Raw genomic sequence first — 56761 nt, 5'->3', positions numbered from 1 at the left:
CCGTGGCACGACCCCTGAAACGCCGAAGGGCCGGCCCGGGAGGAAAACCCTCCTGAGCCGGCCCTTCTCTCCGCGCCCCCGGCAGGATTCGAACCTGCGACACCCGCCGGCGCTTCCCGGCCTCATGTGTGCTGAATCCGTTCCGCCGGATCGGGCCGTTGCCCGGCGGTCCAGGTGATGCGCGGCGGTACGACCCGTGCGCACAGGGCCCCGCCGCGCGCGTCGGTCAGGCCGAGGTGCCCTACGAGCAGCCCGGTGCCGGCGGCTGCGTCGAGCACCTCCGCAGGGACGGCGCCGAGGAGGAGTTTGGCGCGGCGGAACATCGTGAAGGCACCGGAGTCGTCGACCGTGCCCCACGACAGGTAGATGAACCGGTCTCCGGGACGGCCCTGTACATAAGGGCCTTTGATGTCAATGCCGTTCGGTGAGGCCGTCGTGGTGCACTCCAGGGTCCAGGTCGCCGAGGTGGCGTCCCCGGGGTGAGGGTCGAGGAGTTCGGTCGGGCGGTCCCGGCGTTGTACAGCGACATGGATGTTGCGGTAGGTCGGGCTGTGGTCGTTGCCGGTGACCACGCCGGGTGGGCAGGTGCGGCCGGGCAGGTCGACGGCGTCGATGCGGATGCGCATGACCGCCATCATTCGCCTCCCGCCAGGAGCGAGCCGAAGATGGACCGCCCGAGGGCTTCGGCGTGGGCCTGATCGATGACCTTGCCGGTGTAGTCGGGGTGCTGCTCGGCCCAGCTTCGGGCGGTTTCTCGACCGGTGAAGAAGTTCAGGGCTCCGCAGGTGACGAGTGCGGCGGGTCCGGTGCACGCCTGTTGGCCGACGTAGACCACGGCGCTGTGGGGCTGCCAGGTCATCTGCCCGCTGGTGGAAGTGATGGTGATGGTCTCGCCGGTGACCGGGTCGGAGGAGATGATCACGGCGTCGGTGCCTAGCATGTCCGGGATGCCGAGCGCGTCGATCGCGCACATCGCCCACAGCTCGGTGCCGTCGGCGAGGCGGACGCGGTGGGCGGTGGGCGTGGCGGAGAAGGGATACGCGGCCTGGATGCGTCCTTGGCGGTCGAGGGTGACGAAGTCCTCGGCGGCCAACTCGGCCAGGACCTCGTGGCGGTCGCGGCTGAAGGCTTGTGCCGCCTGCTCCAGGTCGGCGGCTTCGGGTGCGCGGCCGTTGCCTGCGAAGGACCGCAGGATGGCCTGTTGCACTGCCCGCAGTCCTCCGCTGATGGGAGCGAGGCGGTCACGACCGTCGCGACCTGCCGCGTCCAGGGGCGGGCAGTCGCAGTCTCCGCCGGCTTCCGCGACCGCCAGGGCCTGCTGGAGGTCGGCCACGCTGGGCGCTCCCTCCGTCCGGCCGTCGGGTCCCCGGTACAGGCGGCAGGAGACGGAGGCGGTCACGGCCGGCAGGGCGAAGCGGTCGGTGCCGTCGATGAGGATGGTGGGAGAGCCGGTCATGCCGAGCCGTACGGCCTGCGTCTCGTCCGCGACCTCGACCACCTCGACGTCTGCGGCTCGCCCGCCGAGCGCTTGGTCGATCCGTTCCCGTGCGAGGGGCGCGTGGGGGCAGTCGGGGACCGCCAGAACCGTGATGCGCATAGTGGCCTCCTCCCAGGTCACTGCTGATGCGACCGACGGTAGACCTTCCAGCGCACTGGAAGGTCAAGGCGTAAGCGGTCACCGGTGTGGTCAGTCGGTGGTGGCGAGGAACTGGGTGGCGGCCAGTTCGGCGTACAGAGGGTCGGCGGTGACGAGTTCACGGTGGGTGCCCACGGCGCGTACCTTTCCGGCGTCCATGACCACGATCCGGTCGGCCATGGTGACGGTGGACAGCCGGTGGGCGACGACGAGCACCGTGGTGGTGCGGGCGACGTCGGCGATGGTGTCGCGCAGGGCCGCTTCGTTGACGGCGTCCAGTTGCGAGGTGGCCTCGTCGAGCAGGAGCAGGCGGGGGCGGCGCAGCAGGGCGCGGGCGATGGCGACGCGCTGGCGTTCACCGCCGGAGAGCTTGGTGCCGCGGTGCCCGACCAGGGTGTCCAGGCCGCGGGGGAGGCGGGCGACGAGGTCGTCGAGGCGGGTGGTCTTCAGTACGCGGCGCAGGTCGTCGCTGTCGGCGTCGGGGTTGCCGAGCAGGAGGTTGTCGCGCAGGGTGCCGGAGAGGACGGGGGCGTCCTGTTCGACGTAGCCGATGGCGGCCCGCAGTGCGGGTATCTCCCAGCGCGCGAGGTCGCGGCCGTCCAGGACGATGCGGCCCCCGGTCGGGTCGTAGAACCGTTCGACGAGGGAGAAGACGGTGGTCTTGCCCGCGCCGGAGGGGCCGACGAAGGCGGTCATGCCGCGGGCGGGGACGGTGAAGGACACCCCGTGGTGGACGTGGGGCAGGTCGTCGGCGTAGCGGAAACGCACGTCCTCGAAGCGCAGGCTCGCGGGCTCGGCGCCTGGCGCCGGCAGCGGGGCGGGCCGGGCCTCCGGCTCGGCGGGCAGTGCCTGGGCCTGCTGGATGCGGGCGATGGCGGCGGCGCCGGTCTGGTACTGGGTGACGGCGCCGATGACCTGCTGGACAGGGGACATCAGATAGAAGATGTACATCAGGAAGGCGACCAGCGTGGCGACGTCGATGGCGCCGGTGGCCACCCGGGCGCCGCCCACCGCGAGCACGGTCAGGAACGCGATCTGCATCGACAGCCCGGCCATGTTCCCCGCCAGGGCCGACCACTTGGCGGAGCGCACGCTCTGTCGCCACGACTCGTGCGCGGCGTCGTACACCGCCTGCTCCTCGCGGTGTTCGGCGCCGGACGCCTTGACGGTGCGCAGGTTGCCGAGGACGCGCTCCAGGGCGGCGCCCATCGCCCCGACCGAGTCCTGGGCTGCCCGGCTGGCCTTGTTGATCCGCGGCATCATCACACCGATCACGGTCCCCGCCCCGGCGATGACGCCGACGGTGACCGCCAGCAGCACCGGATCGACGACACCCATCAGCACCAGCGTGGCGATCAGGGTGAGCCCGCCGGTTCCGAGGCCGACGAGGGTGTCGGTGGTGACCTCACGCAGCAGGGTGGTGTCGGAGGTCACCCGCGCCATCAGATCGCCGGGCTCACTGCGGTCGACGGCGGCGATGCGCAGCCGCAGCAGGTACGAGGTGAGTCTTCGGCGGGCGGTGAGCACCACGGACTCGGCGGTGCGCCGCAGCAGGTACGAACCCACTCCGCCGATCCCGGCGTTGGCGAGCACCAGGCCCGTCATCGCCAGCAGCGGCGTGGTGATCGGCCGGTGGTGGGCGAGCCGGTCGATGAGTTCCCGAGCGACCAGGGGCAGTGCGAGACCGGTGGCGCCGGTGACGAGTGCGAGGAGCGCGCCGGCCAGCAGCGCCCAGCGGTACGGGTGCGCATAGCCGAGTAGCTGCCGCCATGCTGACTGCTGCTCAGCTGCCGTGACCGGCTCTGGCGCGGGCTGGTTGTCGTGCTGTGGGTCCATGGGGTCCTTACCCGGTGGGTCTCGTATGAACTCGTACGCGGTGGGGTGATGGCACCGTAGTGGCCGGGGCCGTGCGAACAGGAAGGGACAGGAGAGTCGGGTCAGCCGCCGGTGGCCTGACAGGCGGTGGTCCGGGGCCGCGCCTGGTCCTCCTCGGCCGGCGTTGACGGGCCCTTCGGCCGTGCGGTGCTCTAGCGGGGGCAGCGGGAGGTGAGGACGAGGTACGCCGCCGCCGTGAAGACGCCGAGGAAGGTCCAGTCGTTGAGCCTCAGCCCCAGGATGTGGTGCCGGAAGAGGCGCCCCGATCGCGGGTGACCGCCCCCGTTGATGTCAGAAGCAGAGGAGTTTTCCCTGGGCGGGTCTGTGACCTGCGGAAACGTCGACTGCGGGCTGTCTGGCCTGGGGAAACACCCCTCCGTAATTCTCGCGTGTTCACGCGGTTTCCCGGCCTCATGTGTGCTGGATGCGTTCCGGCGAGAGGTCTGCCCGAGAGGCGGCCGGCGGGCCAGCTGTCGGCAGGTGTGCGCCGTCGACGGTGCGCGCATGTTTCACCAGCGGAGCGCTCATCGCGCCGTCGCTGACCTCGCAGGTCAGCATCCGATCGAAGATCAGACGCAGTTGGAGGGGAGCGGCGCCGTAGCGGACGGCATTGCTGACGAGTTCGCTGACGATCAGTTCGGTGGTGAACGCCGTCTCCTCGTCGACGCCCCAGATCTCCAGTTGGCGTCGGGTTTCCCTACGGGCGAGGGGTGCGGCGGTGGGGTCGTGTGGAAGGGGTCGGCTCAGGACCTGGCTGGAGGGTAGGGCTGTGGTGCGTGCCAGCAGGAGCAGACTCTCGTTGGTCCGGTCGGCGCTGTTGAGGGCGTAGGCGATCGTGTCGCACAGGTCCGGAAGTCGCTGTTGACTGCCGTGGTCCAGCAGCGGGCGCAGAGGGCCGGTTGGTGAGAGGACCTCGTCCGCCAGCACGGAAGTGCCCATCGCGAGGGTGCTTCCCTCGGGGAGGTCGACCGTTGTTGCGGGGAAGGGCTCTTCACCTGCGGCGCCGAGAAGGGGTCCTGCCGGGACGGGCAGGGCGACTGAGGAGCCGTCGGGGAAGACGGCGACCGGCTGCGGGAGTCCGGCGCTGGCGATGGTGCAGGTGTGGTCGACCGGGTCGTAGACGGCGATGCCGCAGGCGGCGGTGAGCGGTTCGCGGTGCAGGGGGTCGCCGGGAGGCAGTGCGGCGCGCTCGGCGGCTAGGCGGACGGCGGTGTCGCTCAGCCGGGCCAGCAGCTCGTCCGGCGGAAGATTCAGCGCGGCGAGAGCGTGGATGGCCGTGCGCAGTTGTCCCATGGCGGTGGCTGTGGCAACCCCGTGCCCGGTGACGTCGCCGGCCACCAGGGCCGTCCTCGCGCCGGGCAGCGCGATCACGTCGAACCATGAGCCTCCGCCCTGGGGGCTGGGAAGGTGCAGAGGGGAGATCTCGACGGTGGTCTGTGCTTGAGGATGCTGGGGGAGAAGCCGCCGGTGCACGGTAGCTGCGATCGTCCGCTCACGGACGTACCGGCGGGCGTTGTCGATGCACAGCGCGGTGTGCGCGCAGAAGTCGAACGCCAGCGCGAGGTCTTCTTCTGTGAAGGGGTCCTCCTCCTGGCGACGGTAGAAGCTGGCCACACCGAGCACCTCCCCCCGCAGAGCCAGGGGAGCGACGATCAGAGAGTGCGCATGGGAGCGGCGGATGGCCTCGGCCCGGACCGGATCCGCTGAGAGCCACGGGCTGTCCTCCTCCACCGGGACCAGGCGCGGCCGGAGATCGGAAAGCACGCGTGAGAACGGTGTTCCGTACGGCAGGGCACGGACCTCGCCGACCGGATAGGCCGATACATGGCCCCGGAAGGCGGCCCGGCGCGGCGGCAGATCACGGTCGACGGGGGCCAGCGGAGGTGTTTCTCCGCGGACCACATCCTCGACCACCTCCACAGCGGCGACACCCGAGAAGTCGGGGACCACCGCGTTCACGAACTCCTCGCAGACGGCGACGACGTCCAGCCGCTGTCCGACCCGGGCACGAACGCTTTCCAGGACGGCCAGCCGCTGACGGCCGACCTCGCGGTCGGTGACATCGATCGCGGAAACCACCAGGCCCAGCACCTCCGAGCGGCTGTTCAGCACCGACTGTCCGTTCCTGAGTACACCGCGAGCCACGGCCTCCGCCTTGGCGGGCTCCTCGAACACGAAGGCTTCTGTCAGGGGCTGACCGAGCACGTGTTCCCGTGGGCTCTCCAGGAGCCTGCGTGTCGCGGTGTTGATGCGAACCACCCGCAGGTCCTGGTCGAGTACGGCCAGGCTCACCGGAGACTGCGTGAACATCGCCCTGAGGATCGCCCAATCCGCGGCCGTGGTCGACTCCGCCGGCCTGAGCACTTCCCAGGCCACCGACGTCCCTCGAAGTACCGGCTGGACCACTACAGGGGGCCCGCTCGAAAGCTTCTCCCGATGCCATGCGTCGGCGGGGGCCGCCTGCCCATGAGCGCGACCACGTCGCCCATGAGTGCGGCCACGGGCCGGCCGACGGCCTCTGTGGCGGACCGTCCGAAAAGCTCCTCGGCGGGACGGCGCCACTCGATGATCCGGCCCGTCTCGTCGATGAGCATGAGCGCGTCATCATCGGTCATGCGTCCCCACCTCCGTCTCTGCTGCCGTAGGGGGCTTTCGCCGGCTGCTGAGGAACGTGGCGATCGGAAGGGCTGCTGCCAGGCCGCTGAGCAGGATGGCGGCGAGCGCTCCGAGGACAGCGGGCTGGTCGTTGAAGGCGATGCCGATCGCGGCCAGTGCGGGACCGGCGTTTCGTACCGACGCGACACCGCCCATGGTGGTACGCCGCACGGGCGGACCCGTGGCCAGCAGCGTTCCTGCGGCGAAGGCGATGGCCGAGAGCAGGAACCCGGCGAGGAGCGAGAGAGAGCCGAGGAGCGCGACGACACCCTTCCAGTTTCCGAGCAGCATGCCCGCCAGCACGATCAGGAACGTGACGTTGGAGACTGCCGCCGCCGGGGGGTGCCACGACCGCGCGGTGGGCTCGGCGTATCGGCGTATCAGCAGGCCGATCGCGAACGGCACGAGTTGCAGCAGGGCTACCGTCCGCACCAGTGCTCCCACGTCGAGGGAGACGTTGGTGCCGACGTCGGCGGCGGTCAGAAGGCCGTTGACGGTGGGGGCGAAGGTGATGCTGCCGACCGAGGCGAGCAGCACTTGCATCGCCGCGCCGCCGACGACGTCACCGTTCTGCACCATGGCGAGTTTCGCCCCGAAGGGGCCGCCCGGGGAGGCGGCGACCAGGATCAGCGCGATGAAGGCGGCGGAGGGGAGGCCGAACAGCGCACCGATGCCCCAGCCGAGCAGCGGGACCACCGCCATGTTGGTGATCAGCGCCAACAACAGGAGCGGGACGTCGGTGAAGATGCCGCGCAGTGCCGAGACCGTGGCGCCCAGGCCGGCTGCGAACATGGTGGCCGCGATGAAGATGACGGTGACTGCGTTGAGCACCAGGTGCAGGGTCTCCATCAGCTTGACCTCCGGCGGCGGAGCAGTGGGGACGGCGCCGGGGCGTCCGTCGCCACGCTGTCAGTCGTGCAGGCCGCCGAGCCAGCGCAGGGCGGTCAGGCTCGGCAGGAAGCAGTACTCGCCGCCCCGGGTGACGACGAACCGCGGCAACGAGGCGAGGCGCCGGCGCAGCGGCCGCCGGGGAATGGTGAAGTCGGCGGAGCCGTCGCGGGATCCGGTCACGGGGTCCTGTGCATTGTCCGCGCCGAAGAAGACGCCGTCGTGCATCCACTGCGACTGGACGAACTCGAACTGCCGCCCCAGGTGCGCGCCGATGAACGCGAACATCAGGCCGCGGTCGGCTCCGTCGTCCTGCAGTACCCCCTCGGGCAGCGGCGGGCCGTAGACGGCGCCGCGGCGGATCATGCGGTGCAGTCGCACCTCTCCTGCCACTGCGGCGTCACGGGGGTTGGCCCGGCGGATGTGGCAGCCGCCGGGAGTCTTGAACCCCGCCGGATCGTCGCTCTCGTACAGGAACGTGTTACGGCGGTACGGGTCCGCGCCAAGGGCCGGATCGTCGGCCTGCGGAGCCAGCGCCAGGGGAGCGCCGCTGCGCCAGCGTCCCATGATCTTCGCAGCGATCAGTTCCTCGTCCTGGGGACCGCTGGAGTTTTCCTTCAGATAGCGGCGGAACTCGCCGACCTTCTGATGGAGCTTGCGGAAGACGGCGTAGCTGCCGTTACGCCCCAGCACGGTCGGCTGCGGGGTCTGGATGCCACCGATCTCGTCCGGGTAGCCGAGGACGAACTCACCGGCCTTCAGCGGCACTTCCAACTGGTTCGATCCTGGTATGCCGCTGCCTTCGACGGACGGATGGCTGACCCCGTCGCGATAGCCGAAATGCTCGGTCTCGGTCGGCAGCGCGTAGCAGTCCTGTCGCCATATCGCCGTCACGCCGGACAGTCGGTCGTAGGCGGGGCGGGCCCGGTCGACGGCCGCCTCCAAGTGCACCGGGTCGGGCGCGACGGCCGTGATCACCACATGGACGTCGGGGCTGCCCAGCGGCGCTTCCCAGCGCTCCGGGCTGCTCTCGCCCACATCGCCCAGTGCATCGGCGCGGGCGGCCATTCCCCGCCGGAACTCCCAGGCGAACGTGTCCAGCGAGGCGCGCGGCACCCCTAGTACCTCCAGGCCGCGGCAGGTGACGGCTACGCTCACCCACGTCTCTCCGAGTGGGCTGGCGGAGTCCGCCGCGGAGGTCACCGCCGTACTCGCGCGCCGCATCAACTCCCGCCCATCGCCCTGGTCGTCGATGCGGAAGGCGAGGTAGGTCGCGGCGTACGGCGTCGGCCGGGGACTGAGAACCCCACGCTGGATGTCGTCGAGTTCCAACGCGACGTCCGTGTGCAAGCTCACGGTTGACCTCCAGGCCAGCCTTACTTGGAGACGAGGTTGCGCCAGAAGTTCCGCAGGCTGTCGTCTCCGCCGAACAGGGAACTGAAGATCGTCGAGTCCGCCAGCAGCAGATCGGCCGCGCGGTCACCGCTGGGCGGCATCCACAGGAACATGCTGAACTCGGAGTTGCCGGCCTCCGTGAACGGATGCGGCCTCGAGGTGTCGATCGGCTGCCTGGCCAGCACACGAATGGCGCCCGGGTCGTCGGTCGTCACGTCGTAGTGGGGCAGGTGCATGTGGAAGTTGAAGTTCGTCACCCCCTCCAGCCAGCCCTTCGGATCCAGGTCCCGGACCGTGGACAGCGGGGCGATCTGGTTGCCCTCGCGCGTCGCCGGACGCAGTCCGTACCGGTTCATCACCGGCACGCCGAGGCCCTTCATCAGGTCCCTGACGTAGGTGGCGAAGCGCTGCTGCCGGGGCACCAGGGGATCGCCGTGGTGGCGGTACTCCATCTCCCGGACCTTCAGGTCGTCCGAGGCGCCGACATCGTGGTGCGGGCCCAGGATGAGGCAGGCGTCCTCCCGTGCGAGGAACGCCCGCAGGGCGTCGATCTCCCCGGGCTGGGCATCCTGCTCGGTGACGGCGTGGTCCAGCCCGAACACGAACATCACATCGGTATCGTCGAGCACCCGCTCATCGAGCGGTGTGAAGAAACCGGCCTGGTCGATGCGCTGATACACCGGGACGGGATGCCCCGTGACCTCCTCGACGTAGTCCTGGAACGGCACCCAGGCCCAGAAGAACAGCTCCAGTGAGCCGGCGATGCCCTGCTGGAACCGGTACGGGTCCGACCACTTCGGGTCCTCGTACGCGGGCCAGGCCACCCGCCTGACCTCGGTCATCGTGGAGAAGCGATTGTCCAGCTCGGCCGCGTTGCGACCGGTCTCGGCCGGATAGCTCCACGAGACGTAGATGCTCACTCGCCGGCCGCCAGGGGTGTACTCCCGCGGAATGTGCCGCTGGTTGTACGTGCGCGCGGTCTTGACCTCACCCATTGCGCTCAGCCTCACTGCATCTGATCGAGCATCTCCGAAAGGGCGCCCTTGATCCGCAAAGCCTTCTTGATCTCGTCCGCCGTCACGTACGGATACTCTCCGTACTCGATGAAGCTCGGACAGTGGTGTTCCCGTACGAACCGCACGAACCCCTCGGGATTCGTCCGCCAGTCCTCGGGAAACCCTTCGAGGTTCTCGAAGGTGGTGCTCACACCCGCCTTGCTGAACAGCGCGACGGCGTCCTCGGTGTACTTGTCGAAGTCGGTGTCGAAGATTCCCTGGTACAGGAAGCGGGTGTCGTCGTCGAAGAGAACCCAGCGCAGGTAGTGCAGCTTCAAAGGTGCGAGAAGGTACGGATCCTGCTCCAGCGCCTTGGCCAGGGTGCGGCCGTGCTCCCGTATCGCTTCGGCCCTGCCCGGTTTGACGTTCGCGATGATGGTGAACCCGTAGCAGGCCGGGGTCCTGGGAAAGACGGGCCCGTACTTGCCCTGTTCCAGATGGTCGGTCTCCTTGGGGATGGCGACCGCCTGCGGCTTGATCTCCATGTCCGCTCCTCCGCATCTCACAGGCCGGAACCCTCATCCAGCGTGGCACCGGACGGCGGGGCGCGCCCGCCAAGCGGGAACGGGAGGGGGCCGGCAGCTCCCGCTGCCGGCCACTGAGGTCGCGCGTCCCGCGCGGCGCGGACCACCTGGCGGAGACAGCTGATCAATGCCTCCTAACACGATGACGAAGGTCCGTGAGGCCATGCGTCCGCGTCAGAGACGACCGCGGATGGCGCCCCGAGACTGCCCGTGTGCGCTGCGGTCTTGTTACGCCGGCTGCGGGCCGCTCACGCGCCTTTCGCCCACGCCCAGGCCGCGAGTCGCCACTCTGTGCCCATCTTGCGCAGCGCCACTGTGAACACCGAGCCGGTCTGGGTGACCTGTCTGCCCTGCAGGTCGAATGTCATGGTCGCGGGCACAACGACGTAGGCGTGATCACCGGTGACTTCGACATGCCGTGGCTCGCCGAGGGCGATGTGGTACCCCGAAGCCCCTAGGTGCTCACCCTCGGTAAGCACGTCCCTCCACCAGTCTTCGCCGGCCGTTGGCCCCTGCCACACATGCGGTGCCATTCCGTCAAGGATCTGCATGGGGTCAGCGCATGTTGCTGCCATCGCTTTGGCGTCACTGTGGTTGAAGGCATCGACGTACTGGACCACGGCCGCCATGGGACCGTTCGACACCAGAGATCCCCTCTTCTCGCGTACTCGGAGGGCTCCCTTCGCGGAGCCCTCTTTCATCGTCGCTGGAGGTTGGGACCATCGCCCGCTATGCGATACGAGACGTTTGGCGACGAACACGATTGCCGCTCCACTGAAAGAGCTCCCACGACCCGTCCGGCTAACTCGCTCACCACGCGAACAGCGTGCCTCAAGATCACACCAAACGAATATGCTCGGCTTTACCTGGGGCGATGGCGGACGGGATCGGTGCTCGCCGCGCAGTGAGGTTGCTGACGTACAGAGCGTACGCAACATTGCCGAGTCCCCCGGTAAGAGCGAGGAGGACCAGGTGAACTATGACCGACTGACGTCGACGAGACGCGAAACCGACTGCGCTAGAGATCTTTAACGGCTGAGGTTACGGCGGTTGGAAGTCGAGCCCGGTCTTGGCGATGAGACCCTCGATGAGGCGGGGCCGATACTGCATGCGTTTCAGCCGCGTCTTCACCAACGCGGTGAGCTGGTCCAGGCCGTGTTTGGTGAGGTTGGCCAGCGACCTCTTCAGGTGCGACCACACGCCCTCGACGGGGTTGAGCTCGGGAGCGTACGGCGGCAGTTGGTAGACGGTCAGCCATGATCGGGCGGCGATCAGCCCCCGCATAGTGCGGCTGACGTGCGTGTTCAAGTTGTCCCACACCAGAACGATGGGGCCGCCGAGCTGCTGGTGGGCGGCATCGAGCAGCCGGGCGTAGTCGGTCTCGGTGAAGCCCTTGCGGCGGCCTTTGGAGGGACCGCGGTCGAGGTGGATGCGGTAGATCAGCCGGGGCCGATGGCCGGCTTTGGTGCAGATCAGCGCGGCCATGGAGACACGCTTGGTGCCCGCGGCGGTGACCCGCACCACCGGGGTGTGACCCCGCCGGCCCCAGGTGCGGCCCTTGGGCGGCCTCAGGCCCCGGCCGGCTTCGTCCTCGAAGCAGAGCCAGGCGCCCAAGTGCGCCGCCCTCTTTTTATGACGGGCCACTGCTCGTCCTTCCAGGCGGCGATCTTGTCCTCGCCCCGCTCGGTGGCCTTGCGGGAGGACACCTGCACACTCCCGCCGATGCGGTGCAGCAGCAGGTCCAGCCCCGCCAGGGTGTACTCGACACCGAACTGGCGGCGCACGACCCCGGCGATCCGCGCCAGCGTCCAGCACTGGTCAGGCCAGCCGGAGGCGGCCGGGCCGGCATCCAACACCTTCTGCAGGAGTCGCAGTTGCCCTGAGTCGAGCTTGCAGCGAGCACCGCCGGGGTCCTTGGAGGCCAGGGCCTGCCGACCTCCTGAGGCCAAGGCCGGCCGCCAGCGGTTCGCCGACATCCGGGTCACCCTGAACCGCCGGGCCACCTCCCGATCACTGGCCCCGGCCTCGATCAGATCGGCGGCCGCGAGCCGGACTTGCTCACGCCGAGCCCGTTCCTCAGCCGTCAAGCCGCCGCCATCGGGATACCTCATCCTCCCGGCATAGCGCGGCCCACGACAGCCGTCACGATCCGCCGTAACCCGCACCGTTAAAGATCTCTAGCCGATGCCGATGCCGCGACCGCATTGTTGTGAGCCGGGCACTCGCCTCGTCGAGCTGCTCGTACGTCAGGGTGGTGTCGTCGTGCCGTACGGCGACGTGCGCTCCGTGCACGGCGGCGGAGTTCACCAGGAGCGTGGCGAGGTTGGGCATGACTGGGCCGTCCTCGATTCGTGTCAGTGGGTACGCAGCGGCATAACGCCACAGCCGGGGCGCGCTCTGCGCAGGCTCCGGGGGCGGATGACGTCGCTCGGTGTGACGCCGGTGCGCGGCACAGGGCGGAAGTTCGGTCCGGCTGACCGGACGGTCGTGTCGGTGTCCTCGTCGCGGGCCAGCCACATGCGCAGCAGATGGCGTCTGCGCTCCGGTGCGTCGAAGTCCTCGTACGCCGAGCGGGCGTGCAGCACCACGTGGTTGTCGAGCAGCAGCAGGTCACCGGGCTGCAGATCCAGTTCGAGGCGGACGGCGGGCGAGGCGGCCGTCGTCTCGATGAGGTCGTACAGCGCCCGATCGGCGGCCCGGGCGTCGTCCGGACCACCGTCGCGGGCAGTGTGCGCGGCGCCGGTCAAGCGGGCGCGGTCGTAGCGCATGCTGGGCCTGTCGCCGTGCCGGGTGACGAGCGGGGAGGCCAGGTACGCCTCCTCGCCGGGCGCCCGTCCCTCGTGACGGTCGAAGAGGTGGCTGGCGTACAGGCGCCCGGCGAGATCAGGGCGGGTGTCGAGCACCGCGTTGTGCACGGCGGCCGCGCCGGCCAGCAGCGTACGGTCGCCGGAGCGGGCCGGCCGCAGGCACAGCAGGCCGAGCAGGTCCGACTCGGCGGTATGGAATGGCAGCGCCGCCCGGGTGAGGGGCATGGGCGAAACCGGCCCGTCCGGCACCGGGCCGGCGTCCCGGATGTGGCAGAGGATGCGGCCATCGGAGGTCTGCGGAACGGGCCTGCCGAGGTACTGGCTGATGCCGCGCAGCACGATGCTCGCTTCCGCCTCGCCGAGCAGATCCCCCGGCACGCCCCGGAGCAGGACGAAGCCCCGTCCCTCGGCCAGTGCCGCCGCTGCGCGCTCGAGCTCGGCGGCGAGAGTGGGCAGCGGGAAGTCGGCGACGGTCATCCGCAGCAGGGTGGCGCCTCGCCCCCGGGCGGTGTGCACAGCCGTACGCAGTTCCTTGCGGTGCTCTGCGGACAGCCGCACCATCCAGTCGTCACGGTCTGCCACATCGGGGCCGTACCACAGGGCGGGACCCGTGAACGGCCTGGGCGGCGCTGTCCTCGTACCTGGAGTTTCGGCCATGGTCGCCTCCGCGAGGTCGGTGAGCCGAGCAGCTTCTTCCGGCGGTGCGGCGGTCAGGGGGCACGGCTGCCGGTCGCCGCACGGTCGTGTTGAACGGGGATGCTACGAATCACTCGCCTCCCATGCTTGACGCACAGGGACGGGAAACTTAACTTTTGGGGACCCTGCCGCCCTGGAGCGTGCCCATGAGGCCCCTTGTCCGCACCGCCGCGCTGAATGGCTACGTCGAGCTGAGCCGTTCCCTTGGTCTCGATCCCCGTGCACTGATGAAGAGCGTCGGCTTGGACACAGCGGACCTGGCCGTGCAGGACCGGTGGATCTCCGGCACGGCGGTCGTCAGACTGCTGGAGCTGTCCGCTGCTGCCTCAGGGCGCGAGGACTTCGGTCTGCTCCTGGCGGAACTACGGCGCTTCTCCAACCTCGGTCCCATCAGCCTGCTCGTCCGTGAAGAGCCTGATGTGCGCAGCGCGTTGGCACTGTTGATCCGCCATCAGCACACGTACAACGAGGTGCTGCACGCCCGGCTCTCGGAGGGCAACGGGGTGGCCACGCTCAAGGTGGATCTCCGGTTCGGCGAGTCGCAGCCGGCCCGGCAGGGCACGGAGCTCGCCGTGGGTGCGTTCCACCGCGTTCTGTGCGGCTTCCTCGGCCCGCACTGGCGCCCCTCGTCGGTCTGCTTCGTCCACCCGGCGCCACGGCACACCACCGGCCACCGCCGCCTGTTCGGTCCCTTGGTGGAGTTCGACCGCGACTTCAACGGCATCGTCTGCTACGCCGAGGATCTGGACGCCCCCAACGCCATGGCCGACGCGCAGTTGCGCAGCTACACCCGCCAGTACTTCGAGCCCGTCGCGGCTCCCAGGGAGGCGTCCGAGGCCGACCGGGTGCGCGACCTCATCGAGGCGCTGCTGCCGACCGGGCGCTGCTCCATCGAGCAGATCGCACGCAGCCTCGGCGTCGACCGGCGCACCGTGCACCGTCATCTGGCCCGTTCCGGCGAGACGTTCTCCTCCCTGCTCAACTCGACCCGCATGGGGCTGGCGGAGCAGTTCGTCGCCAATCCCAGTCGCTCCCTGACCGAGGTCTCGACGCTGCTGGGGTTCTCCTCGCTGAGTGCGTTCTCCCGTTGGTTCCACGAGCACTTCGGCACCGGTCCGCGGGAGTGGCGCAAGAGCCGGGGCGGCACGGCGACGCACGGCGGAAGGTGAGCCCGCGGGGACGCATGGCATGACGGCAGGGCCGATGGCCCGCACGCCTGTCCCCGATCGGCAAGTCACTTGTCCCCGCAAGCAAAGCAGACGCCTACCGCTCGCCCTACCGTGACACCACCGCGCAGGCGGCCGGCCTCCGGAGGGGGCGCTCTGCTGCTCCCCTGAGAGCACCCCCTCCGGACCGGCCCAAGACCGCCTGGGCCAGGTGCTCGCCACCGGCCCGGACGTCCGCTGCCGCATGCCCTGTCGTCCCGTCCCCCGCCTGCCCCGTGACGCGATCACCCCTGCGACAAGGAGAAGCACCGTGCACTTCCACGACGACTCCCTCTTCCCCGAGAACCAGGAAAAGCTGGTGATCCAGGCCGCGCCGTACGGCCCCGAGTGGCTTCCCGGCGACGCCGACGACCTACCGCTGACCATGGACGAGCACGTACAGGCGGCCGTCGACTGCTACAACGCCGGCGCGACGGTGCTCCACATCCACGTGCGTGAGCTCGACGGCAAGGGCTCCAAGCGGATGTCCATGTTCAACGAACTGCTCGGGCGGCTGCGTGAGGCCGTGCCGGACATGGTGCTCCAGATCGGCGGATCGATCTCCTTCGCCCCCGAGGGCGAGGGCGGCGACGCCAAGTGGCTCGCCTACGACACCCGCCACCTGCTGGCCGACCTCACCCCGGCGCCGGACCAGGTGACGATCGCGATCAACACCAGCCAGATGAACATCGTCGAGATCATGAACGAGGACGACCTTCAGGGCACGTCGATCGCGAAGCCGGACTACTACCGGGCCTACCGCGACATGGTCGTCGAAGCCGGTCCGGAGTTCTACCTGGAGCACCTCGAGCGCCTGCACGCGAACGGCATCCAGCCCCACTTCCAGCTCGCCCACCTGGCCCAGCTGGAGACCGTGGAGCGGCTGATCCGCGCGGGCGTCTACACCGGGCCACTGATCCTCAACTACGTGGCGATCGGCGGCGGTTTCGCCGGCCGGCACCCCGCCGACCTGGTCGAGTTCATCCGCCGTGTGCCGGACGGCGCCGTCCTGACCATCGAGAGCTCCATGCGCGCCGTGGCCCCGATGAACGCCGTCGCCATCGCCCTCGGCCAGCACGTGCGCGTCGGCAACGAGGACAACCTCTGGCGCGCCAAGGGCGAGCGGATGTCCTCCGTCGCCCAGGTCGAGCAGATGGTGAGGATCTCCGAGGCGCTCGGCCGCGAGATCGCCTCCGGAGCGGATGCCAAGCGGATCTACAAGCTCGGCGAGTACTACGCCGATGCCGACGAGACCCTCGCCCGGCTCGGCATGGTGCCCAACCGCCGCCCCGGACAGCGGGGCTTCATGCTGCGCGACGTCCAGGGCTGATCCCCGGGATCCTCACCCGGCCCTCTTCTCCATCCCTGCGACCCCCCCTCCGGGAGCTCTCCGTGGCACACGCCGTCCGCTTCCACCAGACCGGTGGCCCTGACGTCCTCACCTGGGAGGAGGTGCCCGTCGGCGACCCCGGACCGGGCCAGGTGCGCATCCGGCACGAGGCCGTCGGCCTCAACTTCGCCGACACCTACTTCCGCACCGGGCTCTACCCGGTACGGCTGCCCGACGGCATCGGCGTCGAGGCCGCCGGAGTGGTGGAAGCCGTCGGCGAGGGCGTCACCCACGTCACCCCGGGGGACCGGGTGACGTACACCGGAAGCCCCCTCGGTGCCTACAGCACCGAACGGGTCATGGACGCCTCGCACCTGATCAAGCTGCCCCCGCAGATCAGCTGCGAGACGGCGGCCGCGATGACCATGCGCGGCCTGACGGCGGCCTACCTCCTGCGCAGAATCCACCCGCTGCGGGAGGGGGACACGGTACTGCTGCACGCGGCGGCCGGCGGTGTGGGCCTGATCGTCTCCCAGTGGGCCGCACTGCTCGGCATCCGTGTCATCGGCACGGTCTCCAGCGAGGAGAAGGCGAAGATCGCCCGCGCACACGGATGCCGGCACGTCATCCTCTACCGGCACGAGAACGTCGCCGAAAAGGTGCGAGAACTGACCGACGGCGCCGGAGTACCGCTGGTGCTCGACAGCGTCGGCAAGGACACCTTCGCCGGCTCCCTCGCGTCGCTGTCCCGCCGCGGCCTGCTCGTCTGTTTCGGCACCGCCTCCGGTCCCGTACCGCCCATCGACGCCATGCAACTCGCCGTCCACGGCTCGCTGTTCGTCACCCGGCCCGCCCTCGCCGACTACATCGCCGACCCCGCCGAACGCGATGCCTTGGCCGGAGAGCTGTTCGAACACGTCGCCACGGGACGCATCAAGATCGAAATCAACCAGCGCTACGCCCTCGAGGACGCGGAGCAAGCCCACCGCGACCTGGAATCCGGCCGGACCACCGGGTCCTCGGTCTTCCTCCTGTGAGAGGGCGCACCCCGTTCCACCCAGGGAGTGAGCACCCATGCCAGACACCGTCTCGCCGTCGCTGCGGCAGGTCCCGGCGCTCGTGCGCCGGGGCACCGTGAAGGCGGAGCCGCTGACCTGCACCATCGGAGCCGAGATCACCGGCGTGAACCTCGCCGACGCGGCCCGTGACGACGACCTGTTCGCCGAGATCAAGAGCCTGCTGCTGCGGTACAAGGTCCTCTTCCTGCGGGACCAGGACATCTCGCGCGCCGACCACGTCGCGTTCGCCTCGCGTTTCGGCCCGCTGGAGGACCACCCCGTCGCCGGCAGCGACCCCGACCACCCCGGACTGGTCCGGATCTACAAGGACCTGGACAGCCCCCCGGAGCACTACGAGAACGCCCTGCACACCGACGGCACATGGCGGGTGAACCCCTCGATGGGGGCCGTGCTGCGCTGCGTCGAATCACCCCCGGTCGGCGGCGACACGATCTGGGTCAACATGGCCGAGGCGTACCGCCGGCTTCCCGATCACATCAAGACCGCGATCGAAGGGCTGCGCGCCCGGCACAGCATCGAGGCCACCTTCGGCGCCGTCCTGCCCGAGGAACAGCGCCACGCGCTGAAGGAGCGCTTCCCGGACGCCGAGCACCCGGTCGTGCGCACGCACCCCGAGACGGGCGAGAAGATCCTCTTCGTCAACGCGTTCGCGACGCACTTCGTCAACTACCACACGCCCGAGAACGTGCGTTTCGGCCAGGACTACGCGCCGGGCGCGAGCCATCTGCTCACCTACCTGATCAGCCAGGCCGCGATCCCCGAGTACCAGGTGCGCTGGCGCTGGAGTCCCAACAGCGTGGCCATCTGGGACAACCGCTCCACCCAGCACTACGCCGTCCAGGACTACTGGCCCGCCGTCCGCAAGATGGAGCGCGCCGGGATTGTGGGCGACGGACCGTTCTGACCTGCCATTTCCAAGCAGTCGAGGTGATGACAATGGAGTTTCACACCACTGCGCAGTCCACGGCCCCGACCGCATCCGCGTCGGAATGGCCCGTGTCCAGAGGCTATGCCTGGACGGTCTTCGCACTCGGCTTCGGCCTGCTGCTGTCCGACTACATGTCCCGCCAGGTCCTCAACGCCGTCTTCCCGATGCTGAAAGCCCAATGGCTGCTGTCCGACGGCGCCCTGGGTTCGCTCAGCGGCATCGTGGCCTTGGCGGTCGGCGTGCTCACCTTCCCCATGTCCCTCATGGCCGACCGGTGGGGCAGGGTGCGCAGCCTGCTGCTCGCCGCCACGCTGTGGAGCCTGGCCACCCTCGGCTGCGCCATGTCGGCCAACTACGGCGAGATGTTCATCGGCCGGCTCTTCGTCGGCATCGGCGAGGCGGCCTACGGCAGTGTGGGGATCGCTGTGGTCCTCAGCGTCTTCCCGGTCGTCCTCCGGGCCACCCTCTCCGGTGCCTTCATCGCGGGCGGCGCCTTCGGCTCCGTGCTCGGCGTCGCCGTCGGCGGCGCCGTGGCCCAGGCGGCCGGCTGGCGCTGGGCGTTCGCTGTGATGGGAATCTTCGGCCTGATACTCGCCGTGGTGTACGGCGTCGTGGTCAAGGAAAGCAGGCTGGCGCCGCGCGGGCGGCCCACCGGCGGCGAGGACGGCGCGCAAGAGCGTCGGCACCTGCGCACCCACCTGCCCCGTCTGTTCTCCTCCGTCTCCGTTGTCAGCGCCTATGTCGGCAGCGGACTGCAACTGTTCATCGCAGGCGCGCTGCTGTCCTGGCTGCCCAGCTTCTTCAACCGCTACTACCACATGACAACGGCCAGAGCGGGCGCGGTCGCCGGCGGCTATGCGATGGTCATCGGCTTCGGGATGATTTTCGGAGGCATCGTTTCCGACCGCATCAGCTCCACCACCCCGATCCGTAAGTGGGCCGTCGCCGTAGGCTGCAGCCTCGGCTCGCTGCTCCTGCTGACCCTCGCCTTCCAACTCCCCGCAGGACCGGCACAGTTGTCGACCCTGGCCGTCGGCGCTCTGCTGTCGGCCGGTTCCGCCGGACCGGCGGCGGCCATGGTCGCCAACCTGACCCCCGCCTCCATCGCGGCGACCGCCTTCGCCACCCTCACCCTGGCCAACAGCCTGCTCGGGCTGGCCCCGGGCCCCGCGGTCACGGGCGCGCTCGCGGACCACTTCGGCCTGCTGGGCGCCCTGCGTATCGTGCCCCTCGTCGCGGTCGCGGCCACGGTGGCCTTCCTGGTCGGCCGGCACTGGTACGAACGTGACCTGCTCCGCCTCAACGACTTCGCCGTGAATGCCGAGCCCAAGCACCCGTCGGAGATCCCCTCATGAGCCCCACCGCGGAACCCACCGTGGTCTTCGTCCCCGGCCTGCGCGACCACGTCGCGGACCACTGGCAGACCCTGCTCGCCGAACGCCTCGCCCAGGCAGGCCGCGCCGTCCGCACCGTTCCCCCGGCGGAGGGAAACCGACTCGGTCTGGACGTCCAGGTCAGCAACCTGGCCGCCACGCTGGCACCCCTGGAAGGACCGGTCCTGCTGGTCGCCCACAGCGCCGGGGTCATCACCACCGTGCACTGGGCCGGGCGCCACCGCGCCGACGTACGCGGCGCGCTGCTCGCCACGCCACCGGACTTCGAGACACCGCTGCCGGACGGCTACCCCACCCCCGCCGAACTCGCGGACCACGGCTGGACGCCCGTGCCCCGCGCGACGCTGCCCTTCCCCAGCCTCGTCGCCGCCAGCGCCGACGACCCTCTCGGGGCACCGGAGCGCGTCGCCGGGCTGGCCCGCAGCTGGGGCAGCCGCCTCGTGGAGCTGGGTGAGGTCGGCCACCTCAACCCGGCATCCGGATACGGCGAGTGGACCCTGGCCGAGGAACTGATCCGCACCCTGGAGTCCGACTCCGCAAGCGCGCCGCTCGCGGCGACGCCCACAGGTGAGCAGCCGTGAAGCCGGACACCGATCTGCTGTGGACCCCGGGGCGCCGCGAACTGGAGTACTCCAACGTCGCGCTTTTCATGGCATGGCTGGAAGAGACCCACGGCCTGCGCTTCGCCGACTACGCCGAGCTCTGGCGGTGGAGCTCCACTGATTCGAAAATCCACCTTCCATGTGTCCGCAGCCGCTGGTCAGACGGCTCCGTTTGTTTGAAGGGTCACGTGGTAGCCGAGTTGGTTGAGCTGGCTGACCAGGCGCCGAGTCTGCCGGGCCCGGCCGGTGCGTTCGATGAAGTAGCGGCCGCCGAGGTCGGCGTATTCGGCGTCGTGGGTGAACATGTGCCAGACGGAGATGAGGATCGAGTGCTGGAGGGCGACCAGGGCTCTCTTCTTGCCGCGGCGGGCGGTGATGCGCCGGTAGCGGGCGGCGAGGTAGGTGTCCTTGGTGCGTGAGGCGGAGACCGCGCCCTGGCCGAGGGCGGCCTTGAGCCAGGGGTCGCCGTGGCGGGTTCTGCCCGGGCCCTTTCTGCCGCCGGACTCGTTGTTGCCGGGGCAGACACCGGCCCAGGAGGCAAGGTCGGCGGCCGTGGGGAAGTGGGCGATGTCAGCGCCGATCTCCGCGAGGATCACTTGGGCGGTGCGGGTGTTGATGCCGGGAACGGTCACGAGCAGCTCGATGCGGCGGCGGAAGGGCGCGATCTGTTCGTCGATGCGCTCATCGAGCCGCTTCTCCATGGCGGTGCAGGCATCGATGCGATCGAGCATCGCGCGGGCTAAGAATGCGTGGTGGTCGGTGAAGTAGCCGGTCAGGGCCTCGATGAGGGCATCGGTCTTGCGCCGCATAGAGCCCTTGGCCAGGTCAGCCAGCAGATGCGGGTCACGGTTGCCGGTGATGAGGGCGGCCAGCATCGCCCGGCCGGAGACGCCGAGGATGTCGGAGACCACGGCAGACAGTTTGATCCCGGCGTCTTCCAGCAGCTTCTCCAGCCGCTGCGCCTCGCGGGTGCGTTCGCGGATGACCTCGGTGCGGTAGCGGGTCAGATCCCGCAGCTGCCGAATCGGCTCGGGAGGCACGAACGAGGGCCGCACCAGGCCGTGCTCGACCAGCCGGGCGATCCACTCGGAGTCTTTGACATCGGTCTTGCGGCCCGGCACTGCCTTCATGTGCCGGGCGTTGAGCAGCCAGCACTCCATCTCGTGCTCGAGCAGGTAGAACACGGGCTTCCAGTACGCGCCGGTGGCCTCCATGCCGGCCACCGTGACGCCCTCGGCGAGCAGCCAGTCCCGCATCGCCAGCAGCCCGGACGTCACCGACGAGAAGGTACGGGTCTCCCTGCGGCGGCGCTTGCCCGCACCGGGCACGCGGATCGTCACCTTCACGTCCACCTTGCTGATGTCGATCCCCGCACAGCGTTCGTGGATCACATCCATCCCCGGCACCCCCATCTCGTGACAGCCGCGGGCGCGTGACCGGCCGGCAGGGGTCCGGCAGGCGGGAGAAACTGATTCACGTGCTCGAAGCAACACATCCGGGTGCCTGGCGATGGACCCCCAGCGTCCTACTGAGACACAGGCTCGGATCGCACCAAGTTTCCTCGACGTCCGCCGGACGGCCACGCACCGATTTTCACGCCCACGGGGTGGAGCCGCCAGGCCCCCGGATTACTGAGACGGCCCCCCGGTGCCGGCACCGTAAGGTCCTGGGCAACCACCCACCAAGTTCGGACCGACCGACACCACCAGGGAGTAACAATGCCGAGCGCCCCGGAACTGCAGCCAGGGGACACCGTCCTGGTGACCGATGGCCCCTTCGCGCAGTTCACGGGGCCGGTTCGCGCCATTGACCGCGAGCGCCACCGCGTAGAACTGGTAGTGCAGATCTTCGGAGACGACACCCGCATCGATGTCCCCCTCGACACGGTCGAGAAGGTGCCCAACGCCTGAGTACCGCCCCTTAGCTTGGGAAGCGAGATTGGGCGATCACGGGGCCGAGCTGCGGGTTCCCTGGCTTGGCGCTGTGCTGCCATACTGCCCGCTCCGTGCCCCGATTCCTGTGATTTCCCGCCCGTTCTGAGTGGCACGGCCCTAGGGCTGCGCCATGCCTCCTCGATGCGAACTACGGGCGGGGCGGTCGCTGAGGCCTGCTCGGCTGGTCATTCGTGGTCTTGGGAGTGCTGCCGGTCGGCTGCGGTCTCCGCGGTTGCTGTACTCCGCTGCTGTACAGCCAGGATTGATCAACTCGTCGTCCTGCGGTAGCAATGGCGGATGATACGAGGCAACAAGATCGGCCTGCGGGCGCCGACATTCCAGTGCTCCACGCGGTTCTTTACAACGACGTGGCAACCCGGTCGCGTCAGGACCCTCGGCCCTGGCATCCGATACCACCAGGGTCGGCCCACTCTCCCTATGTAGTCGCTGAGCCCTCGGACGCTGCAGCATCTTTTTCCGTGGTGGAACTCGATTCGCAGGAACTGGTCGGTGCCGCCTCGCTGTGGGGCATCGACACGCATAACAGGTCGGCGCACCTGGGGATCTCCGTGCTCCCTGACTTCCGCGGTCGTGGGTTTAGCTCGGACATCGTCCGCGTGCTGTGCGAGTACGGGTTCTCGGTACGCGGACTGCAGCGACTGCAGGTGGAGACCATGGCAGACAACGCGCCGATGATCGCGGCGGCGAAGAGAGCGGGGTTCACGAGCGAGGGCACGTTGCGGCGCTCGGCCTGGGTGTACGGAGCATTCGTCGACCAGGTGATCCTTGGCCTCCTCGCTCACGAGTGGACTCCCTGAAGACGAGAAGTCGGGGGCCGGGCCGCTCAGTAGCCGAAGAAGTGAAGGGCCGGGTCTCTGACCTGCGCCCGTGTAATCGATCAACGCTGCGACCTGCGACTTAGATGTCGGTGGTTGTCAGCGTTGGTCGTCGTTGAGCGCCCCCGCACGGCCCAGAGACGGCCCCGAGCGGGAGGGCTAAGACAAGGACGACTGTTGGCCACTTAGCGTGCCCGACGGGTCGGCACGGTCCCTGCGACTCTCCCGGCTACGCTCGCGCGGGAGCGCCCCGCAGCGCGTGGCTGCGGGGCGTTCCTAGCGCCTAGTGGGGTTTAGTCGACTGCCTGCCCGTTGCCCGTGCCGCCCCTGCAGGTCCCGGTGTGGGGGTTGGCCGAGGTGGGGGTCCAATCGACCGTTCCGCCGCCGTCGATGCACTCACCCGGGGTGAGGGCGGCGCCGAAGCCCTGACTCGGGGTGAGGCTGGCGGCGGTGGCGGCACCTGTGAGGCCGAGTCCGGCGAGGGCTGCCGTGGCGATGCCGGCGGCGAGGATGCGTCGAATGCGCATTCGGTTCCCCTTTCACGGATTGCCTTGATTGGGGCACTAATCAGCTTGATGTTCATCCATATGGGTGGCACGTCACGTTGGGCCGTTCGGGTGACATAGCTGTCGGGCGCGTGGTCGATGGGGCGACCCGTCGGACAGCACACCTAGGTCGGCGTAGCGACTTTGGCCGGGAGCTGCTTTGGCGCGAGTGATCATGGCCCCGTAAGCTTCCGGCGCGTCGGGCAGTCTGTGGACCTGCCCGGTAAAGCACGACGTTGGGGCCATGATCTTCGAGGCTCGCGCCAAAGTGGCTGGCTAAAGTCGCGGAGCCGACCGCCCCAGCCACGACGTGTTCTGACCTTATGCACTGTGTGCCTGCCTCTTGGGCGGGAGCGGGCGGCCGGCGGTGCCGAGCGGGGCGGAGACATGAGCGCGGGCGCCGCCGGCCGCCCGCGCCCGCCCGGAGGAGTGAAGCGACGAGGGTGCTTGATGAAGTAGGGAAAGTCTTATCCCGCTGGGATGAGCCGTCGCCCGTCGTGGCTCCTCACGTGGGGGCCGTTGCCGTCCAGAGCATCCAAGAGCCGGATCGCGAAGACCTCGGACATGCGCTCTGCGACCTCGTCGGGCGTGAGCCAGTCGACGGCCGTTGACTCACTCGACGTGCGCTCGGTCCCGCCTGAAGGCTTGCAGCGGAAGACCAGGGCAACGATGCCTCGGATCGTGTTCTTGTAGACCCCGGTGAGTTCGTCCACCTCGACGTGGATGCCGGTCTCCTCCAGGACCTCGCGGGCGACGCCTGCCTCTGGCGTCTCGTTGAGTTCCAGTACACCGCCGGGGAGCTCCCAAGTGCCGTTGTCGGCGCGGCGGATCGCCAGCAGTCGGCCGTCCTCGCGCACCACTACCCCGGCCACGGACACGGAGTGCAGTGGCGTTGACTGGCCTTCCTGGGCACTGTTACTCATGTACAGGAGCATAGGAGGAAGAGAAGGACTATGGGAACCGCAGTAGGAGGTGAGAGGTCCGTACCTCGGTACGTGCAGATCGCCGAGGAGATCGTCCAGCAGATCCGGGCGGGTGTCCTCAAGCCCGGTGAAATGGTGCCGAGTGAGTCAGAGCTGGTCGACCGCTACGGCGTGTCGGGCGGGACGATCCGCAAGGCCATGGTCGAGGTGCGCGCGAGCGGGCTCGTCGAGACCCGGCACGGCAAGGGTTCGATCGTGAAGGATCGCCCGCCGGTACGGCATCGGTCCTCCGACCGCTTCCGGCGTTCGCTTCGTCAGGGCGGCAAGGCCGCGTACCTCGCCGAGTCCGCGCAGTCTGGCGCCACGGCCAAGGTCAGCGTCCTCTACATCGGCCCAATGGAGGCCCCAGAGGATGCGGCCCGGCGGCTGGGCGTTTCCGCCGGCACCCAGGTGCTTGCCCGGCGCCGCCTCTACTTCCGCAATGGCACCCCGGTCGAGACGGCTACGTCGTACCTCCCGTGGGACGTCGTGAAGGACATCCCCGAGCTGTTCGCCGAGAACCCCGGCGGCGGTGGCATCTATGCCCGACTCGAAGACCACGGACACGAGTTCGCCGAGTTCGTTGAGACGCTGCAGGCGCGTCCGGCCTCCAAAGCGGAAGCCTCCGAGCTGGCGCTGAGTGCGGGTGCTCCGGTGGTTCATCTGGTCCGGGAAGCTCGTACGAGGGAGGGTCGGGTGGTCGAAGTCTGCGACACGCTTATGGCCGCTGACCAGTTCGTTTTCGAGTACAGGATCCCCGCAGCCGACTGACGCCCGCTCAACTCTCTTCGGCCTGCCACGAGTTCTTCTTCGTGGCGGGTTGACTCATGTATAGGAGTCAGGCACTCTTCTTGCTGCGGGACGCGGTCACGTCCGAGGCACTTCGCTCGGCCGTCGCCCCGCTCATCACCTCACCCGGCGAACGCCAGCACATGGCGCAGCGGGCCCGATCCCTGGGACGCCCGGATGCCGCCGACCGCCTTGCGGAGGTGTTGCTGGACGTGGCCACCAGTTGAAGCCGGGCGTTGCACCTCACGCGGGCCTCGTCGCAGGGACTACGGGGATCCGAGGCTCATGCCACCGGAGATCGCGTAGTGGCCGGCGACGGGCGATGGCTTGGCCTGAAGTCATGCCTGGCAGGGGAGTGTTACTCCTGAATTACCCTGGCATGGGTCTTCCTTGAACTTGCCGCCCTAGGGTCGGAAGCCGCAGCTGCGAACGGGGCGGGGGTATCAATGGTTGACGGCAAGGTCCCTGGCAAGGTGCTGGACATCAAGACCGCCGACATCAAGGCGGCGGCACCTGCCTTTCACCAGGGGGCCATCGACCTGAGCAAGGCGCTGACCACCCTCATCAAGACCCTGGACGGCCTCGGCGAGCCCTGGGGTCACGACAAGCAGGGCAATCAGTTCGGCGGCGTCTACAAGCCGCACCAGAAGTCGATCGAGAGCGCGGCGGGCATCCTGGTGCTCGGCCTGACGAGTATCAACGAGGCCATGGTGGACATGGCCGACGGGCATGTGGACCACGACGAGCTCGTCGCCGGCATGTTCACGGAAGTGAAGACCCCCAAGCAGAGCGACGGTGCCGGTGAGCATTGAGTCCAAAGCCCGCCACATCCTTCTCGACATGGGCCTGTGGTGGCCGGAGGCCGACTCCGGCAAGCTGCGGGACGCGGCGAAAGCGTGGCGTGCGTTCGCCGAGTCCGTGGACGATGTCCGCTCCCCGGTGCACCGCAGCGCGTCCGGGATCATCCACAACAACACGGGTGAGTCGATCGAGGCGTTCCGCAAGTTCTGGGGCCGTTACGCCCAGGGCAAGGACGGCGGCTGGCTGAGCGATCTCGCGAAGTCGTCGCGGGACATGGCCAGTGCGCTGGAGACGTTCGCCGATGCCATCGACGACGCGATCAACAAGCTGTGGACGCGGATCGCCATCGACGCGGCCGTGATCGCGGGTGGTGTGGCGCTGGCCATCATGACCGCGGGCATCGCGTCGGGTGCGGCGGCAGCGGCGGCGGACGCGGTCATCGAGTTCGGTGCCACGATAGGCGTCGGGGTCTCCGCCGTGGTGGCCGACATCATCGGAGGTGCCTTCGCCGGCGTCGCGTTCGGCGGGGTCGAGTCGGTCACCGTCGACCTTGCCGTGGCCCAGCCGCTGCAGATGGCGGCGGGTCTGCAGCACGGCTTCAGCCTGGACGAGGTCAACCAGGCCGCCAAGAACGGCATGATCTTCGGCGGCGCCCTGGGAGCGGGCGGCGGCCTGCTGAAGGCCAGCATGGAAGGCGGCCTCGCCGACACCACCCCACTGCTGCTGCGCCCGCCGTCGCTCCGCCCCGACCTGGTCGATCTGGGCACGGCGGCCCGCAACGCCGACGACACCCCGTGCGTGGGCGAGCCGATCGACGTGGCGACCGGCGCCATGCTCATGACCCAGACGGACCTCACCCTGCCGGCCGCGCTCCCCTTCGAGTTCACCCGCACCCACCTTTCCTCGTACCGGGGTGGCGTCTGCTTCGGCTCGACCTGGATCTCCAGCCTCGACGAGTGCCTTCAGATCGACGGTGAGGGCGTCGTCTTCGCTGCGGCGGACGGCATGCGCCTGGTGTACCCAGTACCGGAACCGGGCGTACCCACGATGCCGGTCAAGGGCGCCCACTGGCCCCTGGAGTGGGACGGTAAGCCGGACGGCGCGATGACGGTCACCGACCCGGCGACAGGCGTGACCCGCACCTTCGCCGCCCCCGTTCCCTCCCCGTCCTTCGGTGTCTTCGACCTGGCCCTGGACTCCTGGAGCGACCGCAACGGCAACCGCATCGACGTCGAACGCGACGACGAGGGCGTCCCGTTCGGTATCCGCCACTCCGGCGGCTACTACGTCGCCGTCGACACCCAGGGCCCCCGTATCACCGCCCTGCGCCTGCTCGACGAGGCGCCCTCCCGCTACCGCCCCGGCACCGCGCTGGACGAGGGCACGGTCGTCATGCGGTACGGCTACGACGCCGCCGGCAACCTCACCGAGGTCATCAACTCCAGCAGCGAACCCCTGCGGTTCACATACGACGCCGAGGGCCGCGTCACCCGCTGGACCGACCGCAACGGCACGTGGTTCTCGTACTCCTACGACGAGTGCGGCCGTGTGGTGCGTACTGAGGGCGTGGACGGAATCCTGTCCGGCACCTTGACCTACGACGACGCGGCACGCACGACGACGTACACGGACTCGCAGGGCCGCGTCTCGGTGCACCGCTACAACGCCGAGGGCCAGGTCGAGGAGGAGACGGATCCGCTGGGGCACGTCACCCGCACCGGCTGGGACGAGTACGGTGCCCGGCCCGTCACCGTCACCGACCCCCTGGGACGTACGACCCGATACGCCTACGACGCCTCAGGCAACCTGACGGAACTCACCCTGCCGGATGGATCGGTCGCGCGGGCCGTGTGCAACGCGTTCGGGCAGCCGACCGAGGTCGTTGAACCAGGCGGAGCGGTCTGGCGGCACACCTACGACGAGCGGGGCAATCTCCTCACGACCGTTGACCCCACGGGGGCCGAGACCCGGTACACGCACGACGAGGCCGGCCGCCCGACCACCATCACTGATGCCCTCGGCCACACCCGCACCATCGCGTACGACCCGGCCGGTCTGCCCGTCGCGACGACCGACGAGCTGGGCCACACCACGACGATCCGCAGGGACTCCTTCGGCCGGATCGTCGAGGTGACCGACCCGCTGGGCCATAGCACCCGCCTTGGCTGGACCACCGAGGGCAAACAGGCGTGGCGCCAACACCCGGACGGTACGCGCGAGTCATGGGCCTGGGACGCGGAAGGCAACCTCCTCAGCCACACTGACGCCGCTGGTAACACGACCCACCATGTTCTGGGCCCGTTCGACGTCCCGGCCGCACGGACGGACCCGGACGGCGCCCGTTACGAGTTCGCCTACGACACCGAGCTCCGCCTGACCGGTGTAACCAACCCGCAAGGGCGCACCTGGTCGTACACCTACGACCACGCGGGTCGGCTTACAGCGGAGACGGACTTCAACGGCCGCAGGCTGACGTACGTCCATGACGCGGCAGGGCAGTTGACCTCCCGGATCAACGGCGCCGGAGAGACCTTGCACCTCACGCGGGACGCGGTGGGGCGGGTGGTGGAGCAGCGGTCCGAGGCGGGAGCCGTTACGACGTTCGCGTACGGTCCCGACGGCGGTCTCGCGCAGGCGGCCAACGCCGACGCCGAGGTCGTACTGGAGCGGGACAGCCTGGGCCGCGTGCTCTCGGAGACGGTGAACGGCCGCACGACCACCCATGCGTACGACGCCCTCGGCCGCCGTGTCCGCCGGGTGACGCCGTCAGGGCTGGCCTCGGAATGGACATACGACCAGGCGGGCCGCCCGCTCACCCTGCGCTCGCCTGTAGGCGAACTGCACTTCGACCACGATCCCGCAGGCCGCGAGACGGAGCGCCGCCTCGGCACGGAGGTGAGACTCACCCAGAGCTGGAGCCCACGGAACCTGCTGACCGGGCAGAGTCTGACCTCCGGCCCGGCGGCGGACGGCGTGGACCGCCTCCTACAGCACCGCACCTACACACACCGCGCCGACGGCTACCTCACTGAGATCCGCGAGCTCACCTCGGGCACCCGCCGCTTCGACCTCGACAGCATGGGGCGCGTCACCGGGGTGCGTGCCCACGGCTGGACGGAGACCTACGCGTACGATGCTGCGGGCAACTTGGTGGACGCCACTGCCCCCGCCCACGACGAGCCCGGCGAGCGCGAGTTCGTCGGCACTCTCGTCCGCTCGGCGACCGGGACCGCGTACGAGCACGACGCGCAGGGTCGCCTGGTCCGCAGAACCCGCCGGCTTCTGAACGGCCAGAGCCGTACGTGGACCTACGTCTGGAACGCAGAGGATCGCCTGACGGAGGTGGTCACCCCGGACGGCGACCGCTGGCACTACGCCTACGACCCGCTCGGCCGGCGCATCTCCAAGCACCGGGTGGTCGAGGACGGCTCGGAGCACGACCGTACGGAGTTCATCTGGGACGACACGCTCTTGGCCGAGCAGACCGCAGCGGGCCGAGTGCTGACCTGGGACTACAAGCCGGGCACCCCTCGCCCGGTGGCCCAGACCGACCACGAGCCGTCGGCTTCACGGTCGAACGCGTCGTTCCTGGCGCGGCTGGCCGAGGAGACGAACCCCGAGCGCACCGCTCGCTTCCACGCCGTGGTCACGGACCCTGTCGGTACCCCGATGGAACTGGTGTCCGCGTCCGGAGACCTGCTCTGGCAGCGCCGCACCACGCTGTGGGGCACGCGCTTTCCTGTCCCGGATGATGGCGCCGGGCCCGTCGACTGCCCGTTGCGCTTCCCGGGGCAGTACGCCGACGACGAGACAGGACTGCACTACAACCTGCACCGCTACTACGACCCCGGGACGGCCCGGTACATCAGCGCGGACCCGTTGGGGCTGGTGCCGGCGGACAATCACCACGGCTATGTGCGCACTCCCCTCACCTGGATCGACCCCCTCGGCCTCTCCCCCTGCAACTATGGCCTCGACGACTTGTCCCAGGCGGCCACCACCATCAAGAAGGGCCAGCTCTCACCGGCCGGCAGGGCGCTGCAGAAACACGGCGACCCGAGCCCGGGCAATCTGGCTAAACGGGGGCAAGCTCATGTTGACATGTACAATTTCGGCAAGCTCACCAATAGTGAGCGGACCGAGATCGCCAATGAGATGATCCAGGACATACTCACCGACCCGAATGTGGTCGAGAAGGTCAACACCTCGGCGTCGGCCCAATACGGCGGCATCACCCGCGACTTCCGGGTTCCCGGCGGCTGGGGCGCCCGATGGAGTTGGCGTGGGGGCCAGCTCACTTTCGAAGGATTCCTGTGATGGCGGGGCAGCACGAGACCGAACCGGCATACCGAGCAGAGGACTTCGTCGCAGACGGAGCACTGCGGGACGTCTGCGTCCTCGACACCACGATCGACGACTGGCGGCGCATGTTCGACGGGCTGCCCGTTGTCCCGGGGAATCATGTCCTTACCTGGACGCTCTCCGGCACCACGGAGAGCGGTGCCTTGGACGCCTCTGTCGTATGGTCCCGGCTTGAGCAGGACCCGGAGGAATCGGCGAGCCTGGCCATCGACGTCGACGGCGTGTGGTTCACCTGCTATTTCTTCGACATTGAAGAGATCGAGTTCACCTTCGATCCCTCCGACGTGGTCGACAAGGCGACCTTCGCACCCGTTCGCGCCTTCGTGACCTGGCTGGGAACGGCGACGGGCCGAGAAGTCATCGTGACGATGGAAGGCACCGACCACGCTGCCATGCCTGCCTTGATCCGATGGCGGCCGTGAAGTTCGTCAAGCCTTGACCCGGAAGCCACTGATCAGGGCACGATGATCTACCTCTCGGTCGTCACATTTGGTTGACAGCCTGCGCGGCTTTCTGCAGGGTGACGCCCGCGTCCTCAGTTGCATCGGTGCCGACACCTCGTTCAATCGCGTGACCATGCTCGCTGCCCACGCGGCCGGGCTTGAGCAAGGAGCCGAGGTGTCCCACCCCGACAGCTGCGACGAAGCCTGCCCAGTCGGGCATACCGAAGAGTAGCTCGGGCCCGTCTGGGTTCTTGGAGTCCGGGACGCCGACCTCGTTGGAGAAGTCGGCGACTTCGACGCAGTACGAGTCCTCGTTCCCGCTGTACGAACTCTTGCGCCAGGCACTCCGCGGCGTGTGCTGAGAGTTCAGCGATGCCTTCCAGAGACTCACGTCGTGCTGGTGCCGATCCGGTAGACGATCTTCTCGTTGTCCTCCTCGAACCCGAGCGATCGGTAGAAGGTGCGCGCGTCCGAGTTCACTCGGTCGGTCATCCATTCCAGGCGGGTGCAACCGGGGCGTGCCGTAGCCAGGTCACGGAGTTCGCTCATCAGCTGGGCGCCAATGCCCTGCCGGCGCAGGGTGTCACGGACGTACAGCTCCTTGAGGAAGAGGGAGTGGGTGGAACCGGCGCTCGGCCAGAGGAACGAGTACGCGGCGAGGCCCACGATGTCGCCCGCCTCGTCCTCGACCACCAGGGCGGAAGCCAGAGGCGGCGACCCGAAGAGCGCCTCCTCGACCTGTGCCTGACGCTCGTCGAACGGCTGGATGTCGGCATCCGCAGTGCCGTAGAACCGCTCGATCTCCTCGATCAGCCTGGCCAGCTGTCGGATGTCGTTCTTCTCGGCCGGCCGGATCGTTACGGTCATCGGCGTACAGCTCCTCTCGTGCGGGGTGAGCCTCGGGCGGGCTGCGGTGCGGTCAGGGGGCGGCCGGCGCAGCAGCATCCAGCACCCAGCCGTACCCCTGTAGAGAACCCTGGACGTGCCGAATGAGATACGCCAGGTCCGCGCAGTAGACGGACGGGTTGCGGTACCCACGGTCTGTGCTGAAGCGGTGCGGCAGGTATCCGCCGCCGCACACCGCCACCAGGGGACAACTCTGGCACTCCTCGGCGAGTGCGACCGTGCCCTCCTGCTGGCGGTGCCGGAGCTTGGGGTGGCGGACGGCAGTGTCGAAGGAGTCGTTGAAGACGTCGAGCCCGAGGCTGGTGGCGCCCTCCTCGACGGAGCGGAGGGTGTCCACGCCCTCGATGCTGCCGTCGGACTCGATCACGACGCTGGTGGGTGGAGCCAGCCCGAGCGTCTCCACCGAGCTGCGCACGCCGGAGTTCAGCGCGACGATGTCCTCCAGCATCCGGACGCTGTGCTGGTGGTCCGGGCGGTCGAGCCAGGCGTCATAGACCTGGCTCATCCAGAGCCCGTACTCGGGCACGCTCGGGTCGTTGCGGTGGGGTGGATCGTCGTGGGTCCCGTGTGGGAAGCCGAAGTCGATCACAGGGGGCTCGAAGGAGGCCAGGTAGTCGTGGACCTCGACCGGGTCGTTGGCCAGGTCCACGACGGCGAGCAGTCCGGCGAACAGGTGCGGCCGGGATCGCAGGAGTTCGATGCCGCGCACGGTGGAGGCCGAGCTGGATCGCCCGTGGTGGGTGAGCCGGTGCCGGTCGTTCGCGGCCGGCGGCCCGTCGAGACTGACGCCCACCACCACGCCGTACTGCTCGAAGAGGTCCAGCCACGTCTCGGAGAGAAGTGTCGCGTTGGTCTGGAGCTCGAAGTGCACCTCGGTGCTCGCCGGAATCCTCTCCCGAACAGCAGCGAGGAGGTCGGCCATGTGCCGGACACCGGCGAGCAGCGGTTCTCCGCCGTGCAGTACGACATGGACGGCCGGGAGGTCGTGCGCCATGACGTGCTCGCCGATCCTGCGGGCTGCGGCTCGGGCTATGTCCAGGCCCATCCGGGCGGGCAGGTGCCGCGCCGACTGGTCCTTGGAGTTGAAGACGAAGCAGTAGTCACAGTCGATGTTGCAGCGGTTGGCGATCTTGAGGATGATTGTCCGGAAGGGAACGGCGACTTCGAGCCTCGTCATCGATGTCAGGTGTTCAGAACGGCCAGGGCCAGATGAGCGAGGCGGCGTGGGCGCCGTCGCCAACGCGGTTCGTCGCAGCCTGTTCGGTCAACCGGCGCTGTTGTACTCGGGCGGCGACGCGGTCCAGGACCACGTTGCCCCGGGCGGGCTGCTGACCGGCGGGGGCCATGGCGTGCGACGTGGAAAGAGACGTACGTGACGGCATTCAACGCTCCTCGTGGAGGACGTGCCCGAGACGGGACGGGCGCGGTGCGACGGCAGTGGTTGAAGGCGACAGAACGGCTCGCAACGTAGCAGTCCGGCCACTCACCGCAACACAGGGAAACCGGCCACGCGCTTGGCTCATCCGGCCTGCGACACCAGGAAACGCTCGATGTCATCAGCCGATGCAATCACGCCCAACTGCCGGTAGATGGCCAGAGCTTCGCGTAGGGGCCGCTCTGCCTGTTCGGGGCCGTCGATCACCCAGTTACAGCGGCCTACTCCCTCCAGTGCTCGTGCCTCCTCCAACGGACACCGGATGGCCTGCGCCATCGCCAGCGCCTGTTCGAAGCGGCGGCGCGCCGCGCCCAGGTCGTCGGACGTACGCAGCAGCGTTCCCCAGTGGTTCAGGACCTCCGCCTCACCACAGCGATCGCCGAGTTCGCGGAGGATGCCGAGGCTCTGATCGAACGCCTCGACAGCACCATCTTGGTCACCGACAGCCGCGCGAGCGGCCCCCAACTCGCCGAGTGAGGCGGCCTCGCCCCCGCGGCTGCCGAGATCGCGGTACGCCTCCAGGGCTTCCTCCAGCACGCGGCTCGCCGTCGTCGCGTCTCCGGTCAGCCTGTCCAGTGCGCCGAGATAGCGGATGCAGGTCGCGCGCCCGAACCGTTCGCCGAGTTCGGTGAAGTACTCCAGGGCCTGAGTGTGGGACTCGCGAGCGCCGTCGAGATCCCCGGTGACCCGCCGTACGACGCCCAGCTCGTTGAGGGCGTACGCCTGGTGGACACGATCGTCGAGTTCTTCGTAGATGCCGAACGCCTCGAGGTGCCGTTGCGCGGCCTGCTCGTACTCGCCCATGAGGCAGTGCACGACGCCGAGATCGCGCAGGGAGTTGGCCTCCCCGTACCGGTCGCCGAGCTCACGGTAGAGCGACAGGGCTTCCGACTGGGCCTCGACGGCTGCGTCGAAGTTGCTGGTCTGGCGTCGCACCATGCCGAGGTCGGCGAGGGCGTTGGCCTGTCCGAGCCGGTGGTCGATCTCGCGGTAGAGGGCCAGGGCCTCGGTCTGGGCGCGGGCCGAGGCGTCGTTGTCCGCGGTCAGGTACCAGACGATGCCGAGCTGGTTTAGGGAGTCAGCCTTGCCGCCGTGGTCGCCGACCGCGTCGTACTGCGTGACGGCCTCGTTGAGGGCCTCGGTCGCCTCGGGATAAGCGGCCATGAAGCGTCGTATGACGCCGAGTTCGGTCAGCGCGTCGGCCAGTGCCCGCTGGTCGCCGGTGTGCCGGGCGGCCTCGGTGGCCGTCCGGTGCAGCCCCACGGCCTGGTCCCAGGGGCCGGCCTGCCGCAGGAAGGGCGCCATGGCTGCCGCCAGACGGATCACCAGGTCGTACAGAGAGAGGGCGTTCGCCCGCCGAATGCAGGCCAGGATGTTGGGCCGCTCGTCCTCCAGCCAGCTCAGTGCAGCCGGGCGCGACTCCAAGGGCGGGGTTTCCACCTCTCCGGCATCATCCGGCGGAGGTGAAGCGACCGCGCCCCTTCGGGCGATGTGATCGTTGGCGACGGCGAGTGCGGCCAGATAGTAGGTGCCCACACGCCGGACGGCCTGTACGTGGTCCATGCTGCCTCCTTCGTCAGCGAGACCGCGGGCGTAATCGCGCAGGAGGTCGTGAAGCCGGTAACGGTTTCCCGGATGCTCGTCGATCAGGTGGGCGTCGTAGAGCGCGTCGAGCTGGTCGCGGGCACCCGCCACCGTGACCGCGGCGAGCGCCGCCCCGACGTACGCGTCGAGATCCGTACCGGGGTAGTGACCGAGGGTCCGGAAGAAGTGCTGCAACTCCGCTGCCAGGTCCTGATAGGACAGGTCGAAGGTCGCGGCGACCGCACGCTCCCCAGCCCGCAGTTCGCCCAGCCGGTCCCGGGCCTCAACGAGCCTCGCGTGCAGATCCGCAGCACTCCAGGAGGGGTGATGCCGCAGTCGTGCAGCGAGCAGTGATACCCCGAGCGGCAAGCACCCGCACAGCCGGACCATTTCCCCGAGCACGTCCCTGTCGAGTGCGTCGGCTGGCCGGCCACTGAGCCGTACGAACAGATCCACCGCGTGATCCGGTGGCAGCGCCTGAACCGGCAGTACCACCTCCTCCTGTGCGGCCAGCCGTTTGCGCGACGTCACCAGCACCAGGCATTCGCTCTCGCCGGGGAGCAGCGGCTCCAGCTGCCGGTAGCTGCCCGCGTTGTCGAGGATGAGCAGCGCCTTCTTCCCCGCGAGCCGGCTGCGCCACATGGCCGCCCGTGCCTCGGTCACTGCTCCGACGTCGTCACCGACAGGGATCTGCTGCGTCGGCACACCGGCGGCGGCGAGCAGCGAGGCCAGAGCCTCGGTGGCCTGCACTGGGTTGCGTCCGGGTGTGTGCCCGTTGAGGTTCACGAAGAGTTGTCCGTCCGGGAACCGCTCCGACAGGACGTGGCCCGCGTGCACGGCGAAGGCGGTCTTCCCGACGCCCGGCATCCCGTCGATCACATGGACCGGGAGACCTTCGCCTGACTCCTGCGCCGCACGGACCGACTGGACCAGCGACTCCAGCTCGGCGGACCGGTTGGTGAATGCCGAGGTGTCACGAGGCAGCGACCGCAGCACCAGGGCGGCGCCGGGCGGGCCTGACCGGTCGTCCGCTCGGAGCACAGGCTCAGGGTCCAGCCGCGAGGGCCGACGATCGTCCAGCACAGTAAGGATCGCGGCCAGCGCGGCCGCGATCACCCCCAGTATGACGAACGACAGCCAAGGATGCCTTTGTAACCAGCCCAACCAGGACGGCCAATGCGACTGCGCCGACACCGCGTTTGTCACCAGACCCACGAGCATCGTGGTGACCGCGCCGCCACCGGCGACGACGGCGAGTGCCGCTCCGCGCCGCATCCTCATGCCACAGGCTCCGCTGTCCCGCTGTGCGAAGAGCGTCTCGGTGGCAGCGAATCTTGATCCTGCGGGGCTCCTGACCTCGGCACCCCTCTTGTCGCCGTGCGGAGTGAGCAGCGGGTTGGTCGGCACGGCACATACAGGTGCACCCAGATCACGTACACACCCCCGGATCGCACTGATCTCGACGTCACATCGTCAGTAAGCGGACCAGCCGCAACGGACCCGGTCAAGGTCACCTCTGCGCCACCCACTGTCGGGTATCGGCCATTCAGAACGGCCGAACGCCCGCATCTGAGTACAAGTGCTCATGCGCTCCATCACGCCGGGGTGTTGGGTGATGGCATGCCTGACGAGCCGCCGGCCTCCCGGCTGCGGGCGGAGCGGCCCCACATGGATGGCCTGTTCTCGGTCGCCCGCCGCTACGGGTCGACTGTGGCCTGTCACTGCTGGTAGCTAAAGTTGCTGGTGCGGATGTGAGCAGTCGATTGTTCTGACGATACGGGGAGGGTGTTGTGCTTCCGAGCGATGGCGGGGCGACGTCGGGTACGTCGTCGTGGGCGTCCGGCCTGTTCGACGTGGCACGCGAAGCCGTCGCCGATGTGGCCACGGAACTGTCGTCCTTCACCACCTTCCAGAAGCGCGTCGATGCCCTGATCCACGACCTGAAGGGCTCACAGGCAGGCCCAGGCAAGATCGGGCAGGAGCAGCTCGCACGCCATCAGTTCGGGGGCGGCGCCGGAGCGTGGGCAGAAGCGGCCGGGCTGTTCAGCACGTACGAGACGGTGATCAGCGAGCTGGAGACGCTGTCGAAGCTGCTGTCGGACTCCATGGAGGGCATGGGCATCGCGGTTATGGCCTCGCACAAGGGCTACCAGAACGTCGACCTGGACATCCGTGACCGCATGGCGGCGATCAGCGCGGAGACGACGAAGGACTACGGCAGCGGCTACGACCCTGAGGGGCCGAGCAAGGCCCACAGCAGCGGGAACGGGACGCAGACGGGGCAGCCGTCGAAGCCGGCGCCGGCGGGTGGCGACGCGGGTGGTTCGATCTGATGGGGCGGACGGGAGCGGGGGAGTTCTGATGTCTGGCAAGGGATCCGGCGGTGGTACGTCCTTCGAGGACATGAGTCACGAGCAGATGCTGGCGTGGCTCGACCAGGCCGACCCCGGCATGGTGCAGGCCGCCGCGGACCGACTCACCGCGGCCGCCCAGGAGATTCGCAAGATCGCCGAGGAACTCAAGGTCCGTCCGCAGTGGGTGGAATGGAAGGGCGAGGGCGCGCACGCGTTCCGCACCTGGTCCGCCGACCTGGCCAACTCCACTCTGCGACTTGGTGACTTCAGCGAAGGCGCTGGGAAGTGGCTGAGGGAGGCGTCCGGGGCGATCGCGCACGCGCAGGTATCGATCCCGCGCGACACCAAGGGCGCGCAGGCGAACCTGGACGCGGCGAACGCGGCGCACAACGACCCGGACGCGGGAGCGGTGAGCGCCAAGGCCAAGAGCGAGCTGGCTGCGCTGGCGGCGCACGAGGAGAAGGTCCGCCTGGAGGCGGCGGCGCAGATGCGGAAGCTGGGGCAGACCTACGAGTGGTCGGCTACGCAGATGAACGGGTTGGAGCGGCCCAAGTTTCCGCCGCCGCCGAAAGCGATCGTGCCGCCGTCGGCATCCCTCACCGTGGACCGCGACAACAGCGTCGTCGGCCCGGCGAGAAGCGGCGTCGGCCATGCTCCCGCGGTAACTGGCGTGCCCTCGCACGCAGCCGACCAGGGACCGGCAACGCACTCAAACCCTGCCTCCGTATCGCACCCGCCAACCTCGCCCGACCACGTCGGTTTGTCACAGCATCCTCCGGTGGGGAAGGCTGAACCACCTGCCCGGATGGGCATCGACTCCGTGGGCACGTTGCCCCATGCCCCACACACGGCGGCGAGCGCGCCTACGAGCACGCCTAGTGGTCTCCCTGGCGCCAGTCGGGCCGACGGCCCCGTCCCAGCGCAGCCTGCGATCATCCCTCCTGCGTTCGGGAGCAGCACCAGAACACCTGCGTGGCAGGAGGGGCCGGTCAGACCCGTAACTGGCTCGGTGTCGCCGGGCAGAGACGTCACTGGTCCTCTGCAACGAGGAGGAATGCCAGCGCAACGAGTAGGAAGCCCAGCCGGTCCGGCAGAACCGGGGCGGGGGACGATTCCCGGACGGCCCCCCTTGGCGCCAGGCGAGGAAGTCCCGACGCCGAATCCTGGACGCATGCCAAGCGGCGGCGGCAACGGCATTGTCGGGGGCCGTCCGACCACGCCTTCTACGGGCCGGCCGACAGGGGCCATCCCCCGCGGAACGGTGGTGGGTGCGGAGGGCCCGACCGCCCGCGGTCCCGTGGGGCGTCCTACGACAGGCACCGGTGATCCTGCGCCCCATCCAGTTGGTCGCACGGCTGGGGTCCCCGGTGGTCGCACCGCCTCGCCCTATGGAAGAGTCGTCGGCGACAGCACGCAGGAGTCGTCTCGGGGGTCCCTGAGCTCGGGAGCTCCTGTGCGAGGGGGCATCTCTGGTGGTGCGCCCACCTCCAAGCGGTCAGGCGGCACCCGCGCCAACGCGACTCCGCGGGTGACGTCATCGGCATCTTCCAACCAGCCGCGCAGCACCGCTGTCACGCCTGGCGGCCGCCAGTCCAAGGAGCAGCGGAACCGGAAGGACGACCAGCGTTCCGCTCGTCCGACCTCCGAGTGACCGCCCGCGAACAGCGAAGGAAAGCCCATGCTCTTCAAGAGGACCCGATTGGGGCGCCGTAAGGCCGCGGCAGCAGCCGTGCTGGGCCTGCTGCTGGTAGGCGCCCCGGGCCAGCCGGCGTATGCGGAGGGGATGCGTGCGCAGCAGTGGTTCCTCGACGCCATGAAGGCGGAGCAGATGTGGCGCACAAGTACCGGCAAGGGCATCACGGTCGCCGTGATCGACACAGGAGTGGACGCGGGCAACGCTGACCTGAAGGGGCGCGTCCTGCCTGGAAAGGACTTCGCCGCAGGCCAGGCAGGAGACGAGCACACCGACTACGACGGTCACGGAACGGGCATGGCTGGTCTTATCGCCGGGACCGGAGCAGCTGACGGCGGAAACGGAGCCTTCGGGCTCGCTCCAGGGGCCAAGATACTCCCGGTACGGATGCCGAAGTCCACAACAGCGGCCAACGAGGCGGCGTCCATCGAGCAGTTCAACCAGGTGCTCCCGAAGGCGATTCGTTACGCGGCGGACGCGGGTGCACGGGTCATCAACATCTCGATGGCGGCGGAGGAGGGCTCGCCGGACGTGACCGCTGCTGTCACGTACGCCTTGGGAAAGGGCGCGTTGGTCTTCGCGGGCGTCGGTAACAGCGCCGACAAGGGAAATCCGGTCGAGTATCCCGCAGCGACGCCCGGTGTCGTCGGCGTGGCCGCGGTGGGCAAGGACCTCCGGCGTACTTCGTGGTCCGAGTACGGCTCTCAGGTGGACATGTCCGCTCCAGGCGCAGACATGGTCGCCGCTTGCACCAGCACGACAGGCTTCTGCAGGACCGACGGCACCAGCGACGCCACGGCTATCGCCTCCGCCAGCGCGGCCCTCATCTGGTCCAAGCACCCTGACTGGACCAACAACCAGGTCCTCCGCGTCATGCTCAACACCATCGGCGCCCCCACGGATGGGGCCAAGCGCAACGATTCCATCGGCTACGGCATCGTGCGGCCGCGAATCGCCCTGCAGAATCCCGGCGACCCCGGCCCGGCTGACGTCTACCCGCTCCCGGACTTCAAGACAGCGGCGTCTCCGTCGGCTTCGCCGAATGCGTCGGGCTCCGAAGGCTCCGATGCTCAGACAAAGGGTGGCAACTCGCCTGCGGCAGCGTCCCAGGACAGCAGTACCCCCTGGATCGCCCTAGGCGTCGGAGCGGTCGTACTTCTCGGCGTAGGGATCGCTGTTGCCGTCGTCGTCCGGAAGCGTCGGACAGCCGCATCACCGCTCCCAACGACCACACCCACTCCGGGCCAAGCGCACAACACCGCGCAGGGGTTCACGCCTTCGCCGTACACGCCCCCGGTTCCGCCGAACAGCGTCCCCCCCTCCGATCGGGGACCTGGCGCTGTCTGAGTACGCATACTCAGACGGGCTGGTGGCTGATACGGATGGGGCACTCGACGCAGCGTTACTACTGTGCTTATTGACCACCGCAGCGCTGCCGTAGCGCGTTCGCAGCGTCTCGGCGACGTACGACCAGACACGGGGAGGGGCCACGCATGGCATGGGGAGGACAAGCGCGTGGGGTTTGACTGGGAGAAGGCCGTAGGCGTTCCGCCCCGCGCCGACGATGCGGGACGCAGCCGCATGCAGTTGGCGAGCGTGAACGGCGGGGGAGGCGATGGCACCGGGGGCGGCGACGCCGATCTGCGGATCAGCAAGACACCGTGGACGAGCGCGTCCGGCGTGGCGGACGAACTGCACACCGCCACCAACAACGGTCTGACCGACCTCAAGGAGGCCAGCACCGGCTTAGCGGGCGGCACCGAGAGATTCGACAGTACGGCCGCGCTGAATGAGATACGTGCCACCTGGGACGCTCGGCTCACCGCTGTTCGGGACGAATGCGGTCGGCTGCATGGAACCCTGGCCAAGACCGGGAAGCACTTCGGCGAGGTCGACCAGCACGTCGGGGGCCGAGTGGGTGGAGTTCACGTGGGCAACCGCCCGGATTGGGCAAGGTGAGGTTGGTGTCCACGTGGCAGCAACTTCGGGACCTGAAGCTGTCCGAGTACCGGGACGCCGCCGGCGGATGGGGCAAGGTAAGTCACCGCGCGGATGCCGCCCGACTTCGGGTCGACCGGGAGATGACGATTCCCGTCCGGTCTACGCAGAAGGGGGAGACGGCCACCAAGGCGGCCGGCGACCTGGACCGGCTCAGTCGTAACTACCAGTACATCCACGGCGAGTGCGGTCTGATCCGGACAACGCTGGAATCACTCGCCGCCGACCTGGAAGGACCTCAGCGAAAGCTGAAGCAAGCGTTGGAAGACGCCGAGGCGCTCAAGTTCACGGTGAACGAGGACGGTTCGGTGACGTATCCCCCGCCCATCGCGAAGGACGGCACCCCGGCGCCCGTCCCTTACGGGCCGTACGCCCCAGGCACATCGTCAGCAGGCCCTATCGTGCCGTTCGCCCCCGGTGAGGGCGGTGGCACAGCGCGAGCGGGCGCACCGGTCCCATACCTGCCTGGCAAGGGCGAAGGCGGCGGCAATCCCATCAAGGCCATGGCCGAGAGCGTTGCGGAACAAATCGCGAGCGCTGTGCGCGAGGCAGGCGAGATCGACGCGCGCTATGCATCCGTGCTCCGCAAGCTCAAGGCTCCGGCCGGGCTCGACGTCACCGACGACATGCTGATCGACGCGGCCAAGGTCATGCAGGCCGTGCAAAGGACCGTCGGCGGCTACCTCGACGAGAAGAAGATCCCGCACGGAAAGTGTCCCGCCGAGAACAGGAAGTGGTGGGACGGTCTCACCGACGAGCAGCGCGATGAGTACGCGACCCTCTATCCGGCCGAGATCGGCGCGCTCGACGGCCTGCCGTCGGAGGTGCGCGACACCTCCAACCGGATCGTGCTGGCGGAAACACGGGCACAGTTCGCGCAGGAGTACGAGCGATTGGGACCCGAGCCGCCGCAGTACGTCCGGGTCGGTGACCCTCCCTCAGCCGTCGTCAACCCGATCTGGCAACAGTGGCAGAAGGCCGGCGGCGTGCGGGTGCGGGACATGCTCAGTGGCATGGACGATATCCAGGCCAGGTTGGACGCAAGCGGCGTGCCCGGCCCGCACGGCAAGCCCGCCCTGCCACAGGCGTACGTACTCGGCTTCGACACCAAGGGCCTCGGACACGCGATCATCGCCAACGGCAACCCGGACACAGCGGACAACACGGCTGTGTATGTGCCCGGGACGGGGGCGCAGCTAGCGAATGCCGGCGGCGACATCAAGCGGATGACGGATACGTGGCGACAGACGCACCAGATGGCACCCGACAAGACCACGTCCACCGTCACCTGGATCGGCTACGACGCCCCGCAGAACATCCTCACCGATTCCCCTTCGAAGAGCTACGCCTACGACTCGGCCCCCAAGCTCAACAACTTCCTGGACGGCCTGCAGACGGCCCGCAGCGGCTCTGAAGCATGCACGCCGTCAAGCCACACGACGGTTATCGCCCACAGCTACGGCACCACCGTCGTCGGCGCTGCCACCAAGGAACACCACATCGCGGCCAACGACATCGTGGTCGCTGGCAGTCCGGGCATGCTGGTGGGCGACGCGAGCGACCTGGGCGTGGGAAGCAACCACGTCTGGTCCGAGGCCGCCAGCGACGACCCGGTGCCCTACATCGGCAAACAGTTCCTGGGAGGAGAGAAGTGGGGGGTGCAGTACTACCACGGGGTTCCCTACAACGCCGGTTACATCACGACCATTCCGTCCGACGAGGCATTCGGGGGGCATCGGATGGAGGTCAATACGAGTGGGCACAGCGGCTACTGGGACGAGGATTCGAGGTCTTTGCAGAATCAAGCCCGGGTGGTCGTAGGTCAGTACGACCTGGTTACGGAAGAAAAGTGAACCCGATCATGAAACTGCCCCTACGTCGTCAACGTGCTCTTGCCGCTGCGGCCCTTGCCCTACCCCTCCTCGTGACGGGATGCTCGAAAGACGTGACTAGCAACGATGTGACCGGCGTCGGAAACGATCCTAAGCCGACGACTCTCGCCGTGGACAAAGCCAGGACACAGGCCAACCATTTCTCCAGCCAGATCCTCGACATGATCGGAATCAAAGAAGGCAAGGTGACAGAGGGGGGCGCTGGCGTCTCTCTCTGTGACAAGGATCCCAATCATCTCTACCGCATGCACCACCCCTGGTCGATCTACCAGGTGTCGGAAGACAAGCTGAAACAGGGATTCCAGCGCTTGCGGGAAAATCTGCCCGAGCGCGGCTGGAAGGTCGTTGATTATGGCCCCAATAACAGCAAGGCCAAGGTCCTCGAACTCACGGCCGACTCAAAGACCGAGCCCTACTCGGTGAACGCTGTGCTCGTGGTGTCCACTCCCACCCACCTTCACGAATCAAACCCCAGGATCGAGGTCACTGTCGTATCCGGATGCTTCCGCGCCCCAAAGGGTACGGACCTCAGCAAGGAGTACTGACATCGTGCTGTTCCTTCCGCATAGTGGGTCCCGGAACGAGTGACGACACCATTCGGGCCCGTGGATCCGGGCAGCGTCAGAGTTGCTTGCTAGACGGAGTAACTCGGCTGGGCGCAGTCTGCATCAGACTAGGCCCTTTTCCAGAGCATCTCGCCGGATGTCGGCGAGCCGCACCTCGCGGCCATCGAGTTGCGCGTGCCAGAAGTTCCAGCCGGGGCACGACTTGGTCTGCAGAACGAACTCCCCTGCTGCCGAGAGGGACCCGAACGTCTCGCCGGATGTGACCTGGATACGCCCGTCGCCGAGGACTTGGGCCTGGAAGAGTTCGCCGCGGCGTCGACCAGTGAGCGTTGCGTTGGCTGGCAGCAGTCCCTTGGCGATGAGGTCGGTGATCGCGACATCGTAGCGAGCACGGGTTCGGGTGCGTGAGCGGTCAGGAGGCTGCGGCGAGGACGCCGGTCGGCTACCGAAGACTGCGGGATCCCAGACGCGTTCGCACAGGCGCTGGTAAAGGTCCTGGCGCATACCGATGGCTTTCCTGTCGAACTTGGGGAACGACCGAAGCAGCCAGTCGAGCTTGTATGCCTTCACGAACTTGTTGAAGGTCGGGTTTCGTTCTCTGTAGTTGACATGGAGGGAGCCCGCGAGGTGGTTCTGGCGTTGGTAGAACTCGACCTTGTCCTCGTAGGGGAGATCCTGGTAACTGGCGTTATCCGACTTCCGCAGGAGTAGCAGTGCGCCGAGGCGGTTGCGGTAGAGTCGAAAACGGCACGCGTGCCGGTCTCGGGCTGGTAGCGCTCGAAGTGGTTGGCCCAGATGTGCTCGATTTCGAAAGGGCGTTGGGCGTCGAGGTAGCGGTGCATGTCGTCGCCCCGCTCACAGGCGGTCTCGACGAAGCCGGTGAGGCGGGCGAGGAGATAGCGGACCTGGCGGCTGTTGTTCGAGCGCAGGCCGTATGTCTTCATGCCGGTGAAGTCGTAGTCGAGGGCGGCGGCCTCCTCAGCGAGGAGGGTGCGTAGTTTGTCGATGCTGACACCGCCGCGCAGCCGCTCGACGAGCCGGACGGCCTCGCGGTCAAGGTGTGCGCCCGATGACGGCAGGTCGTTGACGAGGCGCCGTGCGAAGACGAGATCGAGGTAGTCGGCGATGAGCCCGGCCTTCGTCTTGAAGGTGCTGGAGTCGTCTCGGGGTTCAACCGCGGCCAAGATCGGGGCAGCTCCCGCCCGGCCCCGGAGGCAAGCGCCGCCGGCCCCGCAAGGGAGGCTTCCTCACCCAGAAGAAGGCCCAGGAGGCCGCGCAGCAGCTCTGGGACAAGCCCCAGGGTGGCATCGACGTCGACTCCAAGGAGACCGTCGAGCAGTACCTCCGCCGCTGGCTGAACAAGCGCGTCGACCTCAAGCGCAGCACTCGCGGGGACTACGAGGACTTCATCAACCGCATCTACATCCCGGCCCTCGGCCATCTCGCCATGCGCGACCTGCGAACCCGTCACATCCAGGCGATGTTCGAGGAGATCTGGGCCTTCAACGAGGTCAAGGCCGCCAACCGCCTCGCCGCCCAACAGGCCAAGGCGGAGTGCGCAGCCGCCCGCGAAGCCTGGAAGCAGGCTCCCAAGCCCCGACCGCCCCACCTGCGTGCCCGCTGGAAGGCCGCCCAGGCCACCCTGAAGGTGGCCAACGCCAAGCCCCGTCAGAACACCGGCCCCGGCACCCAGAAGAGGTACCTCGACACCCTCTCCGCAGCCCTCGGTGACGCCGTCAAGGAGAAGCTGATCACCGAGAACTGCGCGGACGGCGTCATCATCCCCAAGTACCGCAGACCCGACCCCCTCGTCTGGACCGACGAACGCGTAGCCCACTGGCGCAAGACCGGCGAGAAACCCGGCCCCGTCATGGTCTGGACACCGGAGCAGACCGGCGAGTTCCTCGACGCGGCCGCCGAGCACCCGCTCTACGTCATGTGGCACCTCATGGTCTTCCGGGCACCGCGCCGGGGGGAGGCCACCGGCCTGCCCTGGTCCGAGGTCGACATGACCAAGGGCCGCGCCAACATCGTCGAGCAGCTCGTCTCCGACTCCTTCTACGGCGTGTGGGAGGACACCCCCAAGAGCCGCAGCGGTCGGCGCACCATCGCCCTCGACTCCGCGACCTTCGCCCTCATGACCGCCTGGCGAGACGTGCAGAAGGCGCAGCGGGAGGAGTGGGAGCGCAAGCACAAGGAGGACCCGAAGAAGTACGGGCCGTACGTCGACAGCGGCTACGTCTTCACCCAGGCCGACGGCCGCCCCTGGCACCCCGACAACGTCAGCCAAGCCTTCGAGCGCCTCATCAAACGGCTCGGTCTCCCGCCCGTCCGCCTCCACGACCTTCGCCACTGCGCGGCCTCCCTGAGTCTCGCCGCCGGCCTCTCCATGAAGGCCATCCAGGCTCTCCTCGGGCATGCCTCGTACTCACTCACCGCGGACACCTACACCTCCCTCATGCCGCAGTTCGAGAAGGAGGCCGCGGATGCCCCGGTCGACCTGGTGCCCCGCAAGGGCGGTGAGCGAGACGGCAACCCAGCTGCCGCCGAGGCGACTTCGGAGACGGAGCCGCAGGCGTCCTCCACCGACGACACCACGGAAGCGGCCGCTGCGCAGCGCCGGAGGCTGTACCTCGTCAGGCCCGACACGCACGGGGACAGCGGCAGCGGTGACCAAGGCGTCGCCTAGAGTTACGTCCCCGCATTGTCCCCGCACGCATGAAAACAGCCCCTCCGGGAATCACCCCGGAGGGGCTGTTCGATACATATGGCCTGGTCAGGCCGCGTGCCCCCGGCAGGATTCGAACCTGCGACACCCGCTTTAGGAGAGCGGTGCTCTATCCCCTGAGCTACGAAGGCAACGAAGCATTGCTCGATCGTGGCGACGGAGCCGCCGATCGACAGTGTAGCGGGTGGGGCGGCGCGGTACGGCGGGCTGTGGGCCTGGTGGGGCGGCGGGCTGCTGGGGTGGGGGTCAGGATGCGGGGATGTGGGTGAAGCGGGAGGCGATGTGGAGGTCTGACTCGATGTGGGCGGCGGTCGTGCGGAGCGCGGGGAGGACGTCGTGGACGCAGGCCTCGAGGGTGCGGCGGGCCGCGTGGGTGGCGACGTTCAGCGCGGCGACGGCACGGCCGGCCCGGTCCCGCAGTGGTACGGCGATGGAGCGCAGGCCCGATTCCAGTTCCTCGTCGACCAGGGCGTATCCCTGTGCGCGGACCTCGGCGAGGGGCGGGGGGAGGGGGGTGGTCGCAGTGTCCGCCAGGAGGACGCGGCCGAGGGAGGTCTCGGCGGCGGGGAGGCGGGCGCCGACCGGGATGCGGACCGTGAGGACGCGGCTCGTGCCCGCCCCGGCCGTGTACTGGATCTCCGTGCCGTCGGGTGTGAGGACCGCCAGCGCCGTCGGCTCGTGCAGGCGGTTCGCGAGCAAGCGGAGGTGGGACTCGGCCAGGTGGGGCAGTGTGGTGCGGGACAGGGGCGGGAAGCCGAGGTCGAGGACGCGGGGGGTGAGGGTGAAGGTGCGGTCGGGGCGGGCCACGGCCAGGCCGAGGTGTTCGTGGGTGAGCAGTGCGCGGCGGGCCGTGGCCCGGGCCAGGCCGGTCGCCCGCGCCACCTCGCTCAGGGACAGCGCCGAGCGGCCCTCGCCGAAGGCGGCCGGCACGGTCAGGCCGCGCGCCAGGGACTCCACGAAGTCCCGGCCCAGCTGGTGCTTGGACGCCGTCGTCCAGGTCGCCAGGCCCGAGGGCGGCGGGCCGGGCTCGGGCGGGGGAGCGGTGCGCAGCTCGGACTCCATCGCCGCCACCGCCGTACGAAGGCGGGGGAGGAGCGCGGTGCGCAGGTCGGTCGCCGAGTGGCGGCTGGTGTGGCTGACCACGCTCGCCACGCAGGCCACGCGGCCGGTGTCCGGGTGCCGTACGGGTACGGAGACGGCGACCAGGCCCGGTTCGATCAGCTGGTCGTCCACGGCCCAGTCGTTCCGGCGTGCCCGCTCCACCCGTTCCGGGAACGCGGAGTCGTCGGCGGGCGGCTGGTGTGGCGGTACGGCGGGGAACGTCGCGTCCGTCGGGTCCGCCGCGCGGCGGGCGCGCCAGCGTCTCCAGTCCGGTTCGGTCCACTGGGTCGCGAACAGCGGGCCCGGCGCGGTGCGTTCGGCCGGGAGCAGGTCGCCGATGCGGAAGCTGACGGACATCGCGCGACGGCGGGTGGCCTGGTGGATGAAGCGGATGCCGTCGAGGTCGGCGACCGCGAGCGACACCGACTCGTCCAGTTCGTCGGCGAGGGCGTCGGCGTGGGCGCCGAGGAGTGTGGGCAGGCGGAGGGCGGCCAGGTAGGCGTTTCCCAGCTCCATCACGCGGGGGGCCAGGACGACGTCCCGGCCGTCGAGGCGGACGTAGTCCATCCGGGAGAGGGTCGCGGTGATGCGGTCGACCGTGGAGCGGGCCAGGCCCGTGGCCCGCTCCAGTGCGCTCGGGCTCAGCGTGCCGCCCGCCTCGGTCAGCCGCCGCAGCACCCCGACCCCGCGCAGCAGCGGCCCGACCGTTTCCCCCGCTGAGGCACGGGCGTCGGCATCCAGCGCGGTGGCACTCTTCGCGGGCATCGGCTCTCCGGTACGGCATACGGGCACGCCTACGGTAAACCGCCACCCGGTGTGCCGTGACGTGCACGAGGCGCTGTGACGTCACCGGCCGCGTGCCCCGGTGATGTGCACGAGCCCCCTACCCCCGCGTCACCCGCACCCGATACGTCCCCTCCCCGTTCCTGCTGACCACCTGCACGGTGATGCCATGGCGGGGGTCCTTGAAGGTCTCGCCGGGGGAGAAGGGGGCGTCGGAGAGTTCGGCCTGGACGTTGGGGCTGCGGGTGCAGCCACCGCTGGCCTGGTGGCTGTCGTAGACGGTGACCGGTCCGCGTCCGGTGTCGATCGTGCCGTCCACCTTGTAGATCAGCACACCCGGCCGGCACACCACTTCGTCGTTGCCGCCCTGCTCCCGCACCTCCAGGACGTAGGAACTGTGCGCGTCGAGGGGGACGAGGACGAGCTTTCCGCCGCCCGGCTTGTACAGCGGGGTCAGCTCGTAATCGACGCTGCCCCGGGTCGCCGCGCAGCCCACCTGGGAGCCGTCCAGCCAGCCCAGCTTCCACTTGTGCCAGCCGAGCAGGTCGTTGGAGGCCCCCCAGTCCTCGCTCATGATGTCCCAGTGGCCGACCGCGCCCCCGCCCTCCTGCGTGTACAGGTCGGGCAGGCCGAAGGTGTGGCTGTTCTCGTGCGGCAGCACCCGGTAGCCGGTGCGGGAGTAGGAGCCGGAGCCGTCGTCCTGGCGGGAGTAGACGAAGGACGCGTTGGCGACGGGGACGCCGTCGGCGACCGGGGCGTCGCCGTTGCCGGCGAAGGTCACGGACAGGACCGTGTCCAGGGCGGAGGGACCGGCGTTGGGGGTGATGAGGACGTTGAGGATGTCGTATGCGCGGAAGTCCACCCTCGGGTCGGCCGCGTGCACGATGTCCTGCACCAGCTGCCGGTAGCCGGGGTCGAAGGGCGCGCCGCGCTCTATGCCGTACCCCTTGAAGGGCTTGGGCATCCGCAGCCATGTGGTGATCGGTGTCTCCGGGCGGTAGTCGAGGTGCCCGTACGACGCGGTGCGGAACCACTCCTGGGTCTGCGGGAAGAACTCGTGGAAGCGGTTCATGGCGCTGCCCTGCCCGGGCGCGTCGGAGAAGTCGACCATCAGGGTCAGGGCGTGGAGCGTGCCCGTGGAGCGGGCGTAGCCGTGCGGGGTGGGTATGCCCTCGGTCATCTCCACGCCGTCACCGCCCTGGACCGCGCAGGGGGTGAGGGCGGAGCGGCCCGTGCCGATGGGCCCGGCGGTGGTGGGCGCCGTCAGGTGTCCGGTCCCGGCCGAGGTGCCGACCGCCAGGGTCAGTGCGGTCACCGCGGCGAGAGCGGCCGTCCGGCGCCGGCGTATCCGACGGCGTGCGCGCGGGCGCGCGGCGCGGGCGAAGCCGGCCCGGTGGGTTCCTGCGCGGGACAGGGATATGCGGCGGGGCGGCTGCGGCTGCATGCATGGACCCTTCGTTCCACGGCAGCCACAGGTCTCCGGCTGCACCCTTGCGCTCACCCTGTGTCGGTGGGATGCGGGGCGCGCGCTGGAGGAGACCGATCGTGGGAATGCGGGCCCGCACGGGGGTGAATCCCGGCGGGATGTGAATGTGTCTCAGGTCACATGCATTCTTTTCGCGGGCGGGAAATAACCGGGGACGCTCTCCCCGTTTAACCATGTGTCCAAGCGAAACGGGGACGGCTTCCCCGGATCGCCCGAGCAGAGCTCCAGCAGACACCAGAGCCCCAGCAGACCCCGAAGACCCGAAGCAGACCGAGGAGTACACCGTGCCGACGGCGACCGTTCCCGCACCGCGCAAGGCGTCCCGGCCGCGCGCCGACGCCGTGCGCAACCGGGAGCGGATCGTCACCGCCGCCCGGGAGATGTTCGTCGAGCACGGCCCGGACGTGCCGCTCGACGAGATCGCCCGCCGGGCCGGCGTCGGCAACGCCACGGTGTACCGCAACTTCCCCGACCGCGAGGCCCTCGTCCGCGAGGTCGTCTGTTCCGTCATGGACCGTACGGCCGAGGCGGCGGAGGTGGCCCTCGCCGAGACCGGGGACGCCTTCGCCGCGCTGGAGCGGTTCGTGCACGCCGCCGCCGACGAGCGGATCAGCGCGCTGTGCCCGATGATCTCCAGCAGCTTCGACAAGCACCACCCCGACCTGGAGGCCTCCCGCGAGCGCGTCGAACAGCTCGTCGAGGAGGTCATGGAGCGGGCCGTGGCGGCCGGACAGCTCCGGTCCGACGTCGGCGTCGGCGACCTGATGATCGTCGTGGCCCAGCTGAGCCGGCCCCCGGCCGGCACGGACTGCCTGCGCGGCGACCGTTTCGTCCACCGCCACCTTCAGCTGTTCCTCGACGGCCTGCGGGCACCCGCCCGCTCCGCCCTGCCGGGCACGGCCGTGACCATCAAGGAGCTGCGCGACTGCTGACCGATTAGTTCGGCTCCCGATCCCAGTCCACCCGTACGCCTGACCTTCCACCCGTACGCCTGGCCTTCCGGCCGTCACCGTCGACGAGCCGCGCTGTTCGCCTGCCGCTTCTCCTCCTGTCTCTCTCGCTGCCTCTCCTATCTCGTTTTCCGTCACGAAGTCCCGAAGTGGGTACCTCCATGTCCGAAACAGCCCGTAAGGCTCCCGGCGCCACCGCGCCGACCGGCTTCGCCGCACGTGCCGGCGACGCCAACCGCTGGAAAGCGCTCGTCTTCATCGCGCTCGCCCAGCTGATGGTCGTCCTCGACGCCACCATCGTGAACATCGCCCTGCCGTCCGCCCAGAGCGACCTCGGCATATCCGACGGCAACCGGCAGTGGGTCGTCACGGCCTACGCCCTCGCCTTCGGCGGTCTGCTGCTCTTCGGCGGCCGGATCGCCGACAAGTGGGGCCGCAAGCGCGCCTTCGTCACCGGCCTGGCCGGCTTCGCCCTCGCCTCCGCGCTGGGCGGCGCCGCCACCACCGGCCCGATGATGTTCGGTGCCCGTGCCCTCCAGGGCGTCTTCGGCGCCCTGCTCGCCCCGGCCGCGCTGTCGCTGCTCGCCGTGATGTTCACGGACGCCAGGGAGCGCGCCAAGGCGTTCGGCATCTACGGCGCCATCGCGGGCGGCGGCGGTGCCGTCGGCTTCATCCTCGGCGGAGTGCTCACCGAGTACCTGAACTGGCGCTGGACGTTCTTCGTCAACGTCCCGTTCGCGGTGGTCGCCGCGCTCGGCGCGTACTTCGTCATCCGCGAGCCGGAGGGCGGCCGCAACCGCAACCCGCTCGACCTCCCCGGCGTGCTCCTGTCCACCCTCGGCCTGGTCTCGCTGGTGTACGGCTTCACCCGCGCCGAGTCCGACGGCTGGGGCGACGCCACGACCATCGGCCTGTTCGTCGCCTCCGCGGTGCTGCTGATCGCGTTCGTCGTCACCGAGACGCGGGTCAAGGCCCCGCTGCTGCCACTGCGCGTGGTCACCGACCGCAACCGCGGCGGTATCTACCTCTCCCTCGGCATCGCGATCATCGCGATGTTCGGCACCTTCCTCTTCCTGACCTACTACCTCCAGGTCGTGAAGGGCTTCTCGCCGATCAAGACCGGCTTCGCCTTCCTGCCGATGATCGCGGGCATGATGATCGGCTCCACCCAGATCGGCACCCGTCTGATGACGCGGCTCCCGGCCCGGCTGCTGATGGGCCCCGGCTTCCTGGTGGCCTCCGTCGGCATGCTGCTGATGACCCAGCTGGAGATCGGTTCGTCGTACGCCTCGACGATCCTGCCGGCGATGCTGCTGCTCGGTCTCGGCATGGGTACGGCGTTCATGCCGGCCATGTCCCTGGCCACGCTCGGCGTCGAGCCCCGGGACGCCGGTGTCGCCTCCGCGATGGTCAACACCTCGCAGCAGGTGGGCGGCGCCATCGGTACGGCCCTGCTGAACACGATCGCCGCGTCCGCGACGACGTCGTACATCAAGGACCACAGCGCCGCCGCCAAGCCCCAGCTGCTCCAGCTGGAGGGCATGGTGCACGGCTACACCAACGCCATCTGGTTCGCCGTCGGCATGCTGGTGCTGGCCGCGGTGATCGTGGTGACCTTCGTCAACGCCGGCAAGCCGGAAGCCACCGCCGTGGCCTCGGGGGACGGCGCGGAGGACGAGGTGCCGGTGCCGGTGGTGGCCCACTGAGCGGCCGTACGGTGAGCTAGCGGAGCCAGGGCAGGTCCGCACCCACTTCATCGGGCTGGAGGCCCTCGGCGACGATCTCCATGATCGCGCCGAGGGCCTTCTGCTGTTCGGGGCTGAGCCGCTCGAACAGCGCCTGCCGTACGGCCGCCACATGGCCGGGCGCGGTGCGCGCCAGCACCTCGGCGCCCGCGTCGGTGAGCACCGCGAACTGGCCGCGCTTGTCGGAGGGGCAGTCCTCGCGGCGCACCCAGCCGTTCTTCTCCAGCCGCGCGATCGCGTGCGACAGCCGGGAGCGGGTGATCTTCGCCTGCATCGCCAGCTCGGTCATCCGCAACCGGCGGCGCGGAGCCTCGGCGAGGCCGACGAGCAGGCCGTAGTAGATGTGCGGCATGCCCGCGTCGCGCTGCAGCTGCCGGTCGAGGTGGTCCTCCAGCAGGGTGGTGGCGTGCAGATAGGCGCGCCAGACGCGCTGTTCCTCGTCGCTGAGCCAGCGGGGCTGCGCGGCGGAGTCGGATGCCGTGTTCATGCGCTCCACTGTACGAGGCAGCTCCTTGAAACTTGAACAAGTCGGGCGTACGGTAGGGACATAAAGCTTGAAAGTTAAAGCATCTTGAGTCAAAGCATCTGGATCGACTGCTGGAGCCGCCGCCATGTCCGCCACCGCCCAGGAGACCCCCGCCGCCGGGCAGGAGCGCATGCCCGCCCTGTACCTCAGTCACGGCGCCCCGCCGCTCGCCGACGACCCCGTCTGGCCCGGCCAGCTCGCCGCCTGGTCCGCCGGCCTGCCCCGGCCGAAGGCGATCCTCATGGTCTCCGCCCACTGGGAGGAGGCCCCGCTCGCGCTGGGCGCGGTGGAGACCGTCCCGCTCGTCTACGACTTCTGGGGCTTCCCCGAGCACTACTACCGGGTGCGGTACGCCGCCCCCGGCGCCCCCGAGCTGGCCGCATCCGTCCGCAAGCTGCTGCGCGCCCCCGGCACCCCGGTCCAGGACATCCCCGACCGCGGTCTCGACCACGGGGCGTACGTCCCCCTGGTGGAGATGTTCCCGGCCGCCGACATCCCCGTCCTGCAGATATCCATGCCCACGCTCGACCCGGTGCGCCTGATGGACATCGGCCGCAAGCTCGCGCCGCTGCGTGACGAGGGTGTGCTGATCGTCGGCTCCGGCTTCTTCACCCACAACCTCGCCGCCCTGCGGTACGCGGGCGGCGGCGTCCCCAGCTGGTCCTCAGAGTTCGACGACTGGGGCCGCAGCGCCCTGGAGACCCGCGACTGGGACGCCCTGCTGGACTTCCTGAACAAGGCCCCGGCCGGCCGTTACGCCCACCCGCGCACCGAACACTTCGCCCCGCTCTTCGTCACCATGGGCGCGGCGGAGGCGGGCGGCGAGCCGGCCGCGCAGAAGTCGGTGATCGACGGCTTCTGGATGGGAATGGCCAAGCGGTCGGTGCAGTTCGGATGAGGCAACGGCCCTCGGCGGGCTGCAGGTCCTTCTCGCTGCAGGTCCGCTACGGGTCCTTTTCGCCACAGGTCCCCTACAGGTCCTTCTCGTACCAGGCCACGTCCCAGTAGCGGCCGAACTTGCGGCCGACCTCGCGGTACGTGCCGACGTACCGGAAGCCGAAGCGGGCGTGGAGCCGCTCGGAGGCCTCGTTGGGCTGGGCGATCCCGGCGTAGGCCCGGTGCACGTCCTCGTCGGCCAGAGCCTTGAACAGGGCCTCGTACAGGAGCGTGCCGATGCCGCGCCGGCCGGTGTCCGGGGCGACGTACACCGAGGTCTCCACCGATGTGACGTACGCGGGTTTCGGCCGGTAAGGGCTGGATGTGGCGTACCCCAGAATCTCCTGAGAGTCCGGGTTCGTGGCAACCATCAGCCGGTGCGGGCCGTCTTCCGGGTGGGAGAGCAGCCAAGGGCGGCGCTCTTCCGGAGTGAAGATCGCGGTGTCGAACGTGATGGCCGTCTCGCGTACATAGTGGTTGTAGATCGCCGTGAGAGCGTCGAGATCTCCCTCGACTCCCGGCCTGACCTGCACCTCTGTACGTTGCGTCGGCATATCGCCTCCCCGTGTGGCGGACAGGGTACTGCATGATCAGAAAAATTGAGGGGCGGGTTGGGAATTCTGTCCGGTTTCCAGTCGTTGTTTCCCACGGATGCAGGGCACCCGGAGAGAGTCACAGAGGACTCGGAAGGAGTCCCAGAGACCTCCCCCGATGCCAAGCGTTCAGCAGGACCACCCGCCAGCCCACCATCGCAAGGGAGCACGCATGGCAACCCGTGCCGTCGCCCGTCGTCAGTCCGCCACCGGCGAGACGGTCGACCGGGCAAGCAGTGTTCGCGCTCATGGCGGCGAGATCGCGGACCGCGACCTGGTCGGCATGTACCTCGACGAGATCGCGCGTACGCCGCTGCTCGACGCCGCAAAGGAGGTCGAGCTGTCCCAGACCATCGAGGCGGGTGTCTTCGCGCAGCAGGTCCTCGACGGTGAGGAGGAGTCCACGTCGGACGCCTCCCGCGAGGAACTCCAGGCGCTGGTCGCCGCCGGCGAGCGGGCCAAGGACGTCTTCATCCGGTCCAACCTCCGCCTGGTCGTGGCGGTGGCCCGGCGCTACCCGCGCAGCGGCCTGCCCCTGCTCGACCTGATCCAGGAGGGCAACGCCGGTCTGGTGCGCGCGGTGGAGAAGTTCGACTACCGCAAGGGCTTCAAGTTCTCGACGTACGCCACCTGGTGGATCCGTCAGGCCATCACCCGCTCCATCGCCGACCAGTCCCGCACCATCCGGCTCCCCGTCCATCTGGTGGAGGAGCTGGGCCGCATCCGGCGCGTGCAGCGCGAGTTCAACCGTGAGCACGGCCGCGACCCGGAGCCCGCGGAGATCGCCGTGGAGCTGGGTGCGACGCCGGAGCGCGTCATCGATGTCCTCGACTGGGCCCGCGACCCGGTCTCGCTCAACATGGCGGTGGACGACCAGGGCGAGACCCAGTTCGGCGACCTGCTGGAGGACACCTCCGCGGTCAGCCCCGAGCAGTCCGTCCTCACCCTCCTGCGCAGCGAGGAACTGGACGACCTGATCGGCCGCCTCGACGAGCGCACGGCCTCCATCATCAAGATGCGCTACGGCATCGAGGACGGCCGCGAGCGCACCCTGACCGAGGTCGGCAAGGAGCACGGCCTGACCCGCGAACGCATCCGCCAGATCGAGAAGCACGCTCTGCTCGAACTGAAGAAGCTGGCCCGCCAGACCGGCTTCGACGCGGCGGCGTAACGGAGTACGGCGTGCCGGTGCCGCTGTGAGAGGGGTGCCCGTGGGGTGAGGCGGAGGCGCGGTGCCGGGGCGCCGCGGTGGGCGGCGTGTGGTGCCTGTGGGCGTACGGTGCCCAGGGGGCGTACGCCGGTGGCGGAAGACGGCGCAAACATGGCGCGGTCCCATCGCTTCAACTCCCGGGCCCGCGGGAACAACCCATGCGGGCCCCATTGGAGCCAGGACCCGGGGCCGCACTCCCCCCGCACCGCATCGCACCGACCGGCCGACCCCAGCGCCCACCCGCACGACTCGAGCCCCCACAGGCCAGGTCCCGACGCACACCCCCCCCGGCGCCGGGACCTTCCCAGCCGGGCTTCGGCACCCATCCCCCCCGGGTGCCGAAGCCCGGCTTTTATGCGTGCCGGCGTGGGGTCCGCCGCTCTGTGGTCTGCCTGTAGGTGCAACTTCGCGACCGTGTGCGTTGGTTGAGGGGCGCGCCTGGCAACTGGCCGGGGCGAGCTGGACGTTCCTTTCCGGACGTTGCTGTCCGGGCTGTCCGGGCGTTCCTATCCGGCCATGCGGCACATCATGGAACGACGGTCCACCCCGTACCTGAACCCCGGGGTGGACCGTCGGATGGCAGATTCTGCCACATGGGCATAGCCTGCCGAGATGAGCACCACCCCCGGCACCACCGGCACGACCTCCAGCAACGCCCACCAGCCGCTTTCCGCCTCCGCGCCGCTCTCGCTGACCGAGCGGCGGAAGGCCGAGACCCGGACGGAGATCGCCCGGGCGGCGGCCGCCCTGTTCGTCCGGCAGGGTCTGCGGGCGACCCGCGCCGAGGACATCGCACAGGCCGCGGGCATCGCACCGCGCACCTTCTACCGCTACTTCGCCACCAAGGAGGAAGCGGTCGCCCCGCTCTACGCGGCAGGTGCCCAGCGCTGGGCGGAAGCGGTCCGCTCGGCCCCCGCCCACCTCGACGTCCCCGAGGCCCTGGAGCACGCCGTACGGCACACCCTCACCCCCGGGGCCGGTGTCTCGGCAGCGTCCTGGGAATGGGTCCGCACCCTGATCCGCCTGGCCGACGACAGTCCCGCCCTGCGCAAGGTCTGGGCAGAGGTGTGCCAGGCGTCGGAGCGGACCCTGGCCGAGATCCTCGCGAACCGGATCACCGCAACCGGCGCCGGGCGCGAAGGAGTCGGACGTCCCGGAAACGGTCGGGCCGACGCAGCCGGAGAGCGGCGCGGCAACGGTGTCCCGGGGCCCACGCCCCCCGCACCGGCCACCCCCGACCTCCGCTTCGCCGCGGCCGTCGCCGGCGCCGCCGTCCGCGTGGCGGTGGAGTCCTGGGCCACCACCTCCGCCCCGCCCACCGGCCCGGAAGGTCCCGCGGTCCTGGCCCTGCGCAACCTCGCATCCCTGCGCGGCTTCGGGTGGGGCGACGGGGCGGGCCGGGCCGTCACCGAAGGGCTCCCTCCTCGGGAACATCCGCGCCGGCCCGACTGAGTCGCCCGCCCAACTCCCGTACTTGCTCCAGCAGTTCACTCGGCTCCCGCACCGTGAACTCGCACCCCGCCATCGCCAGTCG

At 69.1% G+C, this 56761-nt stretch carries 52 protein-coding genes, 1 tRNA gene and 1 pseudogene (1 of these 54 cut by a window edge); 24 read left to right on the top strand and 30 right to left on the bottom strand.

Annotation, left to right across the window (positions count from 1 at the left end; genetic code table 11):
• Positions 1-122: 122 nt before the first annotated feature.
• The 14 genes from SRB17_RS29765 to SRB17_RS29700 all read right to left on the bottom strand — a co-directional run bounded on the left by SRB17_RS29765 (position 123) and on the right by SRB17_RS29700 (position 13492).
• On the bottom strand, positions 123-626 hold the full coding sequence (locus SRB17_RS29765) for a DUF5990 family protein (RefSeq protein ID WP_228396352.1): 504 nt from the start codon (positions 624-626) through the stop codon (positions 123-125).
• A gap of 8 nt (positions 627-634) precedes the next feature.
• Positions 635-1597 carry an alkylmercury lyase family protein gene (locus tag SRB17_RS29760; protein ID WP_153543246.1) on the bottom strand — a complete coding sequence of 321 codons (963 nt, stop codon included), beginning with the start codon at positions 1595-1597 and terminating at the stop codon, positions 635-637.
• 90 nt (positions 1598-1687) lie between these two features.
• Positions 1688-3472 carry an ABC transporter ATP-binding protein gene (locus SRB17_RS29755; protein ID WP_153543245.1) on the bottom strand — a complete coding sequence of 595 codons (1785 nt, stop codon included), beginning with the start codon at positions 3470-3472 and terminating at the stop codon, positions 1688-1690.
• 450 nt (positions 3473-3922) lie between these two features.
• On the bottom strand, positions 3923-5821 hold the full coding sequence (locus SRB17_RS29750) for a SpoIIE family protein phosphatase (protein ID WP_153543244.1): 1899 nt from the start codon (positions 5819-5821) through the stop codon (positions 3923-3925).
• A gap of 95 nt (positions 5822-5916) precedes the next feature.
• A complete protein-coding gene (locus SRB17_RS29745; protein ID WP_153543243.1) occupies positions 5917-6126 on the bottom strand; it encodes a PAS domain S-box protein in 210 nt (69 codons plus the stop codon).
• A complete protein-coding gene (locus SRB17_RS29740) occupies positions 6116-7015 on the bottom strand; it encodes a bile acid:sodium symporter family protein (RefSeq protein ID WP_153543242.1) in 900 nt (299 codons plus the stop codon). Before SRB17_RS29740 ends, SRB17_RS29745 begins: the two co-directional genes overlap by 11 nt.
• 60 nt (positions 7016-7075) lie before the next feature.
• Complete coding sequence (locus tag SRB17_RS29735; RefSeq protein WP_323376418.1) at positions 7076-8410, bottom strand: Dyp-type peroxidase; 1335 nt, start codon at positions 8408-8410, stop codon at positions 7076-7078.
• Positions 8411-8430: 20 nt separating this feature from the next.
• A complete protein-coding gene (locus SRB17_RS29730) occupies positions 8431-9444 on the bottom strand; it encodes a hypothetical protein (RefSeq protein WP_153543241.1) in 1014 nt (337 codons plus the stop codon).
• A gap of 11 nt (positions 9445-9455) precedes the next feature.
• Entirely contained in the window at positions 9456-9989 is a 534-nt protein-coding gene (locus tag SRB17_RS29725) for a hypothetical protein (RefSeq protein ID WP_153543240.1), read from the bottom strand.
• A gap of 287 nt (positions 9990-10276) precedes the next feature.
• Entirely contained in the window at positions 10277-10648 is a 372-nt protein-coding gene (locus SRB17_RS29720) for a nuclear transport factor 2 family protein (RefSeq protein WP_323376417.1), read from the bottom strand.
• A 421-nt stretch (positions 10649-11069) separates the two neighbouring features.
• A complete protein-coding gene (locus SRB17_RS29715; protein ID WP_416237103.1) occupies positions 11070-11600 on the bottom strand; it encodes a transposase in 531 nt (176 codons plus the stop codon).
• On the bottom strand, positions 11597-12139 hold the full coding sequence (locus tag SRB17_RS29710) for a winged helix-turn-helix domain-containing protein (protein ID WP_153543238.1): 543 nt from the start codon (positions 12137-12139) through the stop codon (positions 11597-11599). The genes SRB17_RS29715 and SRB17_RS29710 overlap by 4 nt, the downstream gene beginning before the upstream one ends.
• A 31-nt stretch (positions 12140-12170) precedes the next feature.
• Entirely contained in the window at positions 12171-12359 is a 189-nt protein-coding gene (locus SRB17_RS29705) for a hypothetical protein (RefSeq protein WP_153543237.1), read from the bottom strand.
• 23 nt (positions 12360-12382) lie between these two features.
• On the bottom strand, positions 12383-13492 hold the full coding sequence (locus tag SRB17_RS29700) for a TauD/TfdA family dioxygenase (RefSeq protein ID WP_153543236.1): 1110 nt from the start codon (positions 13490-13492) through the stop codon (positions 12383-12385).
• A gap of 185 nt (positions 13493-13677) precedes the next feature.
• Between SRB17_RS29700 and SRB17_RS29695 the strand changes: the two genes are divergently transcribed.
• The 6 genes from SRB17_RS29695 (at position 13678) to SRB17_RS29670 (ending at position 20048) form a co-directional block, all read left to right on the top strand.
• Positions 13678-14700 (top strand): AraC family transcriptional regulator, encoded by a 1023-nt coding sequence (locus SRB17_RS29695; protein ID WP_153543235.1) that lies wholly within the window; start codon positions 13678-13680, stop codon positions 14698-14700.
• A 307-nt stretch (positions 14701-15007) separates the two neighbouring features.
• Complete coding sequence (locus SRB17_RS29690) at positions 15008-16066, top strand: 3-keto-5-aminohexanoate cleavage protein (protein WP_323376416.1); 1059 nt, start codon at positions 15008-15010, stop codon at positions 16064-16066.
• 62 nt (positions 16067-16128) lie between these two features.
• The gene (locus SRB17_RS29685) at positions 16129-17103 is read left to right on the top strand and encodes a quinone oxidoreductase (protein ID WP_323376415.1); all 975 of its coding nucleotides are present in this window, start codon (positions 16129-16131) and stop codon (positions 17101-17103) included.
• A 37-nt stretch (positions 17104-17140) separates the two neighbouring features.
• Positions 17141-18049 carry a TauD/TfdA dioxygenase family protein gene (locus tag SRB17_RS29680; RefSeq protein WP_153543234.1) on the top strand — a complete coding sequence of 303 codons (909 nt, stop codon included), beginning with the start codon at positions 17141-17143 and terminating at the stop codon, positions 18047-18049.
• 92 nt (positions 18050-18141) lie between these two features.
• A complete protein-coding gene (locus SRB17_RS29675) occupies positions 18142-19428 on the top strand; it encodes an MFS transporter (protein ID WP_323376414.1) in 1287 nt (428 codons plus the stop codon).
• Entirely contained in the window at positions 19425-20048 is a 624-nt protein-coding gene (locus SRB17_RS29670; RefSeq protein ID WP_153543232.1) for an RBBP9/YdeN family alpha/beta hydrolase, read from the top strand. The genes SRB17_RS29675 and SRB17_RS29670 overlap by 4 nt, the downstream gene beginning before the upstream one ends.
• A 179-nt stretch (positions 20049-20227) precedes the next feature.
• Here SRB17_RS29670 and SRB17_RS29665 read toward each other — a convergent pair whose 3' ends face one another.
• Positions 20228-21466: an IS110 family transposase gene (locus tag SRB17_RS29665; protein ID WP_153543231.1), complete on the bottom strand. Its 1239-nt coding sequence runs from the start codon at positions 21464-21466 to the stop codon at positions 20228-20230.
• 321 nt (positions 21467-21787) lie between these two features.
• On the opposite strand from SRB17_RS29665, the gene SRB17_RS29660 reads away from it, so the two are divergent.
• Together SRB17_RS29660 and SRB17_RS29655 are read left to right on the top strand one after the other, a co-directional pair.
• Positions 21788-21979 (top strand): KOW motif-containing protein, encoded by a 192-nt coding sequence (locus SRB17_RS29660; protein ID WP_153543230.1) that lies wholly within the window; start codon positions 21788-21790, stop codon positions 21977-21979.
• Positions 21980-22293: 314 nt separating this feature from the next.
• The gene (locus SRB17_RS29655) at positions 22294-22821 is read left to right on the top strand and encodes a GNAT family N-acetyltransferase (RefSeq protein ID WP_153543229.1); all 528 of its coding nucleotides are present in this window, start codon (positions 22294-22296) and stop codon (positions 22819-22821) included.
• Between the two features lie 311 nt (positions 22822-23132).
• Here the strand turns inward: SRB17_RS29655 and SRB17_RS29650 are convergent, their stop codons facing one another.
• Positions 23133-23366 (bottom strand): hypothetical protein, encoded by a 234-nt coding sequence (locus SRB17_RS29650; RefSeq protein ID WP_153543228.1) that lies wholly within the window; start codon positions 23364-23366, stop codon positions 23133-23135.
• A gap of 485 nt (positions 23367-23851) precedes the next feature.
• The gene (locus tag SRB17_RS29645; RefSeq protein ID WP_194294180.1) at positions 23852-24319 is read right to left on the bottom strand and encodes an NUDIX hydrolase; all 468 of its coding nucleotides are present in this window, start codon (positions 24317-24319) and stop codon (positions 23852-23854) included.
• An 18-nt stretch (positions 24320-24337) separates the two neighbouring features.
• Here SRB17_RS29645 and SRB17_RS29640 point away from each other — a divergent pair, with 18 nt between their 5' ends.
• The 4 genes from SRB17_RS29640 to SRB17_RS29625 all read left to right on the top strand — a co-directional run bounded on the left by SRB17_RS29640 (position 24338) and on the right by SRB17_RS29625 (position 30720).
• Positions 24338-25117 carry a GntR family transcriptional regulator gene (locus tag SRB17_RS29640; protein ID WP_153543227.1) on the top strand — a complete coding sequence of 260 codons (780 nt, stop codon included), beginning with the start codon at positions 24338-24340 and terminating at the stop codon, positions 25115-25117.
• Between the two features lie 464 nt (positions 25118-25581).
• Positions 25582-25947: a hypothetical protein gene (locus SRB17_RS29635; protein ID WP_153543226.1), complete on the top strand. Its 366-nt coding sequence runs from the start codon at positions 25582-25584 to the stop codon at positions 25945-25947.
• A gap of 28 nt (positions 25948-25975) precedes the next feature.
• A complete protein-coding gene (locus tag SRB17_RS29630; protein ID WP_194294198.1) occupies positions 25976-30253 on the top strand; it encodes a DUF6531 domain-containing protein in 4278 nt (1425 codons plus the stop codon).
• A complete protein-coding gene (locus SRB17_RS29625; protein ID WP_153543225.1) occupies positions 30253-30720 on the top strand; it encodes a hypothetical protein in 468 nt (155 codons plus the stop codon). The genes SRB17_RS29630 and SRB17_RS29625 overlap by 1 nt, the downstream gene beginning before the upstream one ends.
• A gap of 61 nt (positions 30721-30781) precedes the next feature.
• On the opposite strand, the gene SRB17_RS48190 is transcribed toward SRB17_RS29625, so the two are convergent.
• The 5 genes from SRB17_RS48190 to haaT form a co-directional block, all read right to left on the bottom strand.
• Positions 30782-31132, bottom strand: coding sequence for a DUF397 domain-containing protein (locus tag SRB17_RS48190; protein ID WP_323376412.1), 351 nt, complete (start codon positions 31130-31132; stop codon positions 30782-30784).
• On the bottom strand, positions 31129-31608 hold the full coding sequence (gene haaN / locus SRB17_RS29615; RefSeq protein ID WP_153543223.1) for a cyclophane-containing RiPP N-acetyltransferase HaaN: 480 nt from the start codon (positions 31606-31608) through the stop codon (positions 31129-31131). Before haaN ends, SRB17_RS48190 begins: the two co-directional genes overlap by 4 nt.
• A gap of 52 nt (positions 31609-31660) precedes the next feature.
• A complete protein-coding gene (locus tag SRB17_RS29610; protein WP_153543222.1) occupies positions 31661-32824 on the bottom strand; it encodes an FxsB family cyclophane-forming radical SAM/SPASM peptide maturase in 1164 nt (387 codons plus the stop codon).
• Between the two features lie 13 nt (positions 32825-32837).
• Positions 32838-33029, bottom strand: coding sequence for a HaaA family cyclophane-containing RiPP peptide (haaA, locus tag SRB17_RS29605; protein ID WP_153543221.1), 192 nt, complete (start codon positions 33027-33029; stop codon positions 32838-32840).
• Positions 33030-33166: 137 nt separating this feature from the next.
• Positions 33167-35947 (bottom strand): cyclophane-containing RiPP biosynthesis TPR protein HaaT, encoded by a 2781-nt coding sequence (haaT, locus tag SRB17_RS29600; RefSeq protein ID WP_153543220.1) that lies wholly within the window; start codon positions 35945-35947, stop codon positions 33167-33169.
• Between the two features lie 509 nt (positions 35948-36456).
• Between haaT and SRB17_RS29595 the strand changes: the two genes are divergently transcribed.
• The 5 genes from SRB17_RS29595 to SRB17_RS29580 all read left to right on the top strand — a co-directional run bounded on the left by SRB17_RS29595 (position 36457) and on the right by SRB17_RS29580 (position 43148).
• Positions 36457-36999, top strand: coding sequence for a hypothetical protein (locus tag SRB17_RS29595; RefSeq protein WP_323376411.1), 543 nt, complete (start codon positions 36457-36459; stop codon positions 36997-36999).
• A 1699-nt stretch (positions 37000-38698) separates the two neighbouring features.
• The gene (mycP, locus tag SRB17_RS29590) at positions 38699-40060 is read left to right on the top strand and encodes a type VII secretion-associated serine protease mycosin (RefSeq protein WP_153543219.1); all 1362 of its coding nucleotides are present in this window, start codon (positions 38699-38701) and stop codon (positions 40058-40060) included.
• A 234-nt stretch (positions 40061-40294) separates the two neighbouring features.
• Complete coding sequence (locus tag SRB17_RS45555) at positions 40295-40672, top strand: hypothetical protein (protein ID WP_194294179.1); 378 nt, start codon at positions 40295-40297, stop codon at positions 40670-40672.
• A gap of 5 nt (positions 40673-40677) precedes the next feature.
• Positions 40678-42564: an alpha/beta hydrolase gene (locus SRB17_RS48185; protein ID WP_194294178.1), complete on the top strand. Its 1887-nt coding sequence runs from the start codon at positions 40678-40680 to the stop codon at positions 42562-42564.
• Positions 42561-43148 carry a hypothetical protein gene (locus SRB17_RS29580; RefSeq protein ID WP_153543217.1) on the top strand — a complete coding sequence of 196 codons (588 nt, stop codon included), beginning with the start codon at positions 42561-42563 and terminating at the stop codon, positions 43146-43148. The genes SRB17_RS48185 and SRB17_RS29580 overlap by 4 nt, the downstream gene beginning before the upstream one ends.
• Before the next feature lie 123 nt (positions 43149-43271).
• Here the strand turns inward: SRB17_RS29580 and SRB17_RS29575 are convergent, their stop codons facing one another.
• Positions 43272-43739, bottom strand: coding sequence for a hypothetical protein (locus tag SRB17_RS29575; protein ID WP_194294177.1), 468 nt, complete (start codon positions 43737-43739; stop codon positions 43272-43274).
• The gene (locus SRB17_RS48180; protein WP_194294176.1) at positions 43736-44353 is read right to left on the bottom strand and encodes a hypothetical protein; all 618 of its coding nucleotides are present in this window, start codon (positions 44351-44353) and stop codon (positions 43736-43738) included. The genes SRB17_RS29575 and SRB17_RS48180 overlap by 4 nt, the downstream gene beginning before the upstream one ends.
• Before the next feature lie 35 nt (positions 44354-44388).
• Here SRB17_RS48180 and SRB17_RS48595 point away from each other — a divergent pair.
• Together SRB17_RS48595 and SRB17_RS48175 are read left to right on the top strand one after the other, a co-directional pair.
• A pseudogene (locus SRB17_RS48595) lies at positions 44389-44637 on the top strand (hypothetical protein); the annotation flags it as partial.
• Positions 44617-45858 carry a site-specific integrase gene (locus tag SRB17_RS48175; protein ID WP_153543215.1) on the top strand — a complete coding sequence of 414 codons (1242 nt, stop codon included), beginning with the start codon at positions 44617-44619 and terminating at the stop codon, positions 45856-45858. The pseudogene SRB17_RS48595 and the gene SRB17_RS48175, both read left to right, overlap by 21 nt.
• A 97-nt stretch (positions 45859-45955) precedes the next feature.
• Here SRB17_RS48175 and SRB17_RS29565 read toward each other — a convergent pair.
• The 3 genes from SRB17_RS29565 to SRB17_RS29555 all read right to left on the bottom strand — a co-directional run bounded on the left by SRB17_RS29565 (position 45956) and on the right by SRB17_RS29555 (position 49225).
• Positions 45956-46028 (bottom strand) — tRNA-Arg (locus SRB17_RS29565).
• A gap of 115 nt (positions 46029-46143) precedes the next feature.
• Positions 46144-47763, bottom strand: a complete 1620-nt coding sequence (locus SRB17_RS29560) for an IclR family transcriptional regulator domain-containing protein (protein ID WP_153543214.1) — start codon at positions 47761-47763, stop codon at positions 46144-46146.
• A gap of 118 nt (positions 47764-47881) precedes the next feature.
• Positions 47882-49225 carry a M6 family metalloprotease domain-containing protein gene (locus SRB17_RS29555; protein ID WP_153543213.1) on the bottom strand — a complete coding sequence of 448 codons (1344 nt, stop codon included), beginning with the start codon at positions 49223-49225 and terminating at the stop codon, positions 47882-47884.
• Between the two features lie 326 nt (positions 49226-49551).
• Between SRB17_RS29555 and SRB17_RS29550 the strand changes: the two genes are divergently transcribed.
• Positions 49552-50199 (top strand): TetR/AcrR family transcriptional regulator, encoded by a 648-nt coding sequence (locus tag SRB17_RS29550; RefSeq protein WP_323376410.1) that lies wholly within the window; start codon positions 49552-49554, stop codon positions 50197-50199.
• Positions 50200-50378: 179 nt separating this feature from the next.
• Complete coding sequence (locus SRB17_RS29545) at positions 50379-51923, top strand: MFS transporter (protein WP_153543211.1); 1545 nt, start codon at positions 50379-50381, stop codon at positions 51921-51923.
• 16 nt (positions 51924-51939) lie between these two features.
• Here SRB17_RS29545 and SRB17_RS29540 read toward each other — a convergent pair whose 3' ends face one another.
• Positions 51940-52449, bottom strand: a complete 510-nt coding sequence (locus SRB17_RS29540; RefSeq protein ID WP_153543210.1) for a MarR family winged helix-turn-helix transcriptional regulator — start codon at positions 52447-52449, stop codon at positions 51940-51942.
• Positions 52450-52573: 124 nt separating this feature from the next.
• Here SRB17_RS29540 and SRB17_RS29535 point away from each other — a divergent pair, with 124 nt between their 5' ends.
• Positions 52574-53386, top strand: a complete 813-nt coding sequence (locus tag SRB17_RS29535) for a dioxygenase (RefSeq protein WP_153543209.1) — start codon at positions 52574-52576, stop codon at positions 53384-53386.
• Positions 53387-53459: 73 nt separating this feature from the next.
• On the opposite strand, the gene SRB17_RS29530 is transcribed toward SRB17_RS29535, so the two are convergent.
• Positions 53460-53978: a GNAT family N-acetyltransferase gene (locus SRB17_RS29530; RefSeq protein WP_153543208.1), complete on the bottom strand. Its 519-nt coding sequence runs from the start codon at positions 53976-53978 to the stop codon at positions 53460-53462.
• A gap of 211 nt (positions 53979-54189) precedes the next feature.
• Between SRB17_RS29530 and SRB17_RS29525 the strand changes: the two genes are divergently transcribed.
• Entirely contained in the window at positions 54190-55188 is a 999-nt protein-coding gene (locus SRB17_RS29525; protein ID WP_153543207.1) for a sigma-70 family RNA polymerase sigma factor, read from the top strand.
• A gap of 651 nt (positions 55189-55839) precedes the next feature.
• Positions 55840-56679 (top strand): TetR/AcrR family transcriptional regulator, encoded by an 840-nt coding sequence (locus SRB17_RS29520; RefSeq protein WP_153543206.1) that lies wholly within the window; start codon positions 55840-55842, stop codon positions 56677-56679.
• Here SRB17_RS29520 and SRB17_RS29515 read toward each other — a convergent pair.
• A protein-coding gene (locus SRB17_RS29515; protein WP_194294175.1) for a helix-turn-helix transcriptional regulator crosses the window boundary here: on the bottom strand, positions 56633-56761 show its end. Its footprint extends 861 nt past the window's final position; only the last 129 of its 990 coding nucleotides appear in the window; the start codon falls outside the window, past its right edge — the gene reads right to left on this strand; the stop codon is at positions 56633-56635. The genes SRB17_RS29520 and SRB17_RS29515 overlap by 47 nt on opposite strands.

The sequence above is a fragment of the Streptomyces sp. RB17 genome, assembly GCF_009604455.1.
Classification (GTDB): domain Bacteria; phylum Actinomycetota; class Actinomycetes; order Streptomycetales; family Streptomycetaceae; genus Streptomyces.
The sequence above is the reverse complement of the archived record's forward strand: the minus strand, read 5'-3'. Positions and strand labels throughout refer to the sequence as shown.

Coding starts and splice junctions, on each gene's coding strand:
- SRB17_RS29695 (WP_153543235.1), top strand. CDS start 13,678: ATGAGGCCCCTTGTCCGCACCGCCGCGCTGAATGGCTACGTCGAGCTG.
- haaA (WP_153543221.1), bottom strand. CDS start 33,029: ATGCCGTCACGTACGTCTCTTTCCACGTCGCACGCCATGGCCCCCGCC.
- SRB17_RS29660 (WP_153543230.1), top strand. CDS start 21,788: ATGCCGAGCGCCCCGGAACTGCAGCCAGGGGACACCGTCCTGGTGACC.
- haaN (WP_153543223.1), bottom strand. CDS start 31,608: ATGACCGTAACGATCCGGCCGGCCGAGAAGAACGACATCCGACAGCTG.
- SRB17_RS29740 (WP_153543242.1), bottom strand. CDS start 7,015: ATGGAGACCCTGCACCTGGTGCTCAACGCAGTCACCGTCATCTTCATC.
- SRB17_RS29520 (WP_153543206.1), top strand. CDS start 55,840: ATGAGCACCACCCCCGGCACCACCGGCACGACCTCCAGCAACGCCCAC.
- SRB17_RS29545 (WP_153543211.1), top strand. CDS start 50,379: ATGTCCGAAACAGCCCGTAAGGCTCCCGGCGCCACCGCGCCGACCGGC.
- SRB17_RS48175 (WP_153543215.1), top strand. CDS start 44,617: ATGCGCGACCTGCGAACCCGTCACATCCAGGCGATGTTCGAGGAGATC.
- SRB17_RS29640 (WP_153543227.1), top strand. CDS start 24,338: ATGGGAACCGCAGTAGGAGGTGAGAGGTCCGTACCTCGGTACGTGCAG.
- SRB17_RS29760 (WP_153543246.1), bottom strand. CDS start 1,597: ATGCGCATCACGGTTCTGGCGGTCCCCGACTGCCCCCACGCGCCCCTC.
- SRB17_RS29700 (WP_153543236.1), bottom strand. CDS start 13,492: ATGGCCGAAACTCCAGGTACGAGGACAGCGCCGCCCAGGCCGTTCACG.
- SRB17_RS29730 (WP_153543241.1), bottom strand. CDS start 9,444: ATGGGTGAGGTCAAGACCGCGCGCACGTACAACCAGCGGCACATTCCG.
- SRB17_RS29635 (WP_153543226.1), top strand. CDS start 25,582: ATGGTTGACGGCAAGGTCCCTGGCAAGGTGCTGGACATCAAGACCGCC.
- SRB17_RS45555 (WP_194294179.1), top strand. CDS start 40,295: ATGCAGTTGGCGAGCGTGAACGGCGGGGGAGGCGATGGCACCGGGGGC.
- SRB17_RS29610 (WP_153543222.1), bottom strand. CDS start 32,824: ATGACGAGGCTCGAAGTCGCCGTTCCCTTCCGGACAATCATCCTCAAG.
- mycP (WP_153543219.1), top strand. CDS start 38,699: ATGCTCTTCAAGAGGACCCGATTGGGGCGCCGTAAGGCCGCGGCAGCA.
- SRB17_RS29560 (WP_153543214.1), bottom strand. CDS start 47,763: ATGCCCGCGAAGAGTGCCACCGCGCTGGATGCCGACGCCCGTGCCTCA.
- SRB17_RS29670 (WP_153543232.1), top strand. CDS start 19,425: ATGAGCCCCACCGCGGAACCCACCGTGGTCTTCGTCCCCGGCCTGCGC.
- SRB17_RS29765 (WP_228396352.1), bottom strand. CDS start 626: ATGCGCATCCGCATCGACGCCGTCGACCTGCCCGGCCGCACCTGCCCA.
- SRB17_RS29645 (WP_194294180.1), bottom strand. CDS start 24,319: ATGCTCCTGTACATGAGTAACAGTGCCCAGGAAGGCCAGTCAACGCCA.
- SRB17_RS29650 (WP_153543228.1), bottom strand. CDS start 23,366: ATGCGCATTCGACGCATCCTCGCCGCCGGCATCGCCACGGCAGCCCTC.
- SRB17_RS29535 (WP_153543209.1), top strand. CDS start 52,574: ATGTCCGCCACCGCCCAGGAGACCCCCGCCGCCGGGCAGGAGCGCATG.
- SRB17_RS29705 (WP_153543237.1), bottom strand. CDS start 12,359: ATGCCCAACCTCGCCACGCTCCTGGTGAACTCCGCCGCCGTGCACGGA.
- SRB17_RS29710 (WP_153543238.1), bottom strand. CDS start 12,139: ATGAGGTATCCCGATGGCGGCGGCTTGACGGCTGAGGAACGGGCTCGG.
- SRB17_RS29755 (WP_153543245.1), bottom strand. CDS start 3,472: ATGGACCCACAGCACGACAACCAGCCCGCGCCAGAGCCGGTCACGGCA.
- SRB17_RS29630 (WP_194294198.1), top strand. CDS start 25,976: ATGGGCCTGTGGTGGCCGGAGGCCGACTCCGGCAAGCTGCGGGACGCG.
- SRB17_RS29625 (WP_153543225.1), top strand. CDS start 30,253: ATGGCGGGGCAGCACGAGACCGAACCGGCATACCGAGCAGAGGACTTC.
- SRB17_RS29665 (WP_153543231.1), bottom strand. CDS start 21,466: ATGGATGTGATCCACGAACGCTGTGCGGGGATCGACATCAGCAAGGTG.
- SRB17_RS29750 (WP_153543244.1), bottom strand. CDS start 5,821: ATGTTCACGCAGTCTCCGGTGAGCCTGGCCGTACTCGACCAGGACCTG.
- SRB17_RS29655 (WP_153543229.1), top strand. CDS start 22,294: ATGGCGGATGATACGAGGCAACAAGATCGGCCTGCGGGCGCCGACATT.
- SRB17_RS29525 (WP_153543207.1), top strand. CDS start 54,190: ATGGCAACCCGTGCCGTCGCCCGTCGTCAGTCCGCCACCGGCGAGACG.
- SRB17_RS29725 (WP_153543240.1), bottom strand. CDS start 9,989: ATGGAGATCAAGCCGCAGGCGGTCGCCATCCCCAAGGAGACCGACCAT.
- SRB17_RS29745 (WP_153543243.1), bottom strand. CDS start 6,126: ATGACCGATGATGACGCGCTCATGCTCATCGACGAGACGGGCCGGATC.
- SRB17_RS29680 (WP_153543234.1), top strand. CDS start 17,141: ATGCCAGACACCGTCTCGCCGTCGCTGCGGCAGGTCCCGGCGCTCGTG.
- SRB17_RS29540 (WP_153543210.1), bottom strand. CDS start 52,449: ATGAACACGGCATCCGACTCCGCCGCGCAGCCCCGCTGGCTCAGCGAC.
- haaT (WP_153543220.1), bottom strand. CDS start 35,947: ATGAGGATGCGGCGCGGAGCGGCACTCGCCGTCGTCGCCGGTGGCGGC.
- SRB17_RS29530 (WP_153543208.1), bottom strand. CDS start 53,978: ATGCCGACGCAACGTACAGAGGTGCAGGTCAGGCCGGGAGTCGAGGGA.
- SRB17_RS29555 (WP_153543213.1), bottom strand. CDS start 49,225: ATGCAGCCGCAGCCGCCCCGCCGCATATCCCTGTCCCGCGCAGGAACC.